Raw genomic sequence first — 47,845 nt, 5'->3', positions numbered from 1 at the left:
GGATCCGCGGTCCGTCGCGCGGTACGGGTCAGTCGGACATGGCGACCAGGATGCGGCGGGTCCCCTCGAAGGGGCGGCGGCCGTGCCCGGTGAGCACGTTGTCGATCACCAGCACGTCGCCGAACCGCCAGTCCACGTCCACGGCCAGCTCCAGGCCCCGGTCGCGGATCTGGGTGACGTACTCGTCCGGTATGGGCGTGCCGTCGGCGAACGTGACGTACTGCGGGAACTCCTCGGGCGTGAGGATGTCGTACAGCTCCTTGGAGGTCTCGTCGCCGAGGCCGGCCGGGTGCCACTGGTCGGCCTGGTTGAACCAGACCTCGGTGCCCGTCACCGGGTGCGTGGTGGTGGCCCGGCGGTGCTGCACCACGCGGATGCCGTCCGGGCCCCATTCCCACTCGGCTTCGGAGGCCGTCAAGAACCGCTCCACCTCGGCGCGGTCGTCGGTCTCGAAGGTGTCCTGCCAGCTCTTGCCGAGTCCGTAACCGTCGTGCAGGTTCTGCACGTAGCGGATCCCGCCGGCGAAGGCCTCGCGAACCTCGGCATCGAGGGACCGGAGCCACAGCTCGCCGTCCACGACCGGGGTGGCTCCCCCGGACTCGGCGGCCTTCTCGCAGTAGAAGGCGAGCCGGGCCGGCCACTTGCGGGCGTAGTTCAGCTCGTTGTGCATCGAGATGGTGAAGCGCTGCGGGTACTCGGTGGAGGTGTAGAGATTGCCCCGCACCCGGGTGCGGGGGGAGTTGCCGTGCACGTAGGGCAGTCGGTTGGGCAGCAGCTGGCCGAGGACGGGCTCGATCGCGTCGGGCGTGACCCCGAACCCGCGGAAGACGAGCGCCTTGTGCTCCGTCAGCAGTTCGGCGAGACGGTCGGCGCCGAGTTCGGCCAGGTGTGCGGCCAGGTCCTGGCCCTCGGTCCCGGCGCCGGTGATCTCGTGCGGGGCCCAGGTCGGCCCTGCGCTCAGGGTGGTGCTCATGACGTCTCCTGTCTCATCGGGAGATGATCTCGTTCAGCTTGCCGAGCTTGTCGATGCCGTCGAGCACAGCCCGGGACTCCACTCCGAAGTCCACAAGGCAGCCGATCTCGTCGACACCCAAAGCCCGTATGTGCGGGAGCAGTTCGGCGGCCCGCTCGACGCTGCCGAAGAGCCCGCCGGTCTCGAAGTAGCGGTCGAACGCGCGGGCCGCGAGGTAGTCCATGTCGTCCGCGTTCAGCTCGGACAGGTCCATGTCCTTGCCGGTGAACGACTTGGCGGTGAGGTTCGCGGAGCTCTTCAGGTAGTTCGTGAAGGGCTCGCGCACCTGCTCGCGGACCTGGTCGAGGTCGTCGCCGAGCAGGGTGTGCAGCATCAGCACGACATGGCCGGACCAGCCGTCGTGTTCCTCGGCGGCCACCCGCCGGTACTCGGCGATCTTGCCGGCCACCTCCTCCAGGGACTGGCCCAGCAGGTGGGTGAGGATGCCGGCGCGCATCCGGGCGGCGGCCCGGAAAGTGTCCACGCCGCCGGCCGACGTCAGCCACACCGGCAACTCGGGCTGTACGGCGGGCGGGTAGGTACGGATCTCGACGGGCCGTCCGAGACCGTCGGCGGTGGCGAGGGCCTCGCCGCGCCACAGCCGACGGACCTCTTCGGCGGTGTCGCGGACCAGAGTGCGCCGGTCGGCGTGGTTCTCCGGGCGCAGGGCGAAGTCCACGGTGTTCCAGCCGGAGGCGAAGGCGATGCCGGCCCGGCCGCCCGAGAGGTTGTCCACCACCGACCACTCCTCGGCGATCCGCGCCGGGTGGTGGAGCGGGGCGACGACACTGCCGGCCCGGATGCCCACGCGCTGGGTGCACATGGCCACGGCGGCGCCGAGCACGGCCGGGTTCGGGTAGGCCCCGCCGAAGGGGTCGAAGTGCCGCTCCGGGGTCCACACGGCGGCTAGCCCCGACCGGTCGGCGAGTTTCGCTCCCTCGATCAACAGCTCGTACCGGCCGGCTTGCCCCGGCGCGGTGGAGTCGTGCGCGAAATAGAACAGGCTCAGATCCATGGACGGTCCTTCGGGTGGTCCGGGTTGTGGTCCGCTTGGTCGCGGGTGCGGGTGCGGGTGCGGGTGCGGGTGCGGGTGCGGGTGCGGGTGCGGGTGCGGGTGGTCGGGCAGGGTTGTGGTCGGGTGCGGGCGGTCATCGGGTCGGCCGGTCGGGAAGCGGCCGAGCAGGGCTCGGTGCAGGGACAGGGCGGAGGGAAACGGATACGGGCGGGGAGGCGACCGGGCGGTCCGGCCGGCCCCGGAGTGGGCAGGGGCGGGGAGGATCAGGTGTCCGGCGAGGTCCCGGGGTGGGACGCGACCGGAATGCGGGCCTTCCGGACGGCCGGGATCAGCGCGGCCGCCAGAGCGGTCAGGGCCATCAGGCCGGCGGCCACCAGCAGGGAGAGCAGGCCGCCGTAGGCGTGCAGGAGCTTCCCGGCGGCGAACGCGCCCGCGGTGGTGCCGAGAGCGACGACCAGGCCGGACAGGGCCGCGACGCGGCCCTGCAACTCCTGGGGCGTGATGGTCACTTGGTAGACCGCGGTGGCCACCCCGAAGACCGCTCCGATGACGTTCATCACGGCGAACAGCACACCGAGCTGTACGGGCCCGGTGGCCCAGGCCATGGCGTTCATCAGGGCGGCCCACAGGGTCAGACCGCCGATCAGGAGGACGGGCAGCGGAAGCCGCGCCATGAACCAGCGCCCGGTGAGCGCTCCGAGCAGACCGCCACAGCCGCTGATCCCCAGCACGAGGCCCAAGGTGGCCTCCGGCAGCCCTTGTTCCTTGACCAGCACCACGACCAGACCCTGCATCACTACCTGGAGCAGGGCCGTGGACACGGTGACCACCGGCAGCATGGCGCGCAGCGCCCGCTGGCCCCGCAGCCAGCGCAGGGCGTCGGCCAGGTCCCGGTGGATCGCACGGCGGCGCACCGCGGTCTCGGTCCTCAAGTCGGCCCGGATGAACCGCAGGTTGACGGCCGCGACCAGCGCCCCGAGCGTGGCGGCGAGGAAGGGGCTCCAGCGTGTCCAGGTGAACAGGACGGTGCCGGCCGGCCCGCCGAGCAGACCCGCGATCCGGCCGCGGGCCTCGTTCTGCGACAGGGCGGCGGGCAGCTGCTCCCCCGGGACGACCGTGCGTACGGCGGCCCGTTCCGCGAGCGAGGAGACGATGGCGAGCGACACCTCGGCGGCGATCAGCGCCAGGAGCAGCTCCATGCCGAGCGCGCCGAGAGCCAGGGTGACACCCACCGCGCCCAGCACCAGGATCCGGCCGAGCGCGCACCAGCGCATCACCGCGCGCCGGTCCCAGCGGTCGACCAGGACCCCGGCCGGCAACTGGACGACGGCCTGCGGCAGTACGGCCGCGGCCGACGCCAGGCCGACCGCCTCGGCCGAACCGCCGGAGATCTGGAGCGCGAGCAGCGGATAGCAGACGCTGCTCATCCGGGAGCCGAAGAACTGCAGCCAGTTGCCGGTCCACAACAGGAGGAAGTCGCGGTTGCGGCGCAAGGGGGGCGCCGCAACCGTCGTCTCGTCAACCGCCGTCATGCGCCGAGCCTGCGGGCGGGGTCTACGCCGTTTCTACGTGCCCCGGCCGCGGCGTCGTCGAGGGCCGCGAGGCGCTCCGCGAGCAACCGGCCGACGTGGGCGATCGGCCCGGGCCGGGTCATCAGGCCCTCATGGTCCGAGTCCACGTCGTGGTTGACGACCTCTCCCGCGACGTGCGCCTCCCAGGCCCGGTGGCCCCGCTCGCGGGCGAGCGCCCCCTGGTCGCGTCGTGCGGTGACGAACAGCATGTCGCCGCTGAAACGGCCCGGGGTGTGGGACCACATGAGCCGGGTGTTGTTCACGTAGACGTCCTTCATGGCGAGGATCTCGCGCTCCTCGAACCGGGCCATCACCTTGTTCTCGCGCGCCAGGAAGGCCCGGTAGCGCTCGATGGGGAAGGTTTCCGGGGTGAGTTCGCGCTCCTGGAAGTCGAAGCCGATCGCCCGCAGGTTGCGCGCGATGATCGCGGCTTCGGACGGCGGCTCGGTGCCGGCCGCGTCGGCCACCGGGTAGGCGTCGAGCACGGCAAGGAGTTCCACCCGCTCGCCGTGGCGCTCCAGTTCGGTCGCGATCGCGTGGGCGACAGTCCCGCCGACCGACCAGCCGAGCAGCCGGTAGGGGCCCTCGGGGGCCACCGCGCGGATCTGGTCGGCGTAGTCGGCGGCCATCTCCTCGATCGAGACGGGCAGCGGCTCGGCGCCGTCGGTGCCGCGTGCCTGGAGCCCGTACACCGGGTACTCGGGGCCCAGGTGGGCGAGCAGTCCGAGGTAGCACCAGCTGAGGCCGGCCGCCGGATGCACGCAGAACAGCGGCGCCCCGGCGCCGGAGGCGCGCAGCGGCACCAGCACCCCGTGCCCGTCGCGCTCACCGTCCGGCTCGAGGTCGCGCAGCAGCTCGGCCGGGGTGGGCGCCTGGAAGAGCCGGCGCAGCGGCACCTCCGTGCCGAGGACGGCACCGACCCGGCCGACCAGCCGTGTCGCCAGCAGTGAATGCCCGCCGTGTTCGAAGAAGTTGTCGTCCAGGCCCACCCGCGCGAGGCCGAGGACCTCGGCGAACAGGGCGCACATCAGCTCTTCGCGCGGGGCGGTCGGGGCCCGCCCCACGGTCGATGCCCCGAAGTCGGGGACCGGCAGCGCCGCACGGTCGACCTTGCCGTTGGGGGTCAGCGGCAGGGCGTCCAGGACGACGACGGCCGCGGGCACCATGTGCGCGGGCAGGGTCTCCTTGAGCCGGTCGCGCAGGACGGGACCGAGTCCGGTGTCGTCGCGCCGGCGGGCGGGGTCGTTGGCACGATCCCTGGAGTCGTGCCCGGGTGCCGGCCGGTAGACCCCGGTCAGGGCCAGGTCCACGGGAGCATCCGGTGCCGCGGCGACGAACATCGCGTCCAGCGCGCCCGCTTCGGCGTCCGCGGCTGCCCAAGTGACGGCCACCCGGTGGCCGGTGCGCTCGGCGAGGGCGTACAGCTCCTCGGGGTCCACCGCAGGGCCGGCGGGCCTCGCCTCCTCGTCGAACAGGCCCCGTACGGCCGCGGCCTCGGCCTGCACCCGCCGATTGGGGATGCCCGTGACCCTCAACACCGGCTGGAACGCGGCCAGTTCGGCGGTCAGCTCGTCGAGCCCGGTCAGGCGCTCGCCCCAGGTCAGGGTCGGGGCGTCCGTCGCGTCTGGGCGGGGAGCGGCGCCAGTTCGCAGCACCACGTCGTAGCGGTGTCTGGTCAGTTCGTTGTGGTGGACGCCGCGCCGGACCCTGAGGTCCACGCCGCTGACGCCGGGCAGGGTGTCCGGCAGCTCGGTGAACCACTCGGGTGCGAGCAGCAGTTCCTTCTCGCGGGCCACCGCCCGCTCGATCCCGGCGCGCAGTCGGTCCCGCCCGCCGCCCTCCGGCGCGGTTTCCCTCCCGGTGAGGGCGACCGCCCCGCGCAGGGCGCGCAGGGTGCTCAAGTTGCGGACGTCGCCGACGAAGACGGTGCCGCCGGGGGCAAGGAGCTGTGTCACCTTGGCCAGCACCTCGGTGAGGTAGTCGGCGCTGGGGAAGTACTGGACCACCGAGTTGAGCACCACGGTGTCGAAGGCGCCCCGCGGCAGCCCGTCGATGTCGTGGGCGGGCTGGGTGGTCAGCGTCACCCGGTCGGCGAGCTCGGGCCGTTCGGCGACCTGGGCGCGCAGCCGCTCGACGACGGAGCCGGACAGGTCGGTGCCCCAGTAGCTCTCGCAGTGCGGGGCCACATGGGCGAGGATCAGGCCGGTGCCGACGCCGATCTCCAGGACCCGGCGGGGCCGGTCCGCGAGGATGCGCTCGACGGTGCCGGCGCGCCACTCGCGCATCTGCTCCAGCGGGATGGGGTCCCCGGTGTACGTGCTGCGCCAGATGCCGAAGTCCTCGCCGAAGCTGTCGGAGCCGGGCTCGCCGTAGAGGGCGTCGTAGGCCGCCTCCCATTCGCGGACCTGGCTCTCCTCCCGCTCGGTGTCACGGGTCCCGTCGCCGCGGTCCGGTACGGTGTACGCCACCAGGCGCTTGTCGCCGGGGGTGTCCTCACGGGCGACGACCACTGCCTGGGCGAGCTCGTCCTGGACGGTCAACGCGGCCTCGATCTCGCCGAGTTCGATACGGAAGCCGCGCACCTTGACCTGGTGGTCGGTGCGGCCGATGTACTCCAGGTCGCCGTCCGCACTCCAGCGGACCAGGTCGCCGGTGCGGTACATCCGGCTGCCGGCGGGGCCGAAGGGGTCGGCGGTGAACCTCTCGGCGGACAGGCCGGGCCGGTTCAGATAGCCGCGGGCCACACCGGTGCCGGCGATGTACAGCTCGCCGGCCTCGCCGGGGGCCACCGGGCGCAGTCCGGCGTCCAGGACGTAGACCCGGGTGTTGTCCAACGGCCGTCCGATGGGCGGCCGTTCGCAGGTGTCGGCGTCCAGGCGGGCAGCTGTGGACCAGATGGTGGTCTCGGTCGGGCCGTAGACGTTGATGAGGGAGCCGCCCAGGTCGTGCAGGGCGCGGCCGAGCGGGCCGGGCAGCGCCTCGCCGCCGACGAGCTTGACGAGGTCGCGCAGGGCCTCGGGGCGGGTGGTGACCAGGCTCTGCCAGGCCGTCGGGGTGGCCTGCAGGATGGTGGCGCCGGATTCCTCGACGAGCCGGGCGAGGGCCACCGGGTCCTTGACGGTCTCGCGGGCGGCGAGGACCAGGCGGGCGCCGTGCGCGAGCGGCGTCCACAGCTCCAGGTTGGAGATGTCGAAGCCGATGGTGGTGACGGCGAGCAGCCGGTCGTCCTCGGTCAGCGCGAGGTGGTCGCGCATCGCGGTCAGAAGGTTGAGCAGGTTCTCGTGGCCGACGACCACACCCTTGGGCCGGCCGGTGGACCCGGAGGTGTAGATGACGTACGCCGGGTGGTCCGGGTGCGGCGGTGCGATCCGGCGGACCTGCGCCACCTCGGCGTCGGTGACGGCGTCGAGGGCGCGGACGGTGTGCGGGTCGTCCAGGACCAGGCGCGGGACCTCGGGGGCGGTGTCCTCGGGGAGCGCGCCGGCGGTCTCGCGGTCGGTGAGCAGCAGGACGGGGGCGGCGTCGGCCAGCATGTAGGCGACGCGGTCGGCCGGGTACTCGGGGTCGATCGGCACGTACGCCGCACCCGCCTTGAGGACGGCGAGCAGGGCGACGACCATCGTCGCGGTCCGGGGCAGCGCCACGGCCACCAGGTCCTCGGCGCCGACGCCGCGGGAGGCGAGGGCGTGGGCGAGCCGGTCGGACCGCAGGTCCAGCTCGCGGTAGTCGAGCGTGAGGTCCTCGAAGTCGAGGGCGGGCGCGTCGGGGGTGCGGGCGGCCTGTGCCCGGAACAGGGCGGGCAGGTGGTCGACGGGCAGGTCGCGGGCGGTGTCGTTCCAGCTGACGAGCATGCGGCCGCGGTCGTTCTCGGGCAGCGTGTCGAGGGCGCCCACCGGGACGTCGGGGCGGGCGGCGGCGGCCGTCAGGACGGCGACGAGGCGGTCCGCGAGGCGCCGGGCGGTCTCCCGGTCGAACAGGTCGGCGGCGTATTCGAGGACGCCGGCGATCCCGCCGGGTGTGCCGTCCGCGGTGTGCCGTTCGCCGAGCCGGAACATCAGGTCGAAGCGGGCGACTCCGGTGCCGACGTCCTGCCCGGAGGCGGCCACGTCCGGCAGCGGTCCGGCATGCCCGGCGGCAGTGGTGTCGGAGGTGTCGCGGGCGGCGACGTTGTCGAAGGTCAGCATGGTCTGGAACAGCGGGTGGCGGGCCATGGAGCGGGCCGGGTTGAGCACGTCCACGAGCCGTTCGAAGGGCACGTCCTGGTGGGCGTAGGCGGTCAGGTCGGTCTCCCGGACCCGGGCCACGAGGTCGGTGAACGTCTCGTCGGCCACCACCTCGGTGCGCAGCACGAGGGTATTGGCGAAGAAGCCGACCAGGTCCTCCAGGGCCTCGTCGGTGCGGCCCGCGATCGGGGTGCCGATCGGGATGTCGGTGGCCCCGCTCAGCTTGGACAGCAGGGCGACCAGGGCGGCCTGCACGACCATGAAGAGGCTGGCGTGGCTCTCCCGGGCCAGGTTGGTCAGCAGGGCGTGCGTCTCGGCCGGGATCTTCACGTCCAGCAGATCGCCGCGGTAGGAGGCGACGGCCGGGCGGGGCCGGTCGGCGGGCAGGTCCAGTTCCTCGGGCAGCCCGGACAAAGTCCGTCGCCAGTAGTCGAGTTGGCGCGAGACGAGGCTGTCCGGGTCGTCCTCGGAGCCGAGCAGGTCGCGCTGCCACAGGGTGTAGTCGGCGTACTGCGCCGGCAGTGGACTCCAGGCGGGTGCCTCGCCCCGGCAGCGGGCGGTGTAGGCGGCCGTGAGGTCACGTACGAGGAGCGGCATCGACCAGCCGTCGGTGGCGATGTGGTGGACCAGGAGCAGCAGGACCTGCTCGTCGGGGCCGACTGCGAACAGGACGGCCCGCAGCGGGGGTTCGGCGCCGATGTCGAAGGCGTACCGGGCCTGCTGCTCCAGCGCCCCGATCAGATCGTCCGGGGTGGTGTCGAGCACCGTCAGGCCCGGGCGGGCGGACTCCGGGTCGAGCACGGTCTGATACGGCCCTTCGGCGTCCTCCGCGAAGACGGTGCGCAGGGTCTCGTGGCGGGTGACGAGGTCGGCGAGGGCGGCGGCCAGCGCGCCCCGGTCCACGGCGCCGGAGAGGCGCAGGGCGGTCGGCACGTTGTAGGTGTGGCTGCGGCCCTCGAACCGGCCGAGAAACCACAGGCGTTGCTGGGCGAAGGACAGCGGGATGCGCTCGGGGCGGTCGCCCGCGACCAGCGGTGTGCGGGTGGGGCCGCCGGAGCCGAGGGCGGCGGCGAGTCCGGCCACGGTCGGCGTCTCGAAGAACTGGCGGATGGTCAGTTCCTCGCCGAGCGTGGCGCGGATGCGGCCCGCGAGACGGGTGGCCAGCAGCGAGTGGCCGCCGAGGGCGAAGAAGTCGTCGTCGAGGAACACCCGTGGGACGCCGAGGACTTCGGCGAACAGGCCGCACAGGATCTCCTCCTGCGGCGTGCGCGGCGCCCGGCCCACCTGGGCCGGACCGTACTCGGGTGCGGGCAGCGCGGCCCGGTCCAGCTTGCCGTTGGGGTTCAGCGGCAGGGCGTCCAGGACGACGAACGCGGAGGGCACCATGTGGTCGGGCAGGGCGGCGGCCACGTGGGCACGCAGCCGCGCCCGGTCCACGGTGCGGCCGGTGGCCGGGACCACGTAGGCCACCAACCGTTTGTCCCCCGGCCGGTCCTCGCGGACGAGGACGGCGGTGCGGGCTACGTCCGGGTGGCCGAGGACGGTGGCCTCGATCTCGCCGAGTTCGATGCGGAATCCGCGGACCTTGACCTGGAAGTCGGTGCGGCCGAGGTAGTCCAGGTTGCCGTCGGCGCTCCAGCGAACCAGGTCGCCGGTGCGGTACATGCGGGTGCCCGCCGGGCCGTGCGGGTCGGCGACGAACCGCTCCGCCGACAGGCCCGGTCGGCGGTGGTAGCCGCGTGCCAGGCCCGGCCCCGCGATGTACAGCTCGCCCGCGACCCCGACCGGGACCGGCTGAAGGGCCGCGTCGAGGACGTAGAGCCGGGTGTTGCGGAGGGGCGCGCCGATCGGGGGGACGCCGGTGATCTCGCCCCGCGTGTACCAGGCCGCCGCGTAGACGGTGGCCTCGGTGGGGCCGTAGATGTTGGCGAACCGTTCGGCGCCGACGGCCTGCACGACGGCGTTGGCGTCGCGGGCCGAGACGGCCTCACCGGCGAGGACGACCTCACGGGCGGCGACCGACGGGCCGTCGTCGCCGACGAGTTGGGCGACGGCCGACGGGACACCGCTGATGAGCGACACCGAGCGGCCGGCGTGGGCCGGATCGCCCAGTTCCAGGACGTCCCGCATCACCTCGACGGTGCCGCCGCACAGCAGCGGGCCGAACATCTCGAAGACGGAGACGTCGAAGTTGAGCGAGGTGGAGGCCACCACATGGGCCATGCCGTCGGCGCCGAACTCGCCGACCGCCCAGGCCGCCAGGTCGGCGACGTTCTCGTGCGGCACCACCACGCCCTTGGGCAGCCCCGTGGAGCCGGAGGTGTAGATCGCGTACGCGGCGTGCACGGGCCGCAGGGGCGTGCTGCGCTCCGCGTCGGTCAGATCGTGCGCGGGCAGAGCCGCGAGCGCGGCCTCGGTGCCCGCCTCGTCGAGGACGATGCGCTCGGTGCCCTCGTCGGGCAGCCGGTCGAGCGCGTCCCGGGCGGTGAGCACCAGACCGGGGGCGGCGTCGTGCAGCAGGTGGGTGATGCGGTCGGCTGGGTATCCGGGGTCGATGGGCACATACGCCGCACCGGCTTTGAGGACGCCGAGCACCGCCACGAGGGTGAGTTCGGTGCGCGGCAGGGCGATGCCCACGAAGCCCTCGGGTCCGGCGCCGCGCTTGATCAGGAGCCGCGCCAATTGATTGGCGCGGGCGCCGAGTTCGGCGTACGTCAGGCTGCGGTTGCCGTGGCGCACGGCGGGAGCGTCGGGGGTGCGGGCGGCCTGCGCCTCGAAGAGGGCGGGCAGGGTCGCGTGGGGCACGTCCCGGGCGGTGTCGATCCAGGTGCCGAGGATGCGGCGGCGCTCGTCCTCCTCCAGGATCCCGATGCGGCTCAGGGGCAGTTCGGGGTTCTCGGCGAGGGCGTCGAGCAGCAGGGTCAGTCGGCGTACGAGGGTCTCGGCGGTGGCCCGGTCGAACAGGTCCTCGTTGTATTCGAGGTGCCCGGTGATCCCGGACGGGGTGCCGTCGTCGGCGCGGCCGTCGGCGACGGCGAGCAGCAGGTCGAACTGGGCGACGCCGGTGCCGACCCGGTCGCCGGAGACGGTCAGTCCGGGCAGGCGGCCCTCGCCGAGGGCGGCCTTCTGGTCGACGTTGTTGAAGGCGAGCATGGTCTGGAACAGCGGGTGGCGGCCCCTCGCCCGCGGCGGGTTGAGCACTTCCACGAGCCGCTCGAAGGGCACGTCCTGGTGGGCGTAGGCCGCGAGGTCGGTCTGCCGGGCCCGGGCCACCAGGTCGGCGAAGGCCGGATCGCCCGAGACGTCGGTGCGCAGGACGAGGGTGTTGACGAAGAAGCCGACCAGGTCGTCCAGGGCCTCGTCGGTGCGGCCCGCGATCGGGGTGCCGATCGGGACGTCGGTGCTGCCGCTCAGCTTGGACAGCAGGGCGGCGAGGCCGGCCTGGACGACCATGAACAGGCTGGCCCGGTGCTCCCGGGCGAGGTGCTCCAGACGGCTGTGCAGGGCAGCCGGGACGGCGACCGGCACGGTGCCGCCGCGGTAGCTGCTCTCGGCGGGGCGCGGCCGGTCGGTGGGCAGCGGCAGCTCCTCCGGCAGGTCCCGCAACGCCTCGCGCCAATGGGCGAGTTGGCGGCTGACGAGGCTGTCGGGGTCGTCCTCGGAGCCGAGCACCTCGTGCTGCCACAGGGTGTAGTCGGCGTACTGGACCGGCAGCGGTGACCAGGCGGGCGCCTCACCGGCGCAGCGGGCGGCGTAGGCGGTGGTGAGGTCGCGGACCAGGACCGGGGTGGACCAGCCGCCGTCGCTCGCGATGTGGTGGACGAGCAGCATCAGGACGTGGTCGTCGGGGCTCAGCTCGAACAGGTGGGCGCGCAGCGGCGGTTCGGCGGCCAGGTCGAAGCCCTGGCGGGCGGCCCGGCGCAGCTCCTCGTTCAGGCCGGCCTCGTCGGTCCGGGTGACCCGGGGCTCGGGCCGGGCCTGCTCGGGAGTGAGGACGATCTGATGGGGGCCCTCTGCGTCCTCGGCGAAGACCGTACGGAGAGTCTCGTGGCGGGCGACGACATCAGCCAGCGCCGCGGCCAGGGCCTCCCGGTCGAGCGAGCCGGAAAGACGCAGTGTGGTGGGGATGTTGTGGGCGGCGGTAGGTCCCTCCAGGCGGCCCAGGAACCACAGCCGGCGCTGGGCGAAGGAGACCGGCACCCGCTCGGGTCGGGGACGGGCCTCGAGCGCGGGCCGGGCCGCGCCGCCGGATCCGAGCAGCTCCGCGAGGCCCGCCACGGTCGGCGTCTCGAACAGCTGCCGGACCGGGAGGTCCACACCGAGGGTGGCGCGGACGCGGGTCATGAGCCGCAGCGCCAGCAGGGAGTGGCCGCCGCGCGAGAAGAAGTCCTCGTCCACCGACACCCGCGGGACGCCGAGGACCTCGGCGAAAAGGCCGCACAGGATCTCCTCCTGCGGGGTGCGCGGGGCCCGGCCGGTGCTCTCCAGGCCGTAGGCGGGGGCGGGCAGGGCGGCGCGGTCGAGCTTGCCGTTGGGGGTCAGCGGCAGCCCGTCGAGGGTGACGAACGCCGCGGGGACCATGTACTCGGGCAGGCTCGCGGCCGCGTACTTGCGCAGCAGGGTGTGGTGGGGGCTGCTCTGTGCGCCGACGGGGACGACGTAGGCGACGATGCGCTTGTCGCCGGGGGAGTCCTCGCGGACGAGGACGGCGGTGCGGGCGACGTCCGGGTGGTCGGCGATCACGGTCTCGATCTCGCCGAGTTCGATGCGGAAGCCGCGGACCTTGACCTGGAAGTCGGTACGGCCGATGTACTCCAGGTCGCCCCCGGCCGTACGGCGCACCAGGTCACCGGTGCGGTACATCCGCGTACCCGCCGGGCCGTGCGGGTCGGCGACGAAGCGCTCCGCGGACAGGCCGGGCCTGCGGTGGTAACCGCGCGCCAGACCCGCGCCCGCGATGTACAACTCACCCGCGACTCCGTTCGGGACCGGGCGCAGCCCTGGATCCAGCACGTACACACGGGTATTGGCGATCGGAGCGCCGATGGAGACGTCTCCCGAGGCGGACACGCCGGCCGCCGTCGACCAGATGGTGGTCTCGGTCGGGCCGTACAGGTTCGTCACCGACCGGCCGCCCTCGGCGAGCGTGCGGGCCAGGGACGCGGGCAGGGCCTCACCGCCGACCAGCACCCGCAGTGACTCCGGCACTTCTCCGGCCTCGACCAGGGCGTGCCACAGGCTGGGGGTGGCCTGCATGATCGTGGCGCGCGTCTCGCGCACCAGGTCTGTCAGCGCTGCAGGGTCGCGGACGATGTCTCTGGGGGCCAGTACGACCTGGGCGCCGTGCAGCAGTGGCAGGAACAGCTCCAGGCCCGCGATGTCGAATCCGACCGTGGTCACCGCGGCGAGGCGGTCGTCCTCGGTCAGCGCGAAGCGGTCCTGCATCGCCGTCAGGAAGTTCACCAGCGCCGCCTGCGGGACGGTGACGCCCTTCGGGCGGCCCGTCGATCCCGACGTATAGATCACGTACGCGGTCTGCTGGCCCGAACGTTCCGCAACCACCGGGTCGTTGGACGCACAGCCTGACAGATCCGCCTGGGCGAGTACGTCCTCGGTCAGTGTCAGGACCGGATCCGCGTCCTGGAGGATGTACGCGACACGCTCCTGCGGGAACTCCGGGTCCACGGGGACGTATCCGGCACCCGACTTGAGGACCGCGAGAAGGGCGACGACGAGCTCCGGCGACCGCGGCAGGGCGACGGCCACCAGATGCTCCGGACCCGCACCCTGCTCGATCAGCCAGTGCGCGAGCCGGTTCGCCCGGATGTTCAACTCTCCGTAGGAAATCGCCACTTCACCGAGGACGAGGGCCGGCGCCTCGGGCATGGACGCCGCGCGCGCCGAGAACAGCTCGGCGACGCAGGACGGTTCGACGTCCCTGGAGGTCGCGTTGGCGCGCTCCAGGACCTCGTGCCGCTCGGCGGGGGTGAGCAGGTCCACGCGGGCCACCGGTGCGTCCGGGTCGGCGGCCACCGCCGCGAGGACGCGGCTGAACCGCTCGGCGATGCGCTCGGCGGTGGCTCGGTCGAACAGGTCCGTGCTGTAGTTCAGGGCGCCGCTCAGGCCCTCCGGCGCACCGGAGGACGCTTGGCGCTCCTCGACCGTGAAGGAGAGGTCGAAGCGGGCGGTACGGGTCTCGGCCGTGTGCCCGCGAACGGTGAGGCCCGGCAGTTCGGCGGCGGCTGTGCGGGCCTGCCGCTGGTCGTTGTCGTTCCAGGTCAGCAGGGTCTGGAAGAGGGGGTGGCGGGCCATCGCCCGGGGCGGGTTGAGCACCTCCACGAGCCGCTCGAAGGGCACGTCCTGATGTTCGTACGCGTGCAGGTCGGCGTCCCGGACCCGGTCGAGCAGCTCCCGGAACGTGGGCGTGCCGGACAGATCCGCGGGCAGGACGAGGGTGTTGACGAAGAAGCCGACCAGGTCGTCCAGGGCCTCGTCGGTGCGGCCCGCGATCGGGGTGCCGATCGGGACGTCGGTGCTGCCGCTCAGTTTGGACAGCAGGGCGGCGAGGCCGGCCTGGACGACCATGAACAGGCTGGCGCGATTCTCCCGCGCCAGCTCCAGGAGGCGTGCGTGCACGTCGGCCGGTACCGCGAGGGGCAGGGTGTCGCCCTGGTGGGTGGCGGTCGCCGGGCGGGGCCGGTCGGTCGGCAGGCCGAGCTCCTCCGGCAGATCGGCGAGGGTGTCACGCCAGTAGGCGAGCTGCCGGCTGATCACGCTGTCGGGGTCGTCCTCGGAGCCGAGCAGCTCCTGCTGCCAGACGGTGAAGTCCGAGTACTGGACGGGCAGTTCGTCCCAGCGAGGTGCCCGGTCGGCCTGCCGCGCCGCGTACGCGCCGAGTAGGTCGCGGACGAGGACGGGGATCGACCAGCCGTCGCCCGCCACGTGGTGCAGCAGCACCAGCAGGACGTGTTCGTCCGGCGCGAGCTGGAACAGGGTGCAGCGGATCGGGGTCTCACCGAGCAGGTCGAACTCGTGCCGGGCCGCGTTCTCCAGGGCCTGGTCCAGGCCGGCCTCGTCGGTGGGCACCACCGTGAGGGCGGGCGTGGCGGCGTCGGCGTCTGCGGCAAGGACGACCTGGTGGGGTCCCTCGGACCCGTCGGCAAGCACCGTCCGCAGGGTCTCGTGGCGGGTGACCACGTCGGTGAGGGCGGCGGCGAGGGCGTCCCGGTCGAGGGCGCCGGAGAGCCGCAGGGCGGTGGGGATGTTGTAGATCGCGCTCGGGCCGTCCAACTGGTTGAGGAACCACAGGCGGCGCTGCGAGAAGGACAGCGTGGTCACGAGTTCTCCTTGTTCCCGGTACGGCGGCGCAGCGCGGGACGGGTGGTGGTGGTCTGCATGCTTTCGAGGCTTTCGGCCAGGGCGGCGACAGTGGGCTTTTCGAAGAAGCCGCGGATGCTCATTTCCTTGCCGAGAGCGGATCGGACCCGGGCGGCCAGCCGGTTCGCGAGCAGCGAGTGGCCGCCGAGGGCGAAGAAGTCGTCGTCGATGCTCACTTCGGCGACGCCGAGGACCTCGGCGAACAGCCCGCACAGGGTCTCTTCCCGCGGGGTGCGCGGCGCGCGTCCCTCGCCGAGCGCGCCCAGCGCGGGGGCGGGCAGGGCGGTGCGGTCGAGCTTGCCGTTGGGAGTCAGCGGCAGCCCGTCGAGGGTGACGAACGCAGCGGGGACCATGTAGTCGGGCAGGCTCGTCGCCACGTGCTTGCGCAGCACGTCCCCGTCCGGGGCCCCGGACGGGGCGGGGACGACGTAGGCGACGATGCGCTTGTCGCCGGGGGAGTCCTCGCGGACGAGGACGGCGGTGCGGGTCACGTCCGGGTGGTCGAGGACGGCGGCCTCGATCTCCCCCAACTCGATACGGAAACCGCGGACCTTGACCTGGAAGTCGGTGCGGCCGAGATAGTCGAGGCGTCCATCGGCCGTACGGCGCACCAGGTCTCCGGTGCGGTACATCCGCGTACCCGCCGGGCCGTGCGGGTCGGCGACGAAGCGCTCCGCGGACAGGCCGGGCCTGCGGTGGTAACCGCGGGCCAGACCGGAGCCCGCGATGTACAACTCGCCCGCCACACCCACCGGGACCGGACGCAGGCCCGAATCCAGCACGTACACCCTGGTGTTGGCGATCGGAGCCCCGATCGACACCTCCCCGGAGGCATCCACCTCCGCAGCGGTGGACCAGATGGTGGTCTCGGTCGGGCCGTACAGGTTCGTCACCGGCCGGCTGCCTTCGGCGAGCGTGCGAGCCAGCGAAGCGGGCAGCGCCTCACCGCCCACGAGGACCCGCACTCCCGCCGGCACCGCGCCGGTCTCGACCAGGGCGTGCCACAGGCTCGGAGTGGCCTGGACGATCGTCGCGCCCGACTCCTCGATCAGGGCCGCCAATGCGGCGGGGTCGCGGACGATCTCCCGTGGCGCCAGCACGACCTGGGCGCCGTGCAGCAGCGGCAGGAACAGCTCCAGGCCCGCGATGTCGAATCCGACGGTCGTGACCGCGGCGAGACGGTCGTCTCCGGTGAGCGTGAAGCGGTCCTGCATCGCCGTCAGGAAGTTGACCAGCGCCGCCTGCGACACGGTCACGCCTTTCGGGCGCCCCGTCGACCCCGACGTATAGATCACATACGCGGCTTGCTCGCCCGAACGCCCCGCAATCACCGGGTCGTTGGACGCACAGCCTGACAGATCCGCCTGGGCGAGTACGTCCTCGGTCAGCGTCAGCACCGGATCCGCGTCCTGAAGGACGTACGCGATCCGCTCCTGCGGGAACTCCGGATCCACGGGTACGTACCCGGCCCCCGACTTCAGTACCGCGAGCAGCGAGACCACCAGGTCCACCGACCGCGGCAGGGCGACGGCCACCAGACGCTCCGGACCCGCACCCCGCTCGATCAGCCAGTGCGCCAGTCGGTTCGCCCGGGCGTTCAACTGCCCGTACGAGACCGCCACATCACCGAGGACCAGAGCAGACGCCTCAGGCGAAACCGCCACACGGTCGGCGAAGAGCTCCGCGAGCGAGGCGTCCGGGACCTCGCGGTCGCTGTCGTTCCACTCACCGAGAACCCTCTCCCGTTCACCCGGGGCCATCACGTCCACGTCCGACACCGGTGTTCCCGGCGCCTCCACCACCGTGCGCAGTACCCGCGTGAACCGCTCCACGAAGCTCTCGGCGGTGGCCCGGTCGAACAGGTCCGCGGCGAACTCCAGGTGGCCGTGGAGGCCGGCCGGGTCACCGTCGGCGGTGTAGGCGTCCTTGAGGGCCAGGGTGAGGTCGTACTTGGCGACCCTGGTGCCGAGCGGCAGCGTCTCGGCGGTCAGGCCGGGGAACCGGTCCGCGACGCGGTCGTCGTTGTTGTTCCACATCAGCATGGTCTGGAACAGCGGGTGGCGGGCCAGCGACCGGGCCGGGTTGAGCACCTCCACAAGACGCTCGAACGGTACGTCCTGGTGGGCGTAGGCCGCGAGCGAGGTCTCGCGCACCCGGTCCACCAGCTCGGTGAAGCCGGGGTTGCCGGACAGGTCGGCGCGCAGCACGAGGGTGTTGACGAAGAAGCCGACCAGGTCGTCCAGGGCCTCGTCCGTGCGTCCCGCGATCGGCGTGCCGATCGGGATGTCCTCGCCCGCTCCCAGCTTGGACAGCAGGGTGGCCCAGGCCGCCTGGACCACCATGAAGAGGCTGGCCCGGCTCTCGCCCGCGAGAGCGGCGAGGCCCGTGTGCAGGTCGGCGGGGACGTGGAAGGGCACGGCGTCGCCGCGGTGCGAGGCGGCCGGGGGCCGGGGGCGGTCGGCGGGCAGGGCCAGTTCCTCGGGCAGCTCCGCCAACGCCTGTTTCCAGTAGGTGAGTTGGCGTGCGGCGATGCTGTCCGGGTCGGTCTCGGAGCCGAGTACGTCCCGCTGCCACAGCGTGTAGTCGGCGTACTGGACCGGCAGTTCGGTCCAGCCGGGCGCTTCACCGGCCTGCCGGGCCGCGTACGCCTCGGTGAGGTCCCGGGCGAGCACGGGTGCCGACCAGCCGTCGGTGGCGATGTGGTGGAGCAGGAGCAGCAGCACGTGCTCCTGCGGGCCGGTGCGCAGCAGGGTGACCCGCAGTGGCGGCTCGGCGGCCAGGTCGAACGGGCGGGATGCCGCCTCGGTGAGCCGGTCCGTGAGATCCGCGGGTGCCACCTCGGCGGCGTGCAGGGCGCCGAGGGCGGCGAGGGTCTCCTCGGGCGTACGGATCAGCTGGTGGCCGTCGTCTGCGGAGTCGGCGAAGACGGTGCGCAGCGACTCGTGCCGGGTGACGACGTCCGCGAGGGCCGCGCCGAGGGCGTCCTCGTCGAGGGCACCGGTGAGCCTGAGGGCCGTGGGCATGTTCCAGGTCGCGCTCGGTCCCTCCAGGCGGTGCAGGAACCACAGCCGGCGCTGGGCGGGCGAGAGCGGGATCCGCTCGGGCCGCTCGCGGCGCGTCACGGCGCGGCGGGCGCCCTCGGCCTGGTCCAGGAGGGCGGCGAGCCCGGCCGGGGTGGGTTCCTCGAACAGGCCGCGGACGGCGAGTTCGACGCCGAGGACGGTGCGGATCCTGGCCACCAGGCGGGTGGCGAGCAGGGAGTGGCCGCCCAGGTCGAAGAAGTCCTGGTCGACGCCGACCGCCGGAAGTCCGAGCACCTCGGCGAACAGACCGCACAGGGCCTCCTCGCGCGCCGTGCGCGGGGCGCGCGCGGCGGTGTCCGTCTCGTGGGCCGGGGCCGGCAGCGCCGCCCGGTCCAGCTTGCCGGTGCGGGTCAGCGGCAGCTCGTCGAGGAGGACGTACGCGGCAGGCACCATGTGGGCCGGCAGTCGGCTCGCGAGGTGGGCGCGCAGCGTGGCGGCGGCCGGGGCCGTGCGGTCCCGGTCGGCCACCACGTAGGCGACCAGGCGCTTGTCGCCGGGGGTGTCCTCGCGGACCACGACGGCGCACCGGGTCACCTCCGCGTGGGCGGTCAGCGCGGCCTCGATCTCGCCGGGCTCGACGCGGAAGCCGCGGATCTTGACCTGGTGGTCGGCGCGGCCGACGTAGACGAGGTCGCCGTCGGCGGTCGTCCGGGCCAGGTCGCCGGTGCGGTACATGCGGGAACCCGCGGGACCGTACGGGTCGGCGACGAACCGCTCGGCGGTCAGGTCGGGTCGGCCGAGGTAGCCGCGCGCCAACGCTTCGCCGGACAGGTGCAGTTCACCGACCACGCCGGGCGGCACGGGCAGCAGACCCGCGTCCAGGACGCGGACGCCGACGCCGTCCACCGGGCGGCCGATGGGCGGGGTGTCCGGCCAGTCGGCCACGTCGGCGGGCAGCGTCCACGCGGTGACCACATGGGTCTCGGCCGGGCCGTAGTGGTTGTGCAGCAGCGTCGGGGCCTGCGCGTGGTGGGCGCGGACCGGCTCGCGCAGGGTCAGGGCCTCGCCGGCCTGGACGAGGTGGCGCAGCCCGGACAGGTCGGCGCCGCACTCGCGGGCGGCCTCCAGGACGCCGTCGATGACCAGGTTCGGGGCGTACAGCTCGGCCACCCGCTGCTGTGCCAGCCAGCGGGCCAGCTCGCGCGGATCGCGGCGGGTGTCCTCGGGGCAGACCGCGAGGGTCTTGCCGGACAGGAGCGTGGAGAGGATCTCCTGCACGGACACGTCGAAGCCGACGGCGGTGAACTGGGCCACCACGGTGCCGACATCGCCGGGCACCGCCCGCTCGTGCCAGTCGAGCAGCCCGGCCAGGGCGCGGTGCGGCATCACGATGCCCTTGGGGCGCCCGGTGGAGCCGGAGGTGTAGATCACGTAGGCGGGGTGGTCGGGCAGCGCGGCCGGGAAGGCCGTCGCCGGGTCGGCCGCCGGCCGCGGCTCCTCGACGAGGAGCCGGGTGACGTCGAAGGCAGGCAGCTCCGCGTCGATCACGGCGGTGGTGATCAGCGCCCCGGGCCGGGTGTCGGCGAGCATCAACGCGATCCGCTCGGCCGGAAGTTCCGGATCGACCGGCACATACGCGGGGCCCGCGGTGAGGGCGGCGACGAGGGCGACGGCCAGGTCGGTGCCGCGCGGCAGGGCGACCGCGACCCGGTCCTCGGGGCCGAGCCCGAGGCCCCGCAGCTCGACGGCCAGGGCACGAGCCCGCTCGTGCAGTTCGCGGTACGTGAGGCTGCCCCGGTCGTCGGTGACGGCGACCGTGTCGGGGGTTCGGGCGGCCTGCTCGGCGAGGAGCCGGGCGAGCGGCCGGTACGGACGTGGCCGGGCACCCTGCGACGCGGTGCACAGCTCGGCGAGGGCGGCCTCGGGCAGCACGTCGACGCGGTGCACGGGACGTTCGGCGTCGGCGGCGACCGCGGTGAGGACCGCGAGCAGGCCGGCGGCGAACAGCTCGGCCGTGGCCGGGTCGTACAGGTCGGTCGCGTACTCCAGGCGGACGGTCAGACCGTCCGGGGCGCCGCGCTCGGTGCGCAGGTCGGAGAAGGCGAACAGCAGGTCGAAGGTGGCCACGCCGGTGCCGACCTCGCCGACGCGCATGCGCAGGTCGGGCAGGTCTTCGGCGAGCCGCCCCGTGGTGTCGTGGCCGGCGTGGTTCCAGGTGACCATCGTCTGGAAGAGTGGGTGCCGGCCCAGCGAGCGGTCCGGGTTGAGGGCCTCCACAAGCCGCTCGAACGGCACGTCCTGGTGCGCGTACGCGTTCAGGGAGGTGGTGCGGACCCGGTCGAGCACCTCGGTGAACGAGGGGTCGCCGGACAGGTCGGTGCGCAGCACCAGCGTGTTGACGAAGAAGCCGATGAGGCCGTCGAGCGCCTCGTTGACGCGGCCCGCGCTGGGGGTGCCGAGTGGGATGTCGTCGCCGGCGCCGAGCCGGGACAGGGTCACCGCGAGCGCGGCCTGGACCACCATGAACAGACTCGCCCGGTGCTTCTGGGCCAGGGACTCCAGCTCGGCGTGCAGCTCCGCGGGGATGTGGAAGCGCAGGTCGGCGCCCTGACCGGTGCCCCGGCGGGGGCGCGGACGGTCGGCGGGCAGGGTGAGTTCCTCCGGCAGGTCGGCCAATTCCTCGCGCCAGTGGGCGAGTTGGCGGCCCAGCTCGCTGTCCGGGTCCTCGGCGGAGCCGAGCACCTCGCGCTGCCACAGGGTGTAGTCGGCGTACTGGACGGCCAGTGGCTGCCAGGCCGGTGCGGTGCCGCCGTGCCGGGCCGCGTACGCGGTGGCGAGGTCCTTGACGAGCAGTGGAACCGACCAGCCGCCGTCGCCCGCGATGTGGTGCATGACGAGCAGCAGGGCGTGCTCGTCGGGGGCTGGGGCAGAAGGCACCTCCGACCCACGCCCCAGGGCGAACAGGTGGGCGCGCAGTGGGATGTCCGAGGCGAGGTCGAAGCCGATCCGGGCGGCTTCGGTGAGCAGGGCGGGCAGTTCCTCCACGGTGGCGGGCCACACCGTCGTCGGGACCGGCCGGGGGTCGAGGATGATCTGGTGCGGGCCCTCGGCGTCCTCGGCGAAGACCGTGTGCAGGGTCTCGTGACGGGTGACGACGTCGGTGAGGGCCGCGGCCAGCGCGTCCCGGTCGAGGGTGCCGGTCAGGCGCAGCACCACGGGCACGTTGTACGTGGGGCTGCCCGGCTCCTCGAAGCGGCCGAGGAACCACAGGCGCTGCTGGGCCGGCGAGGCGGGCAGGCGCTCCGGGCGGGGTCCGGCCACCAGCGGCGCGCGGCTCGCGCTCGCCCCGGTGACGCGGGCGGCGAGGGCGGCGACCGTGGGCGCCTCGAACAGGACGCTGATCGGCAGGTCCACGTCGAGGACCGAGCGGATGCGGCCGACCAGGCGCATCGCGGCCAGCGAGTGGCCGCCGACGGCGAAGAAGTCGTCGTCGATGGAGACCCGGGGCCGGCTGAGGATCTCCGCGAACAGGCCGCAGAGGATCTCCTCCTGCGGGGAGCGCGGCGGCCGCCCCGCGGTGTCGTGGGTCTCGGCCGGGTCGGGCAGCGCGGCCCGGTTCAGCTTGCCGTTTGCGGTCAGCGGCAGCTCGGGCAGCAGCACGAAGGCGCCGGGGACCATGTACTCGGGGACGGCGGCGGCCACATGGGCACGCAGCGCGAGCGGGTCCAGGTCGGTCACCACCCAGGCGACCAGGCGGGGTCCGCCGGCCGCGTCGGGGCGTACGCCGACAGCCGCGGCCGTGACGTCCGCGTGGGCGGCGAGCACGGCCTCGACCTCGCCGGTCTCGATACGGAAGCCGCGCAGCTTGACCTGCTGGTCACCGCGGCCGACATAGACGAGGCGGCCCTGTGCGGTGCGACGGACGACGTCACCGGTGCGGTACATCAGGGTGCCGGCGGCGCCGAACGGGTCGGGCACGAACCGCTCGGCGGTGCGGCCCGATTGGCCGAGGTAACCGCGGGCGAGTCCGGCGCCGGACAGGTACAGCTCACCCGGTACACCGGGCGCGACCGGGCGCAGCAGGTCGTCCAGGACGTACACACCGGTGTTGTCGAGCGGCTCGCCGAGATGGATGCCGGCCGGGTCGGTGATCTGGGCGGCGGTGGACCAGACGGTGGTCTCGGTGGGGCCGTACACGTTCAGGACGGACTGCGCGGCGCCGGTCAGCGTCGCGGCCAGGTCGGCGGGCAGTGCCTCGCCGCCCACCAGGACGCGGACGCCGGCGAGGAACGAGGCGTCCCGTCCGGTGGCGGCCCGCCACAGAGTTGGGGTGGCCTGCATGAGCGTGATGCCGTGGCGGGTGACGGCGGCGCGCAGCGCCTCCGGGTCGCGGACGGTGTCGGGCCCGGCGATGACGACACTGCCGCCGCAGGCCAGCGGCAGGTAGAGCTCCAGGGCCGCGATGTCGAACCCGATGGTGGTGACCGCGAGGAGGCGGTCGTCCGCGGTCGCGGCGCACCGGTCGGCCATCGCCCGAAGGAAGTTGTCCAGGGCGACGCGGGGCACCACCACACCCTTGGGGACGCCGGTGGACCCGGAGGTGTGCAGGACGTACGCGGCGCCGGTGGCCGGGACGCGGACGTCGAGGTCGGTGTCCTCGTATCGGGAGAGGTCGGCCTCTTCGGTGACACAGTCTCTGAGGACGGTGGGTACGGCGACGGCGGGCAGGCCGGGCAGCAGCTCCCCTGTGGTGACGAGGACGGCCGGGTCGGCGTCCGTGATCATCCGGCTGATGCGGTCCGCGGGGAAGATGGTGTCGATCGGCAGGTAGCCGGCACCGGTCTTCTGGACGGCGAGCAGCGTGACGAGCAGCTCTGTGGTGCGCGGCAGGGCGACGGCCACGAAGCGCTCCGGGGCGGCGCCGCGCTCGATCAGCAGGCGGGCCAGTGCATTGGCCCGGGCGTTGAGCTCGGCGTAGCTGAGCGTGGCCGCGCCGGAAGACACGGCGGGCGCGTCGGGGCTTTCGGCGGCGTGCTGCTCGAAGCGGTCCAGGAACCAGCGGTCCTGGGCCGGGCGGGCGGTGTCGGCCGGGCTGGTGAGGGCGGCCGCGCGCTCTCCGTCGAGCAGTACGTCGACGGCGGCGATGCGCTGGTCGGGCTCCGCGACCAGGCGGGCCAGGACGGTGACGAAGCGGTCCACCAGGCGCTCGGCGGTGGTGTGGTCGAAGAGGTCACCGGCGTACTCGAGGATGCCGGTCATGCCGTCCGTGGCACCGTCCGCGGTGTGCCGTTCGCGCAGGTTGAACGCGAGGTCGAACTTGGCGACACCGCTGCCGACACCACCGCGGGCGGTCACCGCGAGGTCGCCGAGCCGGGCCTCGGCCGGCCTCGAACCGGCGCGGTCGCCGGTGTTGTTGAAGGCGAGCAGGGTCTGGAACAGCGGGGAACGGGCAAGGGAGCGGGCGGGGTTGAGCACCTCGACGAGCCGCTCGAAGGGCAGGTCCTGGTGGGACCAGGCGGCGAGGTCCAACTCCCGTACCCGAGTGAGGAGTTCGGAAAAGGTCGGATCGCCGCTGACGTCGGTGCGCAGCACCAGCGTGTTGATGAAGTCACCGACGAGGTTGTCGAGCGCCTCGTCGAGGCGGCCCGCCACCGGGGAGCCGAGCGGGATGTCGTCACCGGCGCCGAGCCGGGACAGGGTCACCGCGAGCGCGGCCTGGACCACCATGAACACGGTGGCGTCGGTGGCCCGGGCGCACTCGGCGACGGCGCGGTGCAGCGCGGCCGGGACGGTGATCGCCACGTTGTCGCCGCGGTAGGAGGCGACGGCGGGGCGCGGCCGGTCGGTGGGCAGGGCGAGTTCCTCGGGCAGACCGTCGAGGGTCTCGCGCCAGAAGGCGAGCTGCCGCGAGGCGCGGCTGTCCGGATCGTCCTCGGAGCCCATCAGCTCGTGCTGCCACAGCGCGAAGTCGGCGTACTGGACGGGCAGTTCCTCCCACTGCGGGGCCTCGCCCGCGACCCGGGCGGCGTACGCGCGGGTCAGGTCGCGGGTGAGCAGCGGGGTGGACCAGCCGTCGCCGGCCACGTGGTGCAGCAGGACGAGGAGTTCGTGCCGGTCCTCGGCGAGTTCGTACAGGAAGAGCCGCAGCGGGATCTCGGTGGACAGGTCGAAGGGGTGCCGGGCGTGCTCGGCGAGCAGCTCCGCCAACTCCCCCTCGGTGCAGCGCACATGGACCGGCTCGGGGCGCACGTCGGCCAGGACGACCTGGTGGGCGCCCTGCTCGTCCTCGGCGATGACCGTCCGCAGGCTCTCGTGGCGCTGCACGACGTCGGCGTAGGCCGCGCGCAGGGCGTCGTGGTCGAGCGGGCCGGTCAGGCGCAGCGCGGAGGCCAGGTTGTAGACCGGGTTCGGTCCCTCCATCCGGTGCAGGAACCACAGGCGCTGCTGGCCGTAGGAGAGCGGCAGGCGCTCGGGGCGCTCCGTGCGGACGAGCGGCGGGCGTGCGCCCTCGGCCTCGCCCAGGGAGCGGACCAGGGCGGCCGGGGTTGGGTTGCGGAACAGGTGCTTGACGGAGAGTTCGACGCCCAGGCTCGCGCGCAGTCGGCTGACGAGCCGGATGGCGAGCAGGGAGTGGCCGCCGAGCTCGAAGAAGTCGTCGTCGGGGCCTACGCCGGCCAGGCCGAGGACACCGGCGAACAGCTCGCGGACGAGTTCCTCGCGCGGGTCCCGCAGGGCGCGCTGGACGGGCAGCGCGGTCGCGGTCTCCTCCGGGGCGGGCAGCGCCTTGCGGTCCACCTTGCCGTTGGGGGTCAGCGGCATCGCGGGCAGGGCGACGATCGCGGCCGGGACCATGTAGGCGGGCAGGGCGTCGGCGAGGTGCGCGCGCAGCGCTTCGGTGTCCACGGTCTCGGGGGTCACCCAGGCGATCAGGCGGGCATCGCCCGGCCGGTCCTCGCGGGCGAGGACCGCGGCCCGGGTGACGTCGGGATGTACGGCGGCCGCGGCCTCGATCTCGCCGGGCTCGATGCGGAAGCCGCGCAGCTTGATCTGGTCGTCGGCGCGGCCGGCGTAGACGAAGGTGCCGTCCGGGCGGCGGCGGGCGAGGTCACCGGTGCGGTACATGCGGGCACCGGGCGGGCCGTACGGGTCGGCGACGAAGCGCTCGGCGGTGAGGTCCGGGCGGCCGAGGTAGCCGCGTGCGAGGACGACGCCGGATATGTACAGCTCGCCGGCGACACCGGGAGCGACGGGGCGAAGGGCCGCGTCCAGGACGTAGGCGCGGGTGTCGGCGAAGGGGCGGCCGATCGGGACGGGTCCGTCGGCCGGTTCGGTGCCCGGCTCGATGCGGAACTCCAGGCAGTTGACGGTGGCTTCGGTGGGCCCGTACGCGTTGATCACCGTGGCGTCCGGGTGCGCCGCGCGCCAGGCGCGCAGGGCTTCACCGCGCAGCGCCTCGCCGCCGAGGACGAGGGTGCCGGACGGGGAGACTGACGTCGGCAGGGTGTCGAGCAGCTCCAGGTGGCTGGGGGTGCCCTTGAGGAAGGTGGGGCGGGGGCCGCCGACGGCGTCCGGGAGTTCGGACAAGTGGGCACAGCCGCCGGAGACCAGCGGGGTGTACAGGCCGGTCACGGTGAGGTCGAAGGTGACCGAGGAGTGCACGAGGGTGAGGCCTGCGGCGTCCGGATAGGCCTGACGTGCCCTCAGGAGGTAGGCACCCAGCGAGCGGTGCTCGACGACGACGCCCTTGGGGCGGCCGGTGGAGCCGGACGTGAAGATCAGGTAGGCCGGGTCGTGCGGGTGCGGCGCCGCCGTGAAGGAGGCGGTCTCCTCGTCGGTGACGGCGAGCGTCGCCACGCCGGACAGCCCGGGGAGCTGTGCGCCGGGCTCGGTCAGCGCGAGCACGGGGTCGGCGTCGGCGAGCACCGCCGCGATCCGCTCGGCCGGGTGCTCCGGGTCGAGCGGTATGTAGGCGCCGCCGGACTTGGCGACGCCGAGCAGCGCCACCACGAGGTCGATGCCGCGCGGCAGCAGCACGGCCACCGTCCGGCCGGGTCGGACCCCGCGCTCGATCAGCGTGCGGGCCACGAAGCTGGCCCGGGCGTCGAGTTGCCGGTACGTCAGGACCTGGTCCCCGGCACGGACGGCGGGGGCGTCCGGGGTGGCCGCGGCCTGGGCGGTGAACAGCTCGGGCAGGGTGGGCAGTTCGGCATCCGCCGCGAGGCCGGCGGGTCCTGCCGCCGCGGCCAGAGCGCGGGCGGTTTCGTCCGCACCGATGACGTCGATCCGGCCGAGCGGCCGCTCCGGCTCGCTCACCAGCGTGTCGAGGAGGGCGAGGAACCGCTCGCCGATCGCTACGGCGGCCGCATCGTCGAAGAGGTCGCGCTGGTGGAACAGCTTGAAGCGCAGGGCGTCCTGCGGCATCCCGACGAGGCTGAGCGGGAAATGGTTCGCCGAGTGGCTCTCGGCGCCCACCACCCGCAGCGGGTCGGCCTCGTCGGAGACCGCGGGTCCGGATTCGAAGGGGAAGTTCTCGAAGACGACGGAGGTGTCGAAGAGCGGGCCCAGCCCGGTGCGGTGCTGCACCTCCGACAGGCCCAGGTACTGGTGGGCGATCAGCTCGGCCTGGGCGCGGTGCACCCGGCCGAGCAGTTCGCCGGCGGTCTGCTCGGGGCGCAGCCTGATGCGCAGCGGCAGGGTGTTGATGAACAGGCCGACCATGGACTCGATGCCGGGCAGCTCGGCCGGGCGGCCGTTGACGGTGACGCCGAAGACCACGTCATCGGTGCCGGTCAGGCCGGCGAGCACGAGCGACCAGGCGGCCTGCACCACGGTGTTGACGGTGACGCCCGCGGAGCGGGCCCGGGCCGTCAGCGCCCCGGTCTGCTCCTCGGTGAGCCCGAACTCGTGGCGTCCGGGGTCCTGCGGGGTGTGCTCGGTGGTGCCGGCCACCAGGGTGGGGGCGGTCAGTCCGTCGAGCATGGTGTCCCAGGCGGCGCGCGAGGCGTCCGCGTCCTGGCGGGAGAGCCAGGCGAGATAGTCCCGGTAGGGGGCCACCGACGGCAGCCCCTTGGCGTCCCCGCCCGAGAGGTACAGGGCGTGGTACTCCTTCAGCAGCGTCGGCAGGGACCAGCCGTCGAGCACCGTGTGGTGGATGGTGAGGACCAGGCGGTGGCTCTCGTCGCCGAGCCGGATCAGGGTGAACCGGATCAGCGGCGGACGGCCGGTGTCGAAGCGCTGCTCACGATCGGCGAGCGTGGCCCGGCGGGCCTCCGAATCGGCCACCTCCTCGGAGAGGTGGGACAGATCGATCTCGGTCCACGGCAGCTTGTACCGGGCCGCGACGATCTGCACCCACCCTCCGTCCTTGCGCTGGCGGAACGCCACCCGCAGGCTCGCGTGCCGGCGCAGCAGGGCCTCGGCGGCTTCCCGGGCGCGGCCCGCGTCCAGCGGGCCGGCCAGGTGGAAGGTGGACTGGACGGTGTAGATGTCCGGCGTCGCCTCGTCGAAGACACTGTGGAACAGCAGACCGCTCTGGAGCGGGGAGAGGGGCAGGATGTCATCGACTGTGCGTGGAGTTCTCGCCACTTCAAATCTCCCAGTCCGAGGCCAGTTCGTCCTCGAACTCTTCAATCTCGCTCTGTGTGATCTCTATAAGCCCCACGTCGGTGGGGGTCAGGCCGCCCGCGTCGGGCCGCTGGGCGTGCTCCACCAGAGCGGTCAGCGCCTCGAACCAGCCGTCGGCGAGCGCGCCGACCTCGTCCTCGGTGAGGACTGAGGCGGCATACGTCCACGTCGCCCCCAGACGCGGCCCGTCGGCGCTCTCCTCGATGTACGCGTTGATCTCGACGGCGTGGGCCAGCGGGGTCGCCGGGTCCTCGCCGTCGGGGCGCGGGGCGTCGGAGGCCACCGACCAGTCGCCGGTCTCCCCGGGCAGGAACCGGCCCAGGTAGTTGAAGCCGATCCCGGCGCTGCCGAGTCCTTCGAAAGCGGCCGCGGTCTCCGGGTTGAGGTAGCGCAGCAGCCCGTAGCCCAGGCCTTCCGAAGGCACGGCCCGCAGCTGCTCCTTGACGTGCTTGAGGACGGTGCCGGCGGCGTGGCCGCCCGCGAACGCCTCGTCGAGATCGACGCCTGCGGTGTCCAGGAGCACCGGGTACAGGGCGGTGAACCAGCCGGTGGTGCGGGACAGGTCCGAGACGCCCTCGCGTCCGCGGCCGTGGCTCTCCACATCGATCAGGACGGAAGCGTGGGTGTCGCGGCGCCTGCGAGCCTCGGCCAGGGCGAGACCCGCGAGCAGGACGTCGTCCACGCCCGCCCCGACCACGGCCGGGGCCGTGGTGAGCAGGTGCCCGGTGACCTGGGTCGGCAGCGTGCGGCGCAGCCGCCGCGCGTCGGCGAGCACATCCACCGCCGGGTCCAGCGGGCGCGAGCCCAGCTTGGTGCGTCCCCGCCGCAACGTGCCGGTCCAGTGGTCGAGTTCGGCCAGGGTGCGCGGCGCGGCGGCGCGCTCCGTGGCCCGCTCGGCCCAGCGGCGCAGTGAGGTGCCGCCGGAGTCGAGCTCGGGCTCGCGGCCTGCCAGCACATCACCCCACGCCCGGAACAGGTCGGGCAGCAGGATGCGCCAGGAAACCCCGTCGATGGCCAGGTGGTTGACGGCGACCAGGAGCAGCCCGTGCCGCTCGCCACGGTCGAACCAGACGATCTCCACCATGGCGCCGTCGGCCGGGGAGAGCCGGCCGACGGCCGCCTCGCCGTGGGCGCGTACCGCCTCGGTCAGTTCGGCCTCGGAGAGGTCCGTGGCATCCACCCTGCGCACCCGGTCCTCGGCCCGTACGGCATCCGGCTCGGGGACCTCGACGCGCCAAGTGGCCGCGTCGCCGGGGTCGTTGACGGCCACCGTGAGCCGCAGGCTGTCGTGGCGGGCGAGCAGCGCCCCGATCACGGAGTGCAGCCGGTCCAGGTCGAGCTCGGCGGGCGCGCGCAGCACGGTGGTCTGGTTGAACCGGTCCACCGGGACCCGCCGCTCGGCCAGCCAGTGCAGCATCGGCCAGGCGGGCAACTCGCCGACGGGCTCATCCGGTTCGGCGCCCCCGGGCTCCTCGGCCACCGCTGCGGCCCGGGCGAGTTCGGCGACGGTCCGGTGCGTGAAGACGTCGGCGCCGGTGATCCTGAGGCCCTCCCGGCGGGCGGCGCTGACCAGTTGGATGGCCATGATGCTGTCGCCGCCGAGATCGAAGAACGCACTGTCCGCGTCGACGGCCCCCTCGGGCAGCCCCAGGGTCTGGGTGAACAGCCGGACCAGGATCTCCTCTTCGGTGTTCGCGGCGGCCCGGCCGCCGGCGCTGCCGAACTCGGGTGCGGGCAGCGCCTTGCGGTCGAGCTTGCCGATCGCGGTGAGCGGCAGTTCGGTCAGTTCGACGATCGCCGCGGGCACCATGTAGTCGGGCAGGGTGCGGCCCAGGTGGGCGCCGAGCGCGGCCCGGTCGTAACCGGGTTCCGCCACCGTGTAGGCGACCAGGCGCTTGTCGCCCGGCCGGTCCTCGCGGACGATCACCGCGCAGGCGGTCACCCCGGGTCCCGCGGCGAGCGCTGACTCGATCTCGCCGAGCTCGATACGGAAGCCGCGCAGCTTGACCTGCTCGTCGGCACGCCCGGCGAACTCGACATGGCCGCCTGCCGTCCAGCGGGCCAGGTCGCCCGTGCGGTACATCCGGGTGCCGGGCGTGCCGTACGGGTCGGCGACGAACCGGTCGGAGGTGAGGTCCGGGCGGTTCCAGTAGCAGCGGGCCAGGCCGGAACCCGCCGCGTACAGCTCGCCGGTGACGCCCGGCGGCACCGGCCGCAGCGCGTCGTCCAGGATGTAGTGGCGCATGGCGTCCAGGGAGCGGCCGATCGGGACGCTGTGCGAGCGGGGGTCGAGCGCGTCCGGGTCGACGCGGTGGGACAGCGCCATCACGGTGACCTCGGTGGGGCCGTAGGCGTTGACGACCTGCAGGCCGGGGGCGTGCTCCAGGACGCGGCGCACGGCCGTCCCCGACACCACGTCACCGCCGGTGGCGACCTGGCGTACGGCGGCGAACGCCTCCGGGATCTCCTGGGCGAGCACCCGGAAGAGACCGGCGGTCAGGAACAGCGAGGTGATCCCGGAGTCCGCGATCAGCGCCCTGAGGCCCGTGACGTCCAGGTCGCCGGGCGGTGCCACGAGCACCTCGCCGCCGCGCAGGAGCGGCACCCAGAACTCCAGGATGGAGGCGTCCCAGGCGTGCGGGGAGTGCAGCGGTACCCGGTCGGTGACGCCGTCCCAGCAGCGGTCGGCGGCGAGTTGGACGATGTCCCCGTGGCAGATGGCGACGCCCTTGGGCAGGCCGCTGGAGCCGGAGGTGAACATCAGGTACGCGAGTCGCTCCGGGGTCACCGTCACGGCGGGTGCCTCGGCGGGCAGGGATGAGGTGTCCGCCTCGGCGTGCACCAACTCGGCCCGGACGTCCAGGCCTTCGGCCCGCTGACGGCGCGCCTCGTCGACGACGAGGAGCGGTGCCTGCACCTGGTCGAGGAGCCACACCAGGCGCTCGTCGGGGTTGGCCGGGCTGAGCGGCACGTAGGCGCAGCCCGCCTTGACGATGCCGAGCAGGGTGACGGCCAGCGCCTCCGAGCGCTCCATCAGCACGCCGATCCGTGCCTCGGGGGTGACCCCTCGGGCCAGCAGGGCGTACGCGAACCGGTTGGCGCGCGCGTCCAGTTCGGCGTACGTGAGGGTGGTGCCGGCGAAGGTGACGGCGGGCGCGTCCGGGTGCTCGGCCGCCCGGCGGGCGATGGTCTCGGGCAGGCTCGCCGGGGCCACCGGGGCGGCGTTCTCCAGCCAGCTGCCGAGAATGTGCTCGCGCTCACCGTCCACCAGCACATCATGGGCGGAGACCGGGACCTCGGGCCGGTCGGTCAGGACGTCCAGGAGACGCACCAGACGGCGGGCCATCCGGCTCACCGTGCCGGCGTCGAACATGTCGGCGCTGTACTCGACGGCACCGCTCCATTCGACCGGGCTGCCCTGGTCGTCGAGCCGTTCGGTCAGGGTGAAGGTGAGGTCGAACTTGGCGACCGAGGGCGCCACCGGGCGCGGGTCGACTGTGAGGCCGGGCATCCCGGCGACCTCGGCCAGGGCCGCGCCGCCGGCGCTGTCCAGGCTGAGCGCCACCTGGAACAGCGGGTGGCGGGCGGCGGAGCGCTCCGGGCGCAGCGCCTCCACCAGACGCTCGAACGGCACGTCCTGGTGGGCGAAGGCGGCCAGGTCGAACTCGCGCACCCGGTCGACCAGTTCGACGAAGCTCGGGTCGCCGGACACGTCGGTGCGCAGCACCAGGGTGTTGACGAAGAAGCCGACCACGTCGGCGAGGGCTTCGTCGGAGCGGGAGACCACGGGCGAGCCGAGCGGGATGTCGGTGCCGGCGCCGAGCCGGGACAGCAGGGCCGCGAGTGCGGCCTGCACCACCATGAACGGGGTGGCCCTGAGCTCGCGGGCCACCTGGCCGACGCGCTCGTACAGGTCCTGCGGCACGGCGAAGGTGTGCCGCCCGGCACGGTGCGGTCCGACCGCCGGGCGCGGCCGGTCCACCGGCAGCGTGAGCTCCTCCGGCAGCCCGCTCAACGCCTCGGCCCAGTAGCCGAGTTGCCGCGCCATCTCGCTGCGGTCTCCGTCGTCTGCACCGTCGCCGAGCAGCTCGCGCTGCCACAGGGAGTAGTCGGCGTACTGGACGGGCAGCGGCTCCCAGGCGGGGGCCGTCCCCTTGAGGCGGGCCGCGTAGGCGGCGGCCAGGTCCTTGGCGAGTACGGGCATGGAGGTGCCGTCGCCCGCGATGTGGTGGACCACGACGAGCAGCACATGCTCCTCGGGGCCGACCTCGAACAGCCGGGCGCGGATGGGGACTTCGGCCGTGAGGTCGAAGCCGGCGGCGGCACCGGCGGCGATCCGCTCGTCGAGGTCCTCGGCGTGCACCCGCACGACCGGCAGGTCGACCAGGACCTCGGGCAGCACCCGCAGCCAGGCATCTGTGCCTTCGCTGCCCCGGTCGTCGACCAGGGTGCGCAGGCTCTCGTGCCGGGCCACCACGTCCCCGAGCGCCTCCCGCAGCCGGTCTGCGTCCAGGGCGCCGGTCAGCCGCAGTGCGATCGGGATGTTGTAGGCGGCGTCGAGTCCGCTGAGCCGGTCGAGCAGCCACAGGCGCTGCTGTGCGGGCGAGAGCGGGATGCGCTCCGGGCGAGGCCGCGCGGTGAGCGCGGGTCGGCCGCCGCGTTCGGCGCCTGCGGCGCGGCGGGCCAGGGCGGCAGGGGTCGGCGACTCGAACAGGTCGCGCACCCCGAGCTCCGCACCGAGCGCCGCCCGCACCCGGGTGACCAGGCGCATGGCGAGCAGTGAGTGGCCGCCCAGGTCGAAGAAGGAGTCGTCCACCCCGACCTGGTCCACACCGAGCACCTCGGCGAAGGCGTCCACGAGGAGTGCCTCGGCCGGGTTCGCGGGGGCGCGTCCAGCGGCGCGGGTGGGTGCCTGCGGGGCGGGCAGCGCCTTGCGGTCGAGCTTGCCGTTGACGGTCAGCGGCAGCCGGTCGAGCACGACCACCGCCGAGGGCACCATGTGCGTCGGCAGCGCCTCGGCGGCCGCCTCGCGCAGGGCGGCACCCTTGGCCCGGTCGGCCGCGGAGCCGGTGACCACGTACGCCACCAGGCGCCGGTCGCCCGGGTTGTCCTCGCGGACCACGACGGCGGCCTGAGCCACTTCCGGCAGCGCGAGCAGCACCGACTCGATCTCGCCGGGTTCGATGCGGAACCCGCGCACCTTGACCTGTGCGTCGGCCCGGCCCAGGTATTCGAGCGAGCCGTCGTGGCGGCGTCGGGCCAGGTCGCCGGAGCGGTACATCCGGGTGCCGGGCACGCCGAACGGGTCGGCGACGAACCGGCCGGAGGTCAGTCCGGGCCGGTGGGCGTAGCCGCGGGCCACGCCCGCGCCGGAGACGTACATCTCGCCGACGACGCCGACCGGGACCGGCCGCAGCCGCTCGTCCAGGACGTGCACTCCGAGGTCGGGGATGCCGACGCCGATGGCGCCGACCACCCCGGCGCGCACCTCGTCCGCGGTCAGCGCGCGGTGGGTGACGTGCACGGTGGTCTCGGTGATCCCGTACATGTTGACCAGGACCGGGCTGTCGTCGGCGTGCCGCTCGTACCAGGGCAGCAGGCGGGCCGGGTCCAGGGCCTCGCCGCCGAAGACGACGTAGCGCAACGCGAGGTCGGCGCCGCCCGCCTCCTCGTCGGCGCGGACCAGTTCGTGGAAGGCGGACGGGGTCTGGTTGAGGACGGTGACCCGCTCCCGCTGCAGGAGCTCCAGGAAGGCGGCGGGCTCCCGGCTGACGGCGTGCGGGACCACCACGAGCCGGCCGCCGTGCAGCAGCGGGCCCCACAGCTCCCACACCGAGAAGTCGAAGGCGTAGGAGTGGAAGAGGGTCCAGGTGTCCTCGGCGCCGAAGCCGAACCAGTGGTCGGTGGCGTCGAAGAGGCGCAGCACGTTGCGGTGGGTGACCACCACGCCCTTGGGGGTGCCGGTGGAGCCGGAGGTGTAGATGACGTACGCGGCGTGGTCGGCGGCGACGGGCGCCGGGTCGGCGGAGTCGCGTCCGGCGAGGTCGGCGATGACGCCCTCGTCGTCCAGGGCCAGCCAGGTCTCGTCGCCGCCGAGGGCGGTCACGGTGGCCCGGGTGCCGACGGTGACCACCGGCCGGGTGTCGCCGAGCAGCAGGGCCACACGCTCGGCCGGGTAGGCCGGGTCGACCGGCAGGTAGCCGGCGCCGGACTTGAGGACCGCGAGCACGGCCGCCACCAGGTCGGGCACCCGGGGCAGGGCGAGGGCGACGAACCGCTCGGGCCCGGCGCCCCGTTTGCGCAGCAGCGCGGCGAGCCGGTTCGCCCGGGCGTTGAGCTCCGCGTACGTCAGGGAGCTCGCCCGGCCCTGCTCGTCCTCGCCGGTGACGGCGACGGCGTCCGGGTGGGCGGCGGCGGCCGCCTCGAAACGGCGCACGATCGTGTCGTCGGCGGCGATCGGCCGATACGGCTCGGCCGGGGTGTGCGCCCAGTCGGTCAGCAGCAGGTGCCGCTCGTCCTCGGCCAGTACGTCCAGGTCGGTCACCGGTCGGGCGGGCTCGGCGAGGGCGGCGCCGAGCAGCCGGACAAAGCGCTCGCCCAGGCTCGTCGCGGTCGATGCGTCGAACAGGTCGGCGCTGTACTCCAGGTCCACCTCGATGCCTGCGGGGGCGTCCTCGGCGGTGTGCCGCGGGCGCAGGTGCAGTACGAGGTCGAACTTGGCCGCGTCCAGGGTCAGTTGGAGCGGCTCGACGGCGAGACCCGGCAGGTCCTCCAGAGCGTTCAGGGCGCGGGTCTCGTCGTCGCCCCATTCGACGACCACCTGGAACAGCGGGTGGCGTCCGGCGGAGCGCTCCGGGCGCAGCGCCTCCACCAGGCGCTCGAACGGCACGTCCTGGTGGGCGAAGGCGGCCAGGTCGGTCTCCCGTACTCGGCCCACGAGTTCGGCGAAACTCGGGTCTCCGGACACGTTGGTGCGCAGTACCAGGGTGTTGGCGAACAGACCCACCACATCGGTCAGGGCCTCGTGGGAGCGGCCGGCGATCGGGGAGCCGATCGGGATGTCGGTGCCGGCGCCGAGCCGGGACAGCAGGGCCGCCAGCACGGCCTGCACCACCATGAACGGGGTAGCCTTCAACTCGCGGGCCGCACGGGCCAGTTCGCCGTGCAGGTCGGCCGGGATCTCCAGGCGGTGGCGGCCCGCGCGGTGCGGTCCTGCCGCCGGGCGCGGCCGGTCGGTGGGCAGCGTTAGCTCCTGTGGCAGCCCGGCGAGCGTGGTGCGCCAGTGGTCGAGCTGCCGGCCGAGCACGGAGTCCGGGTTGTCCTCGGCGCCGAGCACGGACCGCTGCCACAGGGCGAAGTCCGCGTACTGCGGTGCGTTGCCCGGGCCTTCGGGCGCGGCGTCGGCGAGGCGAGCGCGGTAGCCGGCGACGAGGTCGCGGGCGAGCACCGGCACGGAGGCGCCGTCCCCGGCGATGTGGTGGACCACGACGAGCAGCACGTGCTCCTCGGCGCCGACCGTGAACAGCCGGGCGCGGATGGGCACTTCGACGGTCAGGTCGAAGGGGCGGGAGACGGCCGTGCGCAGGGCGGCGTCCAGTTCGTCGGCCGTGACCTCGGTCCGCTCGAGCGGCAGGCCGGTGGACACGATGCGCTGGTACGGTCCCTCCTCGTCCTCGGCGATCTGGGTGCGCAGACTCTCGTGCCGGGCCATCAGGTCGTCGAGGGCGGCGGCGAGCGCCGCCTCGTCGAGGACGCCGGTCAGACGCAGCGCCATCGGGATGTGGTACGCGGAGTTCGTGCCGTCGAAGCGGTCGAGGAACCACTGGCGCTGCTGGGCGTAGGACAGCGGCAGCCGGTCCGGGCGGGGCAGGTCACCGGGGGCGTCGGCGGCGGCGCGCGGGCCGCCGGCGGCGAGGCGGGCGAGTTCCCGGACGGTGGGCGTCTCGAACACCTCCCGGACGCCGAGCTCCGTGCCGAGTACGGCGCGGACCCTGGCGACCAGGCGCATCGCGAGCAGCGAGTGCCCGCCGAGGTCGAAGAAGGAGTCGTCCACCCCGACCCGGGCCACGCCGAGCACCTCGGCGAAGACCTCGGCGAGCAGCTCCTCCATGGGGCTCGCGGCCCCGCGCCCGGTGCCGGTGTCGTAACGTGGGGCGGGCAGGGCGGCCTGGTCCAGCTTGCCGTTGACGGTGACCGGCAGCCGGTCGAGGACAACGACGGCGGCCGGGACCATGTGGTCCGGGAGCACCTCGCGCAGCCGGGCGCGCAGCACCTCGGGCACCACCGCGGCACCCTCGACGGGCACCGCATAGGCGACCACCCGGCGGTCGCCGGGCCGGTCCTCGCGGACGACGACGGCGCTCGCGGCGACCTCGGGAGCGGCCACTACGGCGGCCTCGATCTCGCCCGGCTCGATGCGGAAACCGCGCAGCTTGATCTGCCGGTCGGCGCGGCCGACGTAGACCAGCTGCCCGTCCTCGCGCCAGGCGACCTGGTCGCCGGTGCGGTACATCCGGCTGCCCGGGGCACCGAAGGGGTCGGCGACGAACCGCTCGGCGGACAGCGCCGGCCGGTCTAGGTAGCCGCGCGCCAGGCCCGCGCCGGACACGTACAACTCGCCCACGACACCGACCGGGACGGGCTGCAGATGCGCGTCGAGAACGCGGACGGCAAGTCCCGGCAGGGCAGTGCCGATGGGCGGCACGCCGAACCCGGACAGCAGGGCGCTCATGGTGGCGCACACGGTCGTCTCGGTCGGACCGTACGCGTTGACCATGTGGCGGTCGGCCGACCAGAGTTCGGCCACCTGCGGCGGGCACTGCTCACCGGCGACGGCCAGGCTGCGCAGGGTCGGCAGGTCCGCAGGCCGTAGTTCGCGCAGAGCGGCCGGCGGCAAGGTGGCGTGGGTGACGCCATGCTCGGCGACGGTGCGCGCCAACGGGGCACCGGGCAGCAGCTCCTCGCGCGAGGCAAGGACCAGGCGGGCGCCGGCGAGCAGGGTGACGGCCACCTCGGAGACGAAGGCGTCGAAGCTCGGCGAGGCGAACTGGAGCACCCGGCTGTCCTCGGTGACGTCGAAGCCGACGCGCTGGGCCCGGGCCAGGCCGGGGATGCCCGCGTGGGTGACGACGACGCCCTTGGGGCGGCCGGTGGAGCCGGAGGTGTAGATGACGTACGCGGCCTGCTGGGGGCGGATGGGCCGGGCGAGTCCCTCGCCGGACAGGGCGAGCAGGTCCAGGTCGAGCGCGTCCAAGTCGATCCGTGGCAGCCCGGTCTCGGGAAGCGCGGTGCCGGCCGTGGTGAGGACCAGTTCGGGCGCGGCGTCGGCCAGGGTCTGCGTGATCCGCTCGGCCGGGTGGGCCGGATCGACCGGCACGAACGCGCCGCCCGCCAGGGCGACCGCGTGCAGGGCCACCACCATCTCGACCGAGCGCGGCAGCACGATCGCCACCCGCTTCTCGGTGTCCACGCCGGCCTCGGCGAGGACCCGGGCCAAGGCCCCGGCCCGGTCGGCGAGTTCGTGGAAGGTGAGAGTCTGCGCACTGGTGACAAGGGCCGGCGCGTCGGGCGTACGACGGACCTGGTCGAGGAAGAGCTCGGGCCAGGTGCCCGGGCCCGCGGCGTCTTGGGGACCGTGGCCGAGTGACAGGAGGCTGGCCCGGGAGGCAGGGGTGTGCCCGGAGATCCGGCCTACCGGGGTGGCGGGCTCGGTGACGACGGTGTGCAACATCTGGGGCAGCAGCTCGGCGATCTGCCCCATCCGCTCCTCGGTGAGCACGTCGGGACGGTGGTGCAGGCGCAGCCGCAGGCCGTTGGCGCTCGGGCCGGCCTCCATGGCGAGGGCGTAGTGGGTGACGGCGTGGTGCGCGACCTCGCCGGCCTCCAGACCGGCGCGGTGGGCCACCGCCGTCAGGGCCGCCACGTCCAGCGGGTAGTTCTCGAACACCATGGAGGTGTCGAAGAGTTCGCCGTGCCCGGCGAGGCGCTGGATGTCCACCAGGCCGAGGTGGTGGTGCTCCACCAGCCGGGCCTGCTCCAGCTGCAGCCGGCGGGCGAAGGCCCCGACCGGCTCGTCGGCGCGCAGGATCGCACGCAGCGGCACGGTGTTGATGAAGAGGCCGATCATGTCGGCCGCTCCGGGCAGGTCGGCGGGCCGGCCGCTGACTGTGACGCCGGTGACCACGTCGTCCCGGCCGGTGAGCCGGGCCACCAGGAGCAACCAGGCTGCCTGGACGAGGGTGTTGACGGTGACGCCGAGGCGGCGGGCGGCGGCCTGCACGTCAAGTCCGTCGATGGCGAGGTCGAGCTGGCCGGCCTCCTGCCCGGCCGGGGCCGGGCCGCCGGACAGCAGGGTGCCGCCGTCCAGGCCGGCCAGGGCCTGGCTCCAGGCGGCACTCGCCGCCGCACGGTCCTGGCGGGTGAGCCATGCCAAGTGGTCGCGGTGCGGCCGGACTTGGGGCAGCGGGTCGCTCAGGTAGCAGGCCATCAGCTCGCGCATCACGATCGGCATGGACCAGCCGTCACGGATGCTGTGGTGGGCGGAGACGACGAGGGTGTGGCGCTCGCCGATGGAGGCCAGCGTCCAGCGGATCAGGGGTGCGGAGGTGATGTCGAAACCGCGTCGGCGGTCGGCCGTGCAGACGGCGTCGAGGTCGCCCGTGTCGGCCAACTCGACCTCGGTGAAGTCGAGTTGGGGGTCGCGGAGCACCACCTGAACGGGCGTGCCCTGAGAGGTGCGGCGGAACGCGGCCCGCAGCGTGGGGTGGCGGCGCTGCACCTCGGCGGCGGCGGCGCGCAGCCGGGCGCGGTCCAGGGAGCCGGTCAGCTCCACGCGGAGCTGGGAGATGTACGGGTCGTCGGCACCGTCGCCGTACTGGTGGTGGAAGAGCAGGCCCTCTTGGAGCGGGGCGAGCGGCAGCAGCTCGACCACGTCACCGTCCGCCTCCAGCTCCCGTATCTCCGCCTGCTCCAGCGGGATGAGCAGGTCGGACGGGGTGTGGCCGCCGGCGCTCGGGCGCGCGCCATGGGCGGCGAGGCCGCGCAGGGCGGTGCCCCACAGCTCGGCGAGGCGGGCCGCGTCGGCGTCGGAGACCAGGGCGCGGGCCCAGGTCCAGGTGGCGACCAGCTCCGGCCCCTCGGGGCCCTCGTGCGCCGCGACGTTGACTTCGACCGTGTGTGAGAGCGGCACTTCGGGGGCGTCGTCGGCGCCTACGGAGGCCAGTTCCCAGCCGGGGGCGAGTGCGCCGGCCAGGCTCACGCGGCCCAGGTAGTTGAAGCCGAACTGCGCCTCGGGGAGCTCCGCGAACAGCGGCGCCGTACGCGGGTCGCTGAAGCGGGCGAGACCGTGGCCGATGCCCTGACGCGGAGTGGCACGCAGCTGTTCCTTGACGGCGCGCAGGGCGTCACCGGCGGCGTCCGCGCCCGTCAGGACGGCGCGCGGGTCGCCCGCCCGGGTGTCGAGGCGTACGGGGTGGGCGACGGTGAACCAGCCGACGGTGCGGGAGAGTTCGGCTCCCGGGACCAGGTCCTCGTGACGGCCGTGGCTCTCGACGTCCACCAGCAGGCCGGCCCGGTCGCCACGCCACAGTGGCACGGCGGCGGCGAGCGCGGTCAGGAGTACGTCGTCCGGGCCCGCGTGGAAGGCCGCGGGCAGATCCGCGAGCACCGCGCCGGTCACGTCGGCGGGCAGCCGCAGGGTCAGCCGTCCGGCATCGCCGCGCAGGTCGAGGCCGGGGTCGAGGGGGCGAGGCCCGATCAACGGGTCGCCCGCCGCAAGCAGTTCGCGCCAGTGGTCGGCGTCGTCGGTGGGCAGTGCGGTGACCTCACGGGCCCAGTGGGCGAACGAGGTGCCCACCGGCGCCGGGTCGGGCCGGCCGCCCGCGGCGACGGCCTCCCAGGCCGCGGCGAGGTCGGGCACGATGATCCGCCAGGACACACCGTCGACGGCCAGGTGGTGCACGACGAGCAGCAGTCGCCCGGCACGCTCGGCGCCCCGGTCGAACCAGACGGCGCGCAGCATGCGCCCGGCGGCCGGGTCGAGGCTGTCGCGGGCGGCGCCGGTGTGCTCGGCGACGAGGGCGGTGAGCTCCTCGTCGGAGGCGTCTCTGCGGGCGTCGACACGGGTCAGCAGGGAGTCGGCGAGGGCCGCGGGCCCGTCCACGCCCACCGGCGTGACGGTGAAGCCGTCCGCGTCCGCGACGCGCATCCGCAGGGCCTCGTGCCGCTCCAGGACGGCGCCCAGGGCGGCGGCCAGGTGCTCCCGGGTGGTCGCGGGCAGGGTCAGGGTGACCGACTGGTGGTACTGGGCGTATCGGCCGCCGCGGGCGACCAGGCGGCGCATCAGGGGCAGCAACGGAGCGCTGTCCGGCCCCTGTTCGGTGAGGGCGTCCGACGCCGACCCGTCTTGTTCCGCCAGGGCGGCGGCGAGTCGGGCGGGGGTGCGGTGCTCGAAGACGTGCCGGGCGGAGAACTTCAGCCCCGCGGCACGCGCACGGCCCACCAGCTGGATGGACATGATGCTGTCGCCGCCGAGGGTGAAGAAGTCGTCCTCCACGCCGACGTCGGCACGTCCCAGCACATCGCGGAACAGCCCCAACAGGCGCTCCTCCAGCGGGCTGCGTACGGCCTGATCGGCCAGTGCGGCCGCCAGCCGCGCCGGCGTGCGGTGCTCGAAGACGTGCCGCGCGGAGAACCTCACTCCCGCGGCCCGGCCCCGTCCGACGAGCTGGATGGACATGATGCTGTCGCCGCCGAGCGCGAAGAAGTCGTCCTCCACGCCGACGTCTTCACGGCCCAGTACCTGCCGGAACAGGCCGAGGAGACGCTCCTCCAGATCGCCGGAGGCCGTACGGGTCGCGGTGCCGGTGGTGACGGCGGGTTCGGGCAGGGCCGCCCGGTCCACCTTGCCGTTGGGGGTCAGCGGCAGCTCGTCGAGGACCACGAAGGCGGCGGGCACCATGTACTCGGGCAGCGCCGCGCGCATCCGCGCCTCGACCTCGGCGGTGTCCACGCCCTCGGGCGCCACCAGGTAGCCGACCAGGCGGGGTTCGCCTACGGAACCGCGGACGGCCGCGGCGGCGCGCCGGACGCCGGGCACGGCCTCGGCCGCCGCCTCCACCTCGCCGAGCTCGATACGGAAGCCGCGCACCTTGACCTGGTCGTCCACGCGGCCCAGGTACTCGATGGCGCCGTCTGGGCGCTGCCGGGCCAGATCACCGGTGCGGTACATCCGGCTGCCGGCCGGGCCGAACGGGTCGGCAACGAACCGGTGCGAGGTCTGGCCGGGCAGGCCGAGGTAGCCGCGGGCCAGTCCCTCGCCGGCGAGGTACAGCTCGCCGCGGGCGCCGGCGCGTACCGGCCGCAGGCCGCTGTCGAGCAGGTGTACACGGGCGTACGGGAAGGACCGGCCGATCGGGACCGGGCCGTCGGGCAGCGGCTGCCCCGGCTCGATCCGGTACTCCATGACGTTGACGGTCGCCTCGGTCGGACCGTAGGCGTTGATCACGGTCGCCTCGGGGTGCGCGGCCCGCCAGTCGGCGAGCATTTCGCCGCGCAGCGCCTCGCCGCCGACCACCAGCGTCCCGGACGGGGACACCTCCTCGGGCAGCGTGTCGAGGAGCCGCAGGTGGCTGGGTGTGCCCTTGAGGAAGGTGGGGCGTTCGGCCCCGATCGCGTCCGGCAGTTCGGCCAGGTGCACCTGGCCGCCCGCGACCAACGGGGTGTACAGGCAGGTGACGGTGAGGTCGAACGACACCGAGGTGTGCGCGAGGGCGAGGCCCGCCGCGTCCGGGTAGGCCTCGGCCGCCCGGCTCAAGTAGGCGCCCAGCGCCCGGTGTTCCACCACCACGCCCTTGGGCCGGCCAGTGGAGCCCGAGGTGAAGATGACGTACGCGGCGTCCTCGGGGAGGGGAGTACGGCCGACCGCATCGGCCTCGGCGGCGGTGGGCCGTACGGTGGCGAGACCCTGAGGCGTGAGGTCCGGATCGGTGGTGACGGCCAGCGCCGGAGCGCTGTCCTGGAGGATGACGGCGATCCGCTCCGTCGGGTAGGCCGGGTCGACCGGCACATAGGCGGCACCCGACTTGAGGACGCCGAGCAGCGCGACCGGCAGGTCGACCGAGCGCGGCAGCATCACCGCGACCAGGCGGCCGGGACCGGCGCCGCGCTCGATCAGCTCGGCGGCCAGGGCGTTGGAGCGGCGGTCGAGCTGCCGGTAGGTGAGGCTCTCGCCGCCGGCGAGAACGGCCGGCACGTCCGGGGTGCGGGCCACCTGCGCGGCGAACAGCTCGGGCAGGGTCGCGGCCGCGGCCGACCGCGCCTGAGCACGGTCCGTCGGCGCCGCGGCCGCGGCCCCGGCGAGGCGGGCAAGCGGCAGCTCGGGAGCGGCGACGAAGGCGCGCAGGGTCGCGAGCAGCTCCGCACTGGCGGCCAGCGCGGTCTCCTCGGTCACCAACTGCGGCTGGTGGCGCACCCGCAGCCGCATCCGTTCACCGGGTTCGACGACGACGCTGATGGCGAAGTGGCTGCCGTCGCGGACCCGGGCGTCGGCCAGTTCGAGCCCGGCGGCATGTGCGGAGGCGGTGATGGCCGCCAGGTCCAGCGGGTAGTTCTCGAAGCTGAGCAGGGTGTCGAAGAGCTCGCCCATGCCCAGGGCGCGCTGGATGTCGCCGAGGGCGACGTGGTGGTGGTCGAGCAGCGCGGACTGCTCGCGGCCGAGCCGGACGGCGAGGTCGCCCAGACTCTCACCCGGGTCGAGCCGTACCGACAGGGGCACGGTGTTGATGAACAGGCCCACCAGGTCGCCCGCGCCGGGCAGCTCGGCCGGGCGGCCGGCCACGGTGACGCCGAACAGCGCCTCGTCGCGGCCGGTCAGGCCGCGCAGCACGATCGCCCAGGCAGCCTGCACCAGAGTGTTGACGGTGACGCCGTGCCGACGGGCGACGGCGGCGAGGCCCGTCGTCTCCTGCGCGGTCAGCAGGTGGTCCTGCCGGACCGGCTCAAGCACCCGGGCGCCCTGCCCGGTGGCCACCCGCGACGGCTCGGTCACCTCGGCGAGCGCGGCCCGCCACACCTCCAGCGACGTGTCGGTGTCGGTGCCGCCGAGCCAGGCGAGGTGGTCGCGGTAGCGGGCCTGGTGACCGGCCTCCTGGGGGGCACCCGAGTCCCCGGCGCCGTACTCGGCGAACAGATCGCGGGCGACGATCGGCAACGACCAGCCGTCCACCACGATGTGATGCATGGTCAGGACCGCGGAGCCGGTGCCGTCGGCCCGGCGCACCGCCGCCGCCCGCACCAGCGGCGGGCGGGTCAGGTCGAAGCGGGTGGCACGGTCCTCGTCCAGGAGCGCGGCGAACGCGGCGTCGTCGGCGACGGCCACCTCCCGCACCGGCACGCTCGGTGCCTCGTACACCAGCTGCACCGACCGCTGGTCCTCGGTGGTGCGGAAACCGGCGCGCAGCGCCTCGTGCCGGCCGAGCACCCGGTCCAGGGCGGCGCCGAGCCGAGCCGTGTCCACCGGAGCGGCGAAGTCGAGGACGACCTGCAGGGTGTACGGGTCGGCGTCGGCGTCGTCGAAGGCGTGGTGGAAGAGCAGCCCCTGCTGGTTCGGCGAGAGCGGCAGTACGGCCTCCACGCCGGGCTCGGCGGCCAGGCGCGCGGCCTTCTCGGCGGAGACGGGCAGCGGGATCCGCTGCGGGGCGGCGGTCGGCTCGTAGGCTGTGCACACCTCGGCGAGCGCGGCCACGGTGCGCCGCTCGAACAAGTGGCGGAAGCCGAACGAGACGCCACGGGCGCGGGCCCGGCTGAGCAGCCGGAAGCCGAGGATGCTGTCGCCGCCGAGCGCGAAGAAGTCCTCGTCGACACCGACCGCATCGAGGCCGATCACCTCCGCGAAGAGTGCGCACAGCAGCTCCTGGAGCGGGGTCTGCGGACCACGTACGGCCGCGCCCGCGATCACCGGAACGGGCAGCGCGTGCCGGTCGATCCCACCGCCGGGAGCCGGCGGCAGGGTGTCCAGGGTGACCAGGACGGACGGGACCATGTAGTCCGGCAGGGCCGCGGCCACGGCGTCCCGCAGGTCCGACGGGTCGGTGGTGGCGCCCCGGCGCGGCACCACGTAGCCGACGAGGCGGCGCTCGCCGGGAGTGTCCTCGCGGACGACGGCCGCGGCACGCACCACGTCGAGGTGGGCCGCGAGCGCGGCCTCGACGTCGGCCGGGTCGAACCGGAAGCCGCGCAGCTCGACCAGGTCGCGCCGGTCCTCACCGGCGACCGGCTCGCGGTCGGGCACCAGCTCGCCGACCAGCGTGCCGGGGGCATTGGCGAGGCGGGCGAGGGTGTCGTTGAACCGGTCGAGGAGGACCTGGGCGGTGCCCGGCTCGAACAGGTGCGGGCGGCAGGTGAGTCGGGCGGCCAGCCGCTCGCCGGGCACCGCGGTGAGGGTGAGCGGGTAGTGGTTGACGTCGGTGACATCGGCGGCGCCGGCCACCAGGCCGCTCTCCCGGGCCACGGCCTCGATTGCGTCCCGGTCCACCGGATAGTTCTGGAAGGCGACGAGGGTGTCGAAGAGGCCGGCGACGCCGGCTGCCCGCTGCACCTCGACGAGCGGCAGGTACTGGTGCGCGAGGAGGTCGGCCTGGTCGTCCTGGACGGCGCGGGCCACCTCGGCCAGGGTGCGGCCGGGGCCCGGACGGGCCCGCAGCGGCACGGTGTTGACGAAGAGTCCGGCCATCTCGGTGACGCCCGGCACTTCGGCGGGGCGGCCCGCCACGGTGATGCCGAACACCACGTCGTCCTGACCGGTCAACTCGCGCAGCGCGACCGACCAGGCGGCCTGCACCAGGCTGTTGACGGTGACGCCCAGCTCGCGGGCGGTCCGTTCCAGGCGCGCGGTGGTCGCCGCGTCCAGGGCGCTTTCGAGGCGTACGGAATCCTGCGTACGGCCGTCGCCGGAGCCGCCCACCAGGGTCGGGCGGACCCCGGCCAGGGCCTCGCCCCATACGGCGGCAGAGTGCTCGTGGTCACGGCCGGCCAGCCAGCCGAGATGGTCGCGGTAGGGCCGGGGCTCGGGGCCGACCGGCCCGCCCCGGTAGGCGCGCAGGGTCTCGCCGAGCAGGATCGGCACCGACCAGCCGTCGAGGACGAGGTGGTGGCAGGTCACCACGAGCCGGTGCCCGTCGTCGAGGCGCAGCAGGGCCGCGCGCAGCAGCGGCGCGGACGCGAGGTCGAAGGGCTCGTCGGCCTCCGCGCGCAGCACCGTGTCGATGTCGTCCGCACGCCCGCGCAGGTCGTGGACGCGCCACGGCACGGCAGCCCGGCGGCGCACCACGAGCACCGGCCGGCTCACCTCTTGGTGGGCGATCCCCGAACGCAGCACGGGGTGGCGGGCGATGACGGTGTCGAGGGCGGCGCGCAGCCTCTCGGCGTCCACCTCGCCGGCCAGGTCGAGGCCGATGTGGACGGTGTAGACCTCGCCGCCTCGGCCGGCGGTGAGGCTGTGCACCACCAGGCCTTCCTGGAGCGGCGTCAGCGGCAGCACCTCCTCGACCTCGGGGTCGGCGAGCAGAGCGGTCAGTTCGACGTCCGGCAGCGGCGCGGGCAGCGCCGGCGCGGGCGCTTCGTTCGCTCCCGGGACGCCCAGGGCACAGGAGGGGGCGAGGCGGGCGACGGTCCGGGCCCGGAACAGGTCCCGGATCGCCACGGTGATGCCCTCGCGGGCGGCGCGGGAGACCACGCGGGTGGCCGAGAGCGAGGTGCCGCCGAGCGTGAAGAAGTCGTCGTCGACGGTGACGGAATCCAGGCCGAGAACCTCCGCGTAGAGGCCGCACAGCCGCTCCTCCAGCTCGGTGCGCGGGGCCCGCCCGTCGGGCAGAGAGACCCGCACGGGCGCGGGCAGGGCGCGTCGGTCCAGCTTGCCGTTGGGCGTCAGCGGCAGCGCGTCCAGGACCACAACGGCGCCGGGGACCATGTACTCGGGGAGGCGCTCGGCGAGGTGGGAGCGCAGGGCCGGGGAGTCGCCCTCCGGGGAGACGATGTAGGCCACGAGGCGCTTGTCGCCAGGGCGGTCCTCGCGCATCAGCACGGCGGCCCGCTCGACCGGCGTGTGGGCGAGCAACGCGGCCTCGATGTCGCCGAGTTCGATACGGAAGCCGCGCACCTTGACCTGGTGGTCCAGGCGGGACAGGAAGGTGAAGGAACCGTCCGGCTCGACCCGCACCAGGTCGCCGGTGCGGTACATCCGGGTGCCGGCCGGACCGTACGGGTCGGCGACGAACCGCTCGGCGCTCAGGCCGGGACGGCCCCGGTAGCCGCGGGCCACGCCGTCGCCGGCGATGTACAGCTCGCCGCTGTAGCCGGCCGGGACCGGGCGCAGCGCCGTGTCGAGCACGTACACCTGGGTGTTGAGGATCGGGGCGCCGAGCTTCACCGGCCCGCCGTCCCGTTCGACCGGTGCGGTCATCGACCAGACGGTGGTCTCGGTGGGTCCGTACATGTTGGTGACGCTCGCGGCGTGCTCGGTCAGCAGGTTGGCCAGGGACTGTGGCAGGGCCTCGCCGCCGGTCAGCACGCGCACCCCGGCGAAGACCTCCGGACGGGTCTCGATCAGCGCCTGCCACAGACTGGGGGTGGCCTGGACGACGGTGATCGCCTCGTGCTCGACGACGGTCCGCAGGGCGTCCGGGTCGAGCACCTCGTCACGGCTCGCGAGCACCACGCCGGCACCGGCCAGCAGCGGCTGGAAGATCTCCAGGACGGCGATGTCGAAGCTCACGGTGGTGACGGCGAGCAGTCGATCCTCGGGCGCGACCGGCACCGTACGGGCCATCGCGGCCAGGAAGTTGTCCATGGGGGCCCGCTCCAGGGCCACGCCCTTGGGACGGCCGGTGGAGCCGGAGGTGTAGATGACGTACGCGGTGGACCGGCCGTCCTGCGGGCGGCCGAGTGGGCTCGGGTCGCCGGCGGACCAGTCCACCGTGTCGAGCAGCAGGGTGGGCACCCCGTCCGGGGCTTCGGTGCCGGAGGTGGTGACGAGCAGCTCGGGGCTCGCGTCCTCGAGAATCATCCCCCGGCGGTCGGCGGGGTGTTCGGGGTCGATGGGCAGATAGGCGCCGCCGGTCTTGAGCACGGCGAGGAGGGTCACGATCAAACCGGCGGTACGCGGCAGCGCCACCCCGACGAGCCGCTCGGGGCCGACGCCGCGCGCGGCCAGCCGGTGGGCGAGCCGGTTGGCTCGGGCGTCCAACTCGGCGTAGGTGAGCGTCTCGTCGGCGCGCAGTGCCACGGCGTCGGGACTCGCGGCGGCCTGCCGCTCGAACAGCTCGACGAGGCCGCCGGGCGCCTGGCCGGCGGTGTCGTTGGGGGCGTGCAGCAGCCGGTCGGCGGTCGCGGGGTCGAGCAGTTCGGCACGGCCGAGAGGAGCACTGGGGGCGGCGGCCAGCGAGGCGAGCAAGGTCAGGAACCGCTCCTGGTGGGCTTCGAGCGCATCCTCCGAGTACAGCTCGGGGTTGGCCGCGAACTCCAGGCGGACGTCCCCGTCGGCGGGGTCGCCGTAGGTGGCCACCGCCAGGTCGGCCACGGGCCCGTTGGACAACTGACGGGGGGTGGCGAGCACGTCGCCGAAGCGGACCCGGGCGTCGAACGACATGGCGTTGACGGCGGTGCCGAACAGGGCGGCATCGGTGCCGGTGAGGTCGTGGGCCTGGTGCAGTTCCTCGCGGCGGAACCGCTGCGCCCGCAGTAGCGCGCCCAGTTCGGTGCGGACAGTGCCGACCAGTTCGGCGAAGGTGGTGTCGGGGGTGACCGTGACGCGCAGCGGCAGGTCGTTGGCGAGCATCGACGGGGTGGCCAGCGCGGCCGGAGTGCGGCGGGCGGCCACCGGGATGCCCAGGACCACGTCGTCGACGGAGAGCATCCTGTGGTGGTACACGGCGGTGGCGGCGGCGATCACGGTCGGCCAGTGCCCGACCGAGGTGAGCGCGCTGGTCAGCTCGCTCGGCAGGTCG

General features: G+C 73.9%; 7 protein-coding genes (1 of these 7 running past the window's edge). All 7 read right to left on the bottom strand.

Annotation, left to right across the window (positions count from 1 at the left end):
• Window positions 1-28 precede the first annotated feature (28 nt).
• Entirely contained in the window at window positions 29-973 is a 945-nt protein-coding gene (locus IEZ21_RS01600; protein ID WP_189320073.1) for a TauD/TfdA family dioxygenase, read from the bottom strand.
• A 13-nt stretch (window positions 974-986) separates the two neighbouring features.
• Window positions 987-2,027 (bottom strand): MupA/Atu3671 family FMN-dependent luciferase-like monooxygenase, encoded by a 1,041-nt coding sequence (locus IEZ21_RS01595; protein ID WP_189320072.1) that lies wholly within the window; start codon window positions 2,025-2,027, stop codon window positions 987-989.
• Window positions 2,018-2,164, bottom strand: a complete 147-nt coding sequence (locus IEZ21_RS01590) for a hypothetical protein (RefSeq protein ID WP_189320071.1) — start codon at window positions 2,162-2,164, stop codon at window positions 2,018-2,020. Before IEZ21_RS01590 ends, IEZ21_RS01595 begins: the two co-directional genes overlap by 10 nt.
• A gap of 126 nt (window positions 2,165-2,290) precedes the next feature.
• A complete protein-coding gene (locus tag IEZ21_RS01585) occupies window positions 2,291-3,559 on the bottom strand; it encodes an MFS transporter (RefSeq protein ID WP_189320070.1) in 1,269 nt (422 codons plus the stop codon).
• Complete coding sequence (locus IEZ21_RS01580; RefSeq protein ID WP_189320069.1) at window positions 3,556-15,159, bottom strand: non-ribosomal peptide synthetase; 11,604 nt, start codon at window positions 15,157-15,159, stop codon at window positions 3,556-3,558. Before IEZ21_RS01580 ends, IEZ21_RS01585 begins: the two co-directional genes overlap by 4 nt.
• Window positions 15,156-27,806, bottom strand: coding sequence for a non-ribosomal peptide synthetase (locus IEZ21_RS01575; protein WP_189320068.1), 12,651 nt, complete (start codon window positions 27,804-27,806; stop codon window positions 15,156-15,158). Before IEZ21_RS01575 ends, IEZ21_RS01580 begins: the two co-directional genes overlap by 4 nt.
• Window position 27,807: 1 nt before the next feature.
• Window positions 27,808-47,845, bottom strand: partial view of a non-ribosomal peptide synthase/polyketide synthase gene (locus IEZ21_RS01570; RefSeq protein ID WP_281399365.1) — the 3' portion only. Its footprint extends 746 nt past the window's final position; only the last 20,038 of its 20,784 coding nucleotides appear in the window; its start codon lies off the right edge, out of view — the gene reads right to left on this strand; it ends in the stop codon at window positions 27,808-27,810.

The organism is Streptomyces flaveus (assembly GCF_014647675.1).
Lineage (GTDB): Bacteria > Actinomycetota > Actinomycetes > Streptomycetales > Streptomycetaceae > Streptomyces > Streptomyces flaveus.
The sequence above is the reverse complement of the archived record's forward strand: the minus strand, read 5'-3'. Positions and strand labels throughout refer to the sequence as shown.

What these genes read in the sequence shown, in the direction of transcription:
- IEZ21_RS01600 (WP_189320073.1), bottom strand. Translation starts at nt 973, where the DNA reads ATGAGCACCACCCTGAGCGCAGGGCCGACCTGGGCCCCGCACGAGATC.
- IEZ21_RS01595 (WP_189320072.1), bottom strand. Translation starts at nt 2,027, where the DNA reads ATGGATCTGAGCCTGTTCTATTTCGCGCACGACTCCACCGCGCCGGGG.
- IEZ21_RS01590 (WP_189320071.1), bottom strand. Translation starts at nt 2,164, where the DNA reads ATGACCGCCCGCACCCGACCACAACCCTGCCCGACCACCCGCACCCGC.
- IEZ21_RS01585 (WP_189320070.1), bottom strand. Translation starts at nt 3,559, where the DNA reads ATGACGGCGGTTGACGAGACGACGGTTGCGGCGCCCCCCTTGCGCCGC.